This is a genomic window from Pantoea phyllosphaerae (genome assembly GCF_051025595.1).
In the GTDB taxonomy this organism is placed as follows: domain Bacteria; phylum Pseudomonadota; class Gammaproteobacteria; order Enterobacterales; family Enterobacteriaceae; genus Pantoea.
Genome location: NZ_JBPFDE010000015.1, coordinates 1 through 56352, shown reverse-complemented (window position 1 = coordinate 56352; position 56352 = coordinate 1). Strand labels below are relative to the sequence as shown.

Annotated in this window: 54 protein-coding genes, 1 tRNA gene and 1 pseudogene (1 of these 56 only partly in view); 28 read left to right on the top strand and 28 right to left on the bottom strand. The window is 57.8% G+C overall.

The genetic code is table 11. The annotated features are described in order from the left end of the window. The 5 genes from waaA to ACR6A7_RS17675 form a co-directional block, all read right to left on the bottom strand. Positions 1–222 carry the 5' portion of a lipid IV(A) 3-deoxy-D-manno-octulosonic acid transferase gene (gene waaA / locus ACR6A7_RS17695; RefSeq protein ID WP_434126447.1) on the bottom strand. Its footprint begins 1053 nt before the window's first position, so the window shows 222 of its 1275 coding nt (coding positions 1–222); its start codon is at positions 220–222; its stop codon lies beyond the left edge, outside the window. 85 nt (positions 223–307) lie between these two features. Next, complete coding sequence (locus ACR6A7_RS17690; RefSeq protein WP_434126446.1) at positions 308–1441, bottom strand: glycosyltransferase family 4 protein; 1134 nt, start codon at positions 1439–1441, stop codon at positions 308–310. Continuing rightward, positions 1434–2510 (bottom strand): putative lipopolysaccharide heptosyltransferase III, encoded by a 1077-nt coding sequence (gene rfaQ, locus ACR6A7_RS17685; protein ID WP_434126444.1) that lies wholly within the window; start codon positions 2508–2510, stop codon positions 1434–1436. Before rfaQ ends, ACR6A7_RS17690 begins: the two co-directional genes overlap by 8 nt. A gap of 72 nt (positions 2511–2582) precedes the next feature. After that, positions 2583–3578 (bottom strand): glycosyltransferase, encoded by a 996-nt coding sequence (locus ACR6A7_RS17680; RefSeq protein WP_434126443.1) that lies wholly within the window; start codon positions 3576–3578, stop codon positions 2583–2585. Positions 3579–3719: 141 nt separating this feature from the next. After that, the gene (locus ACR6A7_RS17675) at positions 3720–4691 is read right to left on the bottom strand and encodes a polysaccharide deacetylase family protein (RefSeq protein WP_434126442.1); all 972 of its coding nucleotides are present in this window, start codon (positions 4689–4691) and stop codon (positions 3720–3722) included. Positions 4692–4859: 168 nt separating this feature from the next. On the opposite strand from ACR6A7_RS17675, the gene ACR6A7_RS17670 reads away from it, so the two are divergent. Then, entirely contained in the window at positions 4860–5978 is a 1119-nt protein-coding gene (locus tag ACR6A7_RS17670; protein WP_434126440.1) for a glycosyltransferase, read from the top strand. 35 nt (positions 5979–6013) lie between these two features. On the opposite strand, the gene tdh is transcribed toward ACR6A7_RS17670, so the two are convergent. Beyond that, positions 6014–7042, bottom strand: coding sequence for an L-threonine 3-dehydrogenase (tdh, locus tag ACR6A7_RS17665; RefSeq protein WP_434126439.1), 1029 nt, complete (start codon positions 7040–7042; stop codon positions 6014–6016). A gap of 10 nt (positions 7043–7052) precedes the next feature. Beyond that, the gene (locus ACR6A7_RS17660) at positions 7053–8246 is read right to left on the bottom strand and encodes a glycine C-acetyltransferase (protein WP_434126437.1); all 1194 of its coding nucleotides are present in this window, start codon (positions 8244–8246) and stop codon (positions 7053–7055) included. Positions 8247–8478: 232 nt separating this feature from the next. Between ACR6A7_RS17660 and rfaD the strand changes: the two genes are divergently transcribed. The 5 genes from rfaD to ACR6A7_RS17635 are packed head-to-tail and all read left to right on the top strand — an operon-like array spanning position 8479 to position 13501. After that, positions 8479–9411, top strand: coding sequence for an ADP-glyceromanno-heptose 6-epimerase (gene rfaD, locus ACR6A7_RS17655; protein WP_434126436.1), 933 nt, complete (start codon positions 8479–8481; stop codon positions 9409–9411). Positions 9412–9427: 16 nt separating this feature from the next. Then, on the top strand, positions 9428–10486 hold the full coding sequence (rfaF, locus tag ACR6A7_RS17650) for an ADP-heptose--LPS heptosyltransferase RfaF (RefSeq protein WP_434126434.1): 1059 nt from the start codon (positions 9428–9430) through the stop codon (positions 10484–10486). Further along, complete coding sequence (gene rfaC, locus ACR6A7_RS17645; protein ID WP_434126433.1) at positions 10474–11436, top strand: lipopolysaccharide heptosyltransferase RfaC; 963 nt, start codon at positions 10474–10476, stop codon at positions 11434–11436. Before rfaF ends, rfaC begins: the two co-directional genes overlap by 13 nt. Next, a complete protein-coding gene (locus ACR6A7_RS17640) occupies positions 11437–12333 on the top strand; it encodes a WaaZ-like lipopolysaccharide core biosynthesis protein (RefSeq protein WP_434126432.1) in 897 nt (298 codons plus the stop codon). After that, positions 12323–13501 carry an O-antigen ligase family protein gene (locus ACR6A7_RS17635; RefSeq protein ID WP_434126431.1) on the top strand — a complete coding sequence of 393 codons (1179 nt, stop codon included), beginning with the start codon at positions 12323–12325 and terminating at the stop codon, positions 13499–13501. Before ACR6A7_RS17640 ends, ACR6A7_RS17635 begins: the two co-directional genes overlap by 11 nt. Here the strand turns inward: ACR6A7_RS17635 and ACR6A7_RS17630 are convergent. From ACR6A7_RS17630 to envC, 3 genes are all read right to left on the bottom strand, one after another. After that, positions 13498–14652, bottom strand: coding sequence for a glycosyltransferase family 9 protein (locus tag ACR6A7_RS17630; RefSeq protein ID WP_434126430.1), 1155 nt, complete (start codon positions 14650–14652; stop codon positions 13498–13500). The two genes, ACR6A7_RS17635 and ACR6A7_RS17630, sit on opposite strands and share 4 nt — an antisense overlap. Before the next feature lie 61 nt (positions 14653–14713). After that, the gene (locus ACR6A7_RS17625) at positions 14714–15619 is read right to left on the bottom strand and encodes a divergent polysaccharide deacetylase family protein (protein ID WP_434126429.1); all 906 of its coding nucleotides are present in this window, start codon (positions 15617–15619) and stop codon (positions 14714–14716) included. Continuing rightward, positions 15620–16921 carry a murein hydrolase activator EnvC gene (envC, locus tag ACR6A7_RS17620; RefSeq protein WP_434126428.1) on the bottom strand — a complete coding sequence of 434 codons (1302 nt, stop codon included), beginning with the start codon at positions 16919–16921 and terminating at the stop codon, positions 15620–15622. 254 nt (positions 16922–17175) lie between these two features. Here envC and ACR6A7_RS17615 point away from each other — a divergent pair, with 254 nt between their 5' ends. The 5 genes from ACR6A7_RS17615 (at position 17176) to cysE (ending at position 20289) form a co-directional block, all read left to right on the top strand. After that, positions 17176–17607, top strand: coding sequence for a rhodanese-like domain-containing protein (locus tag ACR6A7_RS17615; protein ID WP_033754365.1), 432 nt, complete (start codon positions 17176–17178; stop codon positions 17605–17607). A 20-nt stretch (positions 17608–17627) separates the two neighbouring features. Then, complete coding sequence (gene grxC / locus ACR6A7_RS17610) at positions 17628–17882, top strand: glutaredoxin 3 (protein ID WP_434126426.1); 255 nt, start codon at positions 17628–17630, stop codon at positions 17880–17882. A 39-nt stretch (positions 17883–17921) separates the two neighbouring features. After that, positions 17922–18386 carry a protein-export chaperone SecB gene (secB, locus tag ACR6A7_RS17605; protein ID WP_434126424.1) on the top strand — a complete coding sequence of 155 codons (465 nt, stop codon included), beginning with the start codon at positions 17922–17924 and terminating at the stop codon, positions 18384–18386. Beyond that, complete coding sequence (gene gpsA / locus ACR6A7_RS17600; RefSeq protein ID WP_434126423.1) at positions 18386–19402, top strand: NAD(P)H-dependent glycerol-3-phosphate dehydrogenase; 1017 nt, start codon at positions 18386–18388, stop codon at positions 19400–19402. Before secB ends, gpsA begins: the two co-directional genes overlap by 1 nt. 65 nt (positions 19403–19467) lie before the next feature. Further along, positions 19468–20289: a serine O-acetyltransferase gene (gene cysE, locus ACR6A7_RS17595; RefSeq protein ID WP_033754376.1), complete on the top strand. Its 822-nt coding sequence runs from the start codon at positions 19468–19470 to the stop codon at positions 20287–20289. Here cysE and trmL read toward each other — a convergent pair. The 3 genes from trmL to cpxR are packed head-to-tail and all read right to left on the bottom strand — an operon-like array spanning position 20286 to position 22866. Further along, positions 20286–20756 carry a tRNA (uridine(34)/cytosine(34)/5-carboxymethylaminomethyluridine(34)-2'-O)-methyltransferase TrmL gene (gene trmL / locus ACR6A7_RS17590; protein WP_434126421.1) on the bottom strand — a complete coding sequence of 157 codons (471 nt, stop codon included), beginning with the start codon at positions 20754–20756 and terminating at the stop codon, positions 20286–20288. The genes cysE and trmL overlap by 4 nt on opposite strands. 35 nt (positions 20757–20791) lie before the next feature. Next, positions 20792–22171, bottom strand: a complete 1380-nt coding sequence (gene cpxA, locus ACR6A7_RS17585; RefSeq protein WP_434126419.1) for an envelope stress sensor histidine kinase CpxA — start codon at positions 22169–22171, stop codon at positions 20792–20794. Then, positions 22168–22866 carry an envelope stress response regulator transcription factor CpxR gene (gene cpxR, locus ACR6A7_RS17580; RefSeq protein WP_033754385.1) on the bottom strand — a complete coding sequence of 233 codons (699 nt, stop codon included), beginning with the start codon at positions 22864–22866 and terminating at the stop codon, positions 22168–22170. Before cpxR ends, cpxA begins: the two co-directional genes overlap by 4 nt. 149 nt (positions 22867–23015) lie before the next feature. On the opposite strand from cpxR, the gene cpxP reads away from it, so the two are divergent. From cpxP to ACR6A7_RS17550, 6 genes are all read left to right on the top strand, one after another. Continuing rightward, positions 23016–23525, top strand: coding sequence for a cell-envelope stress modulator CpxP (gene cpxP, locus ACR6A7_RS17575; protein ID WP_434126418.1), 510 nt, complete (start codon positions 23016–23018; stop codon positions 23523–23525). A 507-nt stretch (positions 23526–24032) separates the two neighbouring features. Next, the gene (locus tag ACR6A7_RS17570) at positions 24033–24218 is read left to right on the top strand and encodes a con-10 family general stress protein (protein WP_434126417.1); all 186 of its coding nucleotides are present in this window, start codon (positions 24033–24035) and stop codon (positions 24216–24218) included. A gap of 209 nt (positions 24219–24427) precedes the next feature. Further along, positions 24428–25330, top strand: a complete 903-nt coding sequence (gene fieF, locus ACR6A7_RS17565; RefSeq protein WP_434126416.1) for a CDF family cation-efflux transporter FieF — start codon at positions 24428–24430, stop codon at positions 25328–25330. 205 nt (positions 25331–25535) lie between these two features. Then, complete coding sequence (gene pfkA / locus ACR6A7_RS17560; protein WP_434126414.1) at positions 25536–26498, top strand: 6-phosphofructokinase; 963 nt, start codon at positions 25536–25538, stop codon at positions 26496–26498. Positions 26499–26647: 149 nt separating this feature from the next. Then, on the top strand, positions 26648–27637 hold the full coding sequence (locus ACR6A7_RS17555; RefSeq protein WP_434126412.1) for a sulfate ABC transporter substrate-binding protein: 990 nt from the start codon (positions 26648–26650) through the stop codon (positions 27635–27637). Positions 27638–27751: 114 nt separating this feature from the next. Further along, positions 27752–28510: a CDP-diacylglycerol diphosphatase gene (locus ACR6A7_RS17550; protein ID WP_434126411.1), complete on the top strand. Its 759-nt coding sequence runs from the start codon at positions 27752–27754 to the stop codon at positions 28508–28510. Between the two features lie 40 nt (positions 28511–28550). On the opposite strand, the gene tpiA is transcribed toward ACR6A7_RS17550, so the two are convergent. The 3 genes from tpiA to fpr all read right to left on the bottom strand — a co-directional run bounded on the left by tpiA (position 28551) and on the right by fpr (position 30892). Continuing rightward, positions 28551–29318, bottom strand: coding sequence for a triose-phosphate isomerase (tpiA, locus tag ACR6A7_RS17545; RefSeq protein WP_434126409.1), 768 nt, complete (start codon positions 29316–29318; stop codon positions 28551–28553). 83 nt (positions 29319–29401) lie between these two features. Then, positions 29402–30028, bottom strand: a complete 627-nt coding sequence (locus tag ACR6A7_RS17540; RefSeq protein ID WP_434126407.1) for a DUF1454 family protein — start codon at positions 30026–30028, stop codon at positions 29402–29404. A gap of 117 nt (positions 30029–30145) precedes the next feature. After that, positions 30146–30892, bottom strand: coding sequence for a ferredoxin--NADP(+) reductase (gene fpr, locus ACR6A7_RS17535; protein ID WP_434126406.1), 747 nt, complete (start codon positions 30890–30892; stop codon positions 30146–30148). A gap of 289 nt (positions 30893–31181) precedes the next feature. Here fpr and emrD point away from each other — a divergent pair, with 289 nt between their 5' ends. After that, positions 31182–32372: a multidrug efflux MFS transporter EmrD gene (gene emrD, locus ACR6A7_RS17530; RefSeq protein WP_434126405.1), complete on the top strand. Its 1191-nt coding sequence runs from the start codon at positions 31182–31184 to the stop codon at positions 32370–32372. On the opposite strand, the gene glpX is transcribed toward emrD, so the two are convergent. The 3 genes from glpX to ACR6A7_RS17515 form a co-directional block, all read right to left on the bottom strand. Next, a complete protein-coding gene (gene glpX / locus ACR6A7_RS17525) occupies positions 32362–33372 on the bottom strand; it encodes a class II fructose-bisphosphatase (RefSeq protein WP_033754412.1) in 1011 nt (336 codons plus the stop codon). The genes emrD and glpX overlap by 11 nt on opposite strands. Positions 33373–33495: 123 nt before the next feature. Continuing rightward, positions 33496–35013 carry a glycerol kinase GlpK gene (glpK, locus tag ACR6A7_RS17520; RefSeq protein WP_434126404.1) on the bottom strand — a complete coding sequence of 506 codons (1518 nt, stop codon included), beginning with the start codon at positions 35011–35013 and terminating at the stop codon, positions 33496–33498. Between the two features lie 27 nt (positions 35014–35040). Then, on the bottom strand, positions 35041–35889 hold the full coding sequence (locus ACR6A7_RS17515; protein WP_434126402.1) for an MIP/aquaporin family protein: 849 nt from the start codon (positions 35887–35889) through the stop codon (positions 35041–35043). A gap of 419 nt (positions 35890–36308) precedes the next feature. Between ACR6A7_RS17515 and zapB the strand changes: the two genes are divergently transcribed. Continuing rightward, positions 36309–36548 carry a cell division protein ZapB gene (gene zapB / locus ACR6A7_RS17510; protein ID WP_434126400.1) on the top strand — a complete coding sequence of 80 codons (240 nt, stop codon included), beginning with the start codon at positions 36309–36311 and terminating at the stop codon, positions 36546–36548. A 55-nt stretch (positions 36549–36603) separates the two neighbouring features. Here the strand turns inward: zapB and rraA are convergent, their stop codons facing one another. From rraA to priA, 6 genes are all read right to left on the bottom strand, one after another. Continuing rightward, a complete protein-coding gene (gene rraA, locus ACR6A7_RS17505; RefSeq protein WP_033754424.1) occupies positions 36604–37089 on the bottom strand; it encodes a ribonuclease E activity regulator RraA in 486 nt (161 codons plus the stop codon). 160 nt (positions 37090–37249) lie between these two features. Beyond that, on the bottom strand, positions 37250–38581 hold the full coding sequence (gene hslU, locus ACR6A7_RS17500) for an ATP-dependent protease ATPase subunit HslU (RefSeq protein WP_033754427.1): 1332 nt from the start codon (positions 38579–38581) through the stop codon (positions 37250–37252). Between the two features lie 9 nt (positions 38582–38590). Then, positions 38591–39121 carry an ATP-dependent protease subunit HslV gene (hslV, locus tag ACR6A7_RS17495; RefSeq protein WP_071997483.1) on the bottom strand — a complete coding sequence of 177 codons (531 nt, stop codon included), beginning with the start codon at positions 39119–39121 and terminating at the stop codon, positions 38591–38593. Positions 39122–39211: 90 nt separating this feature from the next. Next, a complete protein-coding gene (gene ftsN / locus ACR6A7_RS17490; protein ID WP_434126397.1) occupies positions 39212–40144 on the bottom strand; it encodes a cell division protein FtsN in 933 nt (310 codons plus the stop codon). Positions 40145–40297: 153 nt separating this feature from the next. Continuing rightward, positions 40298–41332: a DNA-binding transcriptional regulator CytR gene (gene cytR, locus ACR6A7_RS17485; protein WP_096072356.1), complete on the bottom strand. Its 1035-nt coding sequence runs from the start codon at positions 41330–41332 to the stop codon at positions 40298–40300. A gap of 145 nt (positions 41333–41477) precedes the next feature. Further along, positions 41478–43673 carry a primosomal protein N' gene (gene priA, locus ACR6A7_RS17480; protein WP_434126396.1) on the bottom strand — a complete coding sequence of 732 codons (2196 nt, stop codon included), beginning with the start codon at positions 43671–43673 and terminating at the stop codon, positions 41478–41480. Positions 43674–43905: 232 nt separating this feature from the next. Here priA and rpmE point away from each other — a divergent pair, with 232 nt between their 5' ends. Beyond that, entirely contained in the window at positions 43906–44121 is a 216-nt protein-coding gene (gene rpmE, locus ACR6A7_RS17475) for a 50S ribosomal protein L31 (protein ID WP_033754439.1), read from the top strand. Positions 44122–44449: 328 nt separating this feature from the next. Here the strand turns inward: rpmE and metJ are convergent, their stop codons facing one another. After that, the gene (gene metJ / locus ACR6A7_RS17470) at positions 44450–44767 is read right to left on the bottom strand and encodes a met regulon transcriptional regulator MetJ (RefSeq protein WP_033754441.1); all 318 of its coding nucleotides are present in this window, start codon (positions 44765–44767) and stop codon (positions 44450–44452) included. 265 nt (positions 44768–45032) lie between these two features. Between metJ and metB the strand changes: the two genes are divergently transcribed. The 3 genes from metB to metF all read left to right on the top strand — a co-directional run bounded on the left by metB (position 45033) and on the right by metF (position 49740). Next, positions 45033–46193: a cystathionine gamma-synthase gene (gene metB / locus ACR6A7_RS17465; protein WP_434126395.1), complete on the top strand. Its 1161-nt coding sequence runs from the start codon at positions 45033–45035 to the stop codon at positions 46191–46193. A gap of 2 nt (positions 46194–46195) precedes the next feature. Continuing rightward, positions 46196–48631, top strand: a complete 2436-nt coding sequence (locus ACR6A7_RS17460) for a bifunctional aspartate kinase/homoserine dehydrogenase II (RefSeq protein ID WP_434126394.1) — start codon at positions 46196–46198, stop codon at positions 48629–48631. Positions 48632–48843: 212 nt separating this feature from the next. Next, a complete protein-coding gene (gene metF / locus ACR6A7_RS17455) occupies positions 48844–49740 on the top strand; it encodes a methylenetetrahydrofolate reductase (protein ID WP_434126393.1) in 897 nt (298 codons plus the stop codon). Between the two features lie 37 nt (positions 49741–49777). Here metF and ACR6A7_RS17450 read toward each other — a convergent pair whose 3' ends face one another. Next, on the bottom strand, positions 49778–51379 hold the full coding sequence (locus ACR6A7_RS17450) for a gamma-glutamyltransferase family protein (protein ID WP_434126392.1): 1602 nt from the start codon (positions 51377–51379) through the stop codon (positions 49778–49780). Positions 51380–51903: 524 nt separating this feature from the next. On the opposite strand from ACR6A7_RS17450, the gene ACR6A7_RS17445 reads away from it, so the two are divergent. Next, on the top strand, positions 51904–52197 hold the full coding sequence (locus ACR6A7_RS17445; protein WP_033754453.1) for an HTH-type transcriptional regulator: 294 nt from the start codon (positions 51904–51906) through the stop codon (positions 52195–52197). A gap of 38 nt (positions 52198–52235) precedes the next feature. Here ACR6A7_RS17445 and ACR6A7_RS17440 read toward each other — a convergent pair whose 3' ends face one another. Beyond that, positions 52236–52829, bottom strand: a complete 594-nt coding sequence (locus ACR6A7_RS17440; RefSeq protein ID WP_434126390.1) for an HD domain-containing protein — start codon at positions 52827–52829, stop codon at positions 52236–52238. 64 nt (positions 52830–52893) lie between these two features. On the opposite strand from ACR6A7_RS17440, the gene ACR6A7_RS17435 reads away from it, so the two are divergent. From ACR6A7_RS17435 to ACR6A7_RS17420, 4 genes and pseudogenes are all read left to right on the top strand, one after another. Continuing rightward, the gene (locus tag ACR6A7_RS17435; RefSeq protein ID WP_434126389.1) at positions 52894–53358 is read left to right on the top strand and encodes a MarR family winged helix-turn-helix transcriptional regulator; all 465 of its coding nucleotides are present in this window, start codon (positions 52894–52896) and stop codon (positions 53356–53358) included. An 88-nt stretch (positions 53359–53446) separates the two neighbouring features. Beyond that, positions 53447–53875, top strand: coding sequence for an organic hydroperoxide resistance protein (locus ACR6A7_RS17430; protein WP_033754461.1), 429 nt, complete (start codon positions 53447–53449; stop codon positions 53873–53875). Positions 53876–54134: 259 nt separating this feature from the next. Next, positions 54135–55820, top strand: a pseudogene (eptB, locus tag ACR6A7_RS17425) (kdo(2)-lipid A phosphoethanolamine 7''-transferase); the annotation flags it as partial. Positions 55821–55939: 119 nt separating this feature from the next. Next, positions 55940–56016 (top strand) — tRNA-Pro (locus ACR6A7_RS17420). The last annotated feature ends 336 nt before the right edge of the window (positions 56017–56352 follow it).

The window sequence follows — 56352 nt, the reverse complement described above, 5'->3', positions numbered from 1 at the left end:
ATAACGATGACGCAGCGCGCGCACCAGCGGAACGGCTGCCAGGGTTTCGCCGACGGAGACCGAGTGCAGCACGATGCCATCCGGCTCCACTTTTCCCGTGCAGTAGCCGTAGCGCTCAGCCCAGCGTTTACGGTACGCCGGCGCTTTACGACCGCGCAGCCAAAGGCGCAGCCAGATGAGCGGCTGGATGAGGTAGAGCAGAACGGTATAGAGGGTTGTCATAGTTATCGTTTCGACAGCCTGGCAGAAAAAATTTCACATAAATCAATCTATGTTACCAGAAAGCCTAAATACGCTCACCACTTTGTCAGCGACGCAGCAGGACCTGCTGATAAAGCGAAGTCAGCGACTGCGCCAGACGCTGAGGCCCGTAAGGCTCGATTCTGCGCCTTGCAGCTTCGCCAAAACGCGAATCAACCGAAAGCGCCGGTATCGCCATAATTGCCTGGTTCAACGCCTTGATATCTAACGCATCGCAAACGAAGCCTTCCTGACCAGCGGTAATAAATTCCGCGCCGCCGCAGCCGGTGCTGGTGATTACCGGCAGGCCGCAGGCCATCGCCTCCAGCACGACATTCGGAAAGGGATCGTAAAGCGTCGGCAGCAGCAGGCCGTCGGCGGCGTGGTAGAAGGGCTGCACATCCTGCTGCACGCCGACAAACCGCAGCCTGTCGAGGCAGTTGAGCTGACTGGCGAGCTGCTGATAGCGCGACAGCTGCTTGTCCTGGCCGACCACAATCAGATAGCGGTCGCTGTTCGCCAGCGCCTCGATCGCCGCCTTTAACCCTTTACGCTCGAAGCCGGATCCGACGTAGATGAGCACCGTCGCCTTCTCCGGCAGCTGCAGCTGCTGGCGCGTCGCACGGCGGCTCGCCTCGCTGGCGGGCTGAAAGCGCTGAGCGTCGATGGCGTTATGAATGACGTGAATTTTCTCCGCGCTCAGCGAAAAGCAGCGCAGAATGTCGCGCTTCACCATCTCCGAGTTGCAGATGACCGCCTTCAGGGATGCGTCGTTGAACATCTCCGCTTCCGCCTGCAGCACGTAGCGATGATAGGGGCTCAGGGCGGCGCTTATGCGCTGCCATGGCGAGACGATGCGCGCTCGCTGCTCCAGCCAGACGCGGTGCACGCCGTCGCCAGCGCGAAAAATATCGCAGCCTGCGATGCGTTCGTGGCTCTGAACAATATCGAACCGCTCTTTTTCCCAGCAGGCGCGCGCCGCACGCGCAAAGCCGCGCTCGCGTGAAATCCGTCCCAGCTTCGGCGGATTGCAGATGTGCAGATGCCAGTCGGGATTCAGCGTGCCCTGCCAGCTGCGCGTGATGATATTGAGATCGAGCTGCTCGCTGCCGAGCGCCTCCAGCGCGCGCGAGATAAAGCGTTCGGCGCCGCCGTCGGGGCGATACTTCTGTCGGACGATCGCCAGGCGTAATTTAGTCATGCAGAAAATCCCTTGCGGCTTCGACCACATCGTTGACAGGAATGGCGCTGAGATAGCGCTCGCGGGTGTTGGTATCGATGTCATCGGGATTGGGCAGCGGGCCGTAATCGCCTGCCCAGATAACGCGATTATGGTCGCCCCATGGTCGCCAGAACTGCAGTTTGGTTGGCCCAAACAGCGCAATGCAGGGCGTGTCGAGCGCGGCGGCCATATGCATCGGCGCGGAGTCGACGCCGATAAAGAGCTGGGCGCGATCGATCAGCGCCGCCAGCTGCGGCAGCGTGAGCTGTCCCGCCAGCGTCACCAGATGCGGCGTCGTGCAGAGCGCCTGAATGCGCGCGATCATCGCCATCTCATGCTGGTCGGGCGCGGCGGTCAGCACCACTTTACGGTTCGCCTGCGCCAGCTGGTCGATGGTCGCGGCGACCTTCTCCTCCTCCCAGCACTTAAAGTTCCAGCGCGAGGTGGGCTGAAAGACGATAAACGCCGCGTCGACGCCCTGCGCAGCCAGCAGCGCATCGACTTTTTGTCCGTCGACGGCGCTGTAGTGCATAGAGGCGCGCGCGCCCTGCGGCGAGATGCCGAGCGGCGTCAGCGCCGTCATATTCTGCTCGACCGTATGCAGCTGATTATGGTTGCGGGTCGGTACCAGACAGTTGTGGCAGCGCCGCCAGAAGGCGTTGTTGCGCTTATTGAATGCGAAGCCGATACGCAGCGGCGCGCCGCTCATCAGGGTAATCAGCGCGCTGCGCCACTGGTCGGCGAGATTGATAACGATATCGTAATGGCGGGCACGTACGGCGGCGAGCAGGTCGCGCTCGTGGCACAGTTTTCGCCAGCTTCCTTCCTGCTTCCACTTGCGGTCGATAACGTGCAGCTGGCGAATCGCCGGATGCGCCTCCAGCATCGGCCGCGTCTCTTTATAGAGCAGCACATCGATATTGGCCTGCGGATAGCGCTGGCGCAGCGCGTTGATAACCGGCGTGGTAAGCAGCATATCGCCGTGGTGGCGCAGCTTGATTAGCAAAATATTGTGTGGGGTAACGTCTGCGTGAGTCGGGTTTGCCATACACAAATGCTCTTAATTTTCAGTGAGGCGATTGTAGGGCAAACCCTTCGGAGGGGAAACCTGCGGCGGCGGTTATTTGTCTCGCCAGCGCCAGAGGCGACTCAGCCACAGCAGCAGCTGATACCACTGTTTAACGCCGCGCGCGTTGCGCAGCATACGCAGATGCGTCTTGCTGGCAAAAATATCCTGGATAATCGCCTGTTTCGCGGCCGGGTCGGGCTCGCGGCGCACGCAGTGGCAGACGCTCAGCGCTTCGTGCGTGATCTGCGCATGAAAAGCCGGGTAGATCGTCACGCTCTTTTTGTAGCGCGCGTTAATCTCCTCCAGCATGCGGGCGATCTTCAGGTAGTGGCGCTGATACTCCACGTTGCGCTGGCCGGTACGCTTGCGGTTGCTGATCGAGGCGTCGTGCAGGTAGTAGCGATAGAACACCTGTTCGGTATAGCGTACGCGCCGCGCGTTGAACATAAATTCGGTGGTCCAGGGAATATCCTGGTGATGCAAGCCTGGCTCGAACCAGAGCTGCTTCTGCTCGATCAGCGACCGGCGGTAGATGCCCAGCCAGACCACATGCAGGTAACGCCGGGTTTTCAGCGCGGTATTCAGCCAGGCGGCGCCGCCCAGCACCGGCGTACTGCGCAGGCGTTCCAGCGGGATCATCGGTTTGGTGCGCTGGTCGCGCTGGAAAAACCATTCGGCGTTGCACTGCGCCGCGTCGAGATCGTCCTGTTCCGCCATCTCTACCAGCGTTTGATACATCTCGGGCCGCATGGTGTCATCTGAATCGGGAAAGGTGACGTACTTGCCGCGCGCGACGCGCAGTCCGGCATTGCGCGCGCGCGATACGCCGCCGTTTTCCTGATGAATAACCCTGATATGGGCATGCTGCGCGGCATACGCCTCGGCGCGCGCGCCGGAATCATCGGTGGAGCCGTCGTCGACGATAATGATTTCCAGCGAGGTCAGCGTCTGCGCCAGCAGCGACTGCATAAAGGCATCGAACATCTCACCCGCGTTGTACATGGGAGAGATGATGCTGAGCAGCGGTGGAGTTGAAGATAAAGACATAAGCTCTGTTTTTTTAGTTAGTGCTTTCGAAATTCTGACCGCATCCTTTAACACCAGCCATAGCATAATAGGGTGGGTTAAGAACGTCCGGATTATTATGGAGGCTGGTGAGCTTTTTTAAGCGCACTTCATGCGGTTAGTCTAATTGTGGCGGTGAGTCTGCGTAAAACTGGCGTGATATTCCGTCAGCGTGCGTCCCTTAAAGCGCGGGCCGACCCAGCTGAAGAGCGCTTCCAGATCCTCATAAAGACGTTCAATGTCCTGCTCATTTTTAAACGTTGGGCTACCATCCGGCATAAACTCCGACGAATGCAGCATAAACTCAACGTAATCCTGACCTTCTGCCAGCGACTGCTCGATGACGCGCTTCATACTCGCCACGTTGCCGCCGGAAGGGCGCAGCCAGTAAACCGCCGGGCTGCGCTGCTTGCCGCGCAGCTTATAGATTCCCTGTTTAAAAGCGCTCATCAGTGGAGAATATTTATACTGAATGCTCATTGGCACTTCCAGTAAAGGCGAATGACCTGGACGAGAAATGTCGCTGGGATCGATAAAATAGGCATGGCGGGGAAAATGCGTGTAGTCCGTGCCGCCGTTACCCTGCGGTGCGCCGCGGTTAAAGCGCCAGTTGACGCGCGGTGTAACAGAGCAGTCTATCAGGTAGCCCAGTTCCGTCAGCGCGGCGGCATAACGCTCGTCAAAAGCCCAGCGGCCCGCACGGTGGCTGCGCATTTTGATCTGAAATGTTTCTTCCAGCAGCTGCGTCATAAAGACGACTTTGGCGCGTAGTACGTCATCAGGGTATTCAATCAGGTAGGGCTGCCAGCGCCAGTCATCATCAGTTAATGGCACTTCCGGCGGGCTGTTCCAGGCATGCAGGTGCATACCCACTTCGCCCTGATTACGGGCAATCACATCGCGAGCGAATTCTACGTAAGCAGGATCAATCGCCATTTCGTAGTTGGTAAGCCAGGTTGGCTTCAGGCCAAAACGTTCGCACAGCGACTGAAAGCGCGGCAAGAATGCCGTATTGCGCGTAGTAATGGTGCGATGGTTGCGCCAGAGATTATCGCCTTCAGTATCAATAGTTATAAGGAATGATGGCTGTGTCATAGTGTCTTCCTGAACGCCCGGCAAAGGCGTAATAGTACGCCTGGCCGCAGGCTGGCGCAAAGTGTTACGTAATGGTTAAGCAGGTATCGGCGCGATTTACTGCTCGTCAGCGCTTCCGTACTATAGCCGGGCAAATGGCGGACTTTTTTCAGTCAATAAGGAAGTATTTTGTCAAAACGCATCCTGATGGTGATCGATGGCCTGCCCGGCGGCGGTGCAGAAAAAGTGGTGATAACGCTGGTGGCGGGGCTACTGGCTGCCGGACACCGTGTTTCTCTGTTCTCGTTGCGCAAGGTTTGTGAATATGCGCTGCCTGCAGGCGTGGATTATCAGGTCATTGAAGATCGCTGCCGTCATCCCCTGCGTAAGCTAACGGAGCTGGGTCGCCGGGCACGCCAGCTGGGTAAAGCGGTGCAAACAGCAGAGCGCACTGGCGGTCAATTTGATCTGATTGTTTCGCATCTGCATAAGACTGACCGCATCGTCAGGCGCTGCGCCGCTATAAAGGCAGAGAATAGCTGGTTCTGTTTGCATGGCGTTTTTTCTGCGTCTTATCTGGGGCACCGTAGCGGGCTGTCTCGCTGGATCAAGGCACGTAAGATCCAGCGAGTTTATCAGCAACGTAATGTTATTGGTGTTTCCGCCTATGCGCTGGAGGATTTGAAAAGCGCGTTTGGCGTTAGCCTGCGCCGCGAAGCTGTCATCGCAAATCCGTTCGACATTGCGGCCATTAGAGCGCAGGCGCAAGCACCGCTTAACTCGCCCGCTAGCGATTTTATTCTGCACGTTGGCCGATTCCATGAAACAAAACGCCATGACCGCCTACTGCAGGCCTATGCGCTGACTAATCTGGCGATACCGCTGGTATTGCTGGGCAAAGGAAGCGTGGAAAAAACAGAGTCGCTGCGCGCGCAGGCGAAAGCGCTAGGTATTGAGCAGCGTGTGATTTTTCAGGGATTCTCTGACAACCCTTACGCCTGGATGTCACGCGCCAGTCTGCTAGTGGTTAGCTCCGACAGCGAGGGCTTTGGCAACGTGTTGATCGAATCGATGCTGTGCGGCACGCCGGTAGTCAGCACGCGCTGTCCAGGCGGCCCGGTTTCATTATTGCAGGGCGAGCTGGGGCGCGGTCTGGCCGATCTTAATCCCGTTTCGCTGGCAAATGCGATGCTGAGGATTTACCAGCAGCCGCCTGACCTGACGCAGGCTGATTTTTCCGCTTACGATACGCGAGTGGTGTGCGAACACTACCTGGCGCTGATAGCGCCAGGTTTTACAGACAGCTGAAAAACGGATGGCTGGAACGGAAGAGGCGTCAAATCTTAGTCCCAGCTCAGTACCACTTTCCCTGAACGTCCAGAGCGCATCTCATCGAAGCCCTGCTGGAAGTCGTCGATAGCGTAGCGGTGCGTGATCACGGGCGTCAGATCGAGCCCTGACTGAATCAGCGCCGCCATCTTGTACCAGGTTTCAAACATTTCGCGGCCGTAGATGCCTTTAATAAATAGCCCCTTGAAGATCACCTGATTCCAGTCGATCGCCATCTCGCCCGGCGGGATGCCCAGCAGGGCAATACGCCCGCCGTGGTTCATTACCTCCAGCAGGGTGCGAAACGCCGGCGGCGCGCCGGACATCTCCAGCCCCACGTCGAACCCTTCCGTCATGCCCAGCTCGCGCATCACCGCGCGCAGATCGTCATGCGCCACGTTGACCGCGCGCGTCACGCCCATGGTGCGCGCCAGCTCAAGGCGATAGTCGTTGATGTCGGTGATCACCACGTTGCGCGCGCCGACATGTTTACACACCGCCGCCGCCATAATGCCGATAGGGCCGGCGCCGGAGATCAGCACATCTTCGCCCACCAGGTCGAACGACAGCGCGGTATGCACCGCATTGCCGAAGGGATCGAAAATCGCGGCCAGCTCGTCGGAAATATTGTCGGGAATACGGAAGGCGTTGAAGGCGGGGATCACCAGATATTCAGCAAAGCAGCCCTGTCGGTTGACGCCGACGCCAATCGTATTGCGGCACAGGTGGGTGCGGCCGGCGCGACAGTTGCGGCAGTGTCCGCAGGTAATATGCCCTTCGCCGGAGACGCGATCGCCGATGCTGAAGCCGCGCACCTCCTGGCCGATGGCGACGACTTCGCCGACATACTCATGGCCGACGATCATCGGCACCGGAATGGTTTTGCGCGACCAGTCATCCCAGTTGTAGATATGGATGTCGGTGCCGCAGATGGCGGTTTTGCGGATCTTGATCAGCAAATCGTTATGGCCCGGTTCCGGGATCGGCGCATCGGTCACCATCCAGATGCCTTCCCGGGCGTGAAGTTTGGCTAACGCTTTCATGCAGAGCTCCTCAGGCGATCGCGCCAAGCTGTTGTCCAATGCGGGTAAAAGCCTCGACCGCACGCTCCAGCTGCTGCTGGGTATGCGCCGCCGAAATCTGCGTGCGGATACGCGCCTGGCCACGCGGCACCACCGGGTAGAAAAAGCCGGTAACGTAAATGCCCTCCTGCTGCAGCAAACGGGCGAATTCCTGCGCCACGCTCGCCTCGCCCAGCATCACGGGGATAATGGCGTGATCGGCACCCGCCAGGGTAAAACCGGCCGCCGTCATCTTGTCGCGGAAGAAGCGGGCGTTGTCCCACAGGCGCTGCCGCAGACCGTCGCCCTCGCTCAACAGGTCGAGCACGCGGATGGAAGCGGCAACGATCGCCGGCGCCAGCGAATTAGAGAAGAGATAGGGACGTGAGCGCTGGCGCAGCCATTCCACCACCTCGGCGCGAGCGGCGGTATAGCCGCCGGATGCGCCGCCCAGCGCTTTACCCAGCGTGCCGGTAATAATGTCGACGCGATCCATGACGTCGCAATATTCATGCGTGCCGCGACCGGCCGCGCCGACAAAGCCCACCGCATGGGAGTCATCCACCATCACCAGCGCATTGAACTCGTCGGCGAGATCGCAGATGCCGCGCAGGTTGGCGATCACCCCGTCCATAGAGAAGACGCCGTCGGTGGCGATAAGAATATGGCGCGCGCCTTTCTCCCGCGCCTCGACCAGACAGGCGCGCAGCGCCTGCATATCGTTATTGGCGTAGCGATAGCGCTGCGCCTTACAGAGCCGCACGCCGTCGATAATCGAGGCGTGATTGAGCGCGTCGGAAATAATCGCGTCTTCCGCGTCGAGCAGCGTTTCAAACAGGCCGCCGTTGGCGTCGAAGCAGGAGGAGTAGAGAATGGCATCTTCCATGCCGAGAAACGCCGCCAGCTTTTTCTCCAGCTGCTTATGCGTGTCCTGCGTGCCGCAGATAAAGCGCACTGAGGCCATGCCGAAACCGTGCGTTTCCATGCCCTCTTTCGCCGCCTGAATCAGCGCCGGATGGTTTGCCAGCCCTAAGTAGTTATTGGCGCAGAAGTTAATGACCTGCTGCTGGCCGACCTCAATATCGGTTTGCTGCGCGGAGGTAATAATGCGCTCCTGTTTGAACAACCCTTCCTGGTGCGCTGTGTCCAGCTGCTTGCGGATCTGCTGATAAAACTGCGCTGTCATCATTGTTCTCCTCAGATGGCATAAATTCGGCACATCTTACTGAAGAAGAAGGGTGCTAACGATAAATCCACCAGGAGAATGTTAATTTTGCAGCATAGTTCACGTCAGAGAGTGCGGAGGCGGCGGCGTGTCGGAGTCATCTGGCTGTCTGCTCCGTGATGAAATGTTATGATGTGAGACATTAGCGCGTGAAACCGCCTGTTTCATGCCCCAACGTTTAAAGGTAGAGCACATGATTATCGTCACTGGCGGCGCAGGAATGATTGGCAGCAATATCGTCAAGGCGCTTAACGATCGCGGCATCAGCGATATTCTGGTCGTCGACAACCTGAAAGACGGCACCAAGTTCGTCAATCTGGCCGATCTGGATATCAGCGACTACATGGATAAAGAGGAGTTTCTGACCTACATCGCAGCGGGCGAGGATTTCGGTCCGATCGAGGCGGTATTCCATGAAGGCGCTTGCTCCGCCACCACGGAGTGGGACGGCAAGTACATGATGGACAATAACTATCAGTACTCAAAAGATCTGCTGCACTACTGTCTTGAGCGCGAAATTCCTTTTCTTTACGCCTCCTCCGCCGCCACCTACGGTGGCCGCAACGATAACTTTATCGAGAAGCGCGAATATGAGCAGCCGCTGAACGTCTACGGCTACTCTAAAATGCTGTTCGATCACTATGTGCGCCAGATCCTGCCTGAAGCGGATTCGCCGGTGTGCGGCTTCCGCTACTTCAACGTCTACGGCCCGCGCGAAGGCCACAAAGGCAGCATGGCGAGCGTGGCATTTCATCTCAACACGCAGATCGCCAACGGCGAAAACCCTAAGCTGTTTGAAGGCAGCGAGCACTTCCAGCGCGACTTTATTCACGTAGACGATGTGGTCGCGGTCAACCTGTGGTGCTGGGAAAACAAGATCTCCGGTATCTATAACTGCGGCACCGGCCGCGCCGAATCGTTCCAGGAAGTGGCGGACGCAGTGCTGAAATTCCACCAGAAAGGGCAAATTGAGTACATTCCCTTCCCGGAAAAACTAAAAGGCCGCTATCAGGCCTATACTCAGGCGGATCTTACCAGCCTGCGCGCCGCCGGATATGACAAGCCGTTTAAAACCGTTGCGCAGGGCGTGGCCGAGTATATGGCCTGGCTGAACCGCAGCGCATAAGGAACGCGTACCCGCGATGAAAATTCTGGTTATTGGCCCATCGTGGGTCGGCGATATGATGATGTCGCAAAGCCTCTATCGCACTCTTAAGGCTCAGCATCCGGACGCCGTGATTGATGTGATGGCGCCGGCCTGGTGCCGTCCGCTGCTGTCGCGCATGCCGGAGGTGAATCAGGCGCTGGCGATGCCGCTTGGGCACGGCGCGCTGGCGCTCGGCGAGCGTCGGCGCATCGGCAAATCGCTGCGCGCCAGCGGCTATGATCGCGCCTATGTGCTGCCGAACTCATTTAAATCCGCACTGGTCCCTTTTTTCGCCGGAATCAAACGCCGCATCGGCTGGCGCGGCGAGATGCGCTATGGCCTGCTGAACGATGTGCGCGTGCTGGATAAGGCGGCGTTTCCGCTGATGGTGGAGCGCTATATCGCGCTGGCCTGCGACGCGCCGGTCGCTTCAGCGCAGCAGCTGCCACAGCCGCTGCTCTGGCCGCAGCTTCAGGTAGACGACCAGGAGAAAATCGAAACTTCCGCTCAGTTTCAGATCCCGGCGGAGCGGCCGCTGATCGGCTTTTGCCCGGGCGCGGAGTTTGGTCCGGCGAAGCGCTGGCCGCACTATCACTATGCCGCGCTGGCGCAGCAGCTGATTGCCGAAGGCAAACAGGTGGTACTGTTTGGTTCAGCAAAAGATCGCGAATGCGGCGAAGAGATTATCGCGGCGCTGCCCGCTGAGGCACGCCACTACTGCCGCAATCTGGCAGGCGAAACGCAGCTTGAGCAGGCAGTTATCCTGATTGCGCGCTGCGACGCCGTGGTCAGCAACGATTCGGGCCTGATGCATATCGCCGCCGCGCTTAACCGGCCGCTGGTGGCGCTGTACGGCCCAAGCAGCCCAGATTTCACGCCGCCGCTTTCAAAGCAGGTGCGCATTATCCGCCTGATTACCGGCTACCATAAGGTGCGCAAAGGCGACGCCGAACAGGGCTACCATCAGAGCCTGATCGACATCCAGCCGCAGCGCGTTTATCAGGAACTGAGCGAACTGCTGGCTCATCCGCAGGAGACGGCATGCACGTCCTGATCGTTAAAACGTCGTCGATGGGCGATGTGCTTCATACGCTTCCCGCTTTAACCGACGCCATGCAGGCGATCCCCGGCATTCGCTTCGACTGGGTAGTCGAAGAGAATTTCGCCCAGATCCCCTCCTGGCATCCGGCGGTGGATAAAGTCTTGCCAGTTGCCATTCGCCGCTGGCGCAAACACTGGTTCGGCAGCCAGCAGCGCGAAGAGCGGGTGCGCTTCAAGCAAGATTTGCAGTCGCGTCAGTATGATGTGGTGATCGACGCCCAGGGGCTGATCAAAAGCGCCGCGCTGGTGACCCGCCTCGCCAAAGGCGTCAAGCATGGCCAGGACAGCCGCAGCGCGCGCGAACCCTTCGCCAGCTGGTGGTACGACCAGCGCCATGAGATTGATAAAAAGCAGCATGCGGTAGAGCGCACGCGCGAGCTGTTCGCGAAGAGCCTTGGCTACGAGAAGCCGCAAACTCAGGGCGACTACGCTATCGCCGCCCACTTCCTGCGCGACGTGCCGCAGGAAATCGCTCCCTATCTGGTGTTTCTCCATGCCACGACGCGCGACAACAAACACTGGCCGGAAAGCCACTGGCGCGAGCTGATCGGGCTGTTGCAACCTGCGGGGCTGCGTATCAGGCTGCCCTGGGGCGCCGAGCATGAGCATCAGCGTGCGCAACGTCTGGCGGAAGGCTTTGATTATGTTGACGTGTTGCCAAAAATGACGCTGGAAGCGATAGCGCGCGAGCTGGCCGGCGCAAAGGTGGTGGTATCGGTAGATACTGGCTTAAGCCATCTGACTGCGGCGCTCGATCGCCCCAATATCACGCTCTATGGGCCGACGGATCCGGGACTGATCGGGGGATATGGTCAGAATCAGCAGGCACTAAAAGCCAGCAATGGTAATATGGATTCGATGGGTGCCGATCAGGTTTTTGTTAAGCTCAGGGAATTACTTTGAATGGGATCGCTCTGGAAACAGATTTACCGTTATACCCATCCTCGCGGTTACCGGCACAATGAAAATTTATGGCCGCACGTAAAAATAAAGCGTGCGCCAGAAGGGCACATTAGTTCGCTGGTCTGGAAAGGCCGGCCCGTTGCTATTGAAGATTTATCGGCGCTGCGCGCCAGCCATCGCGATGTTTTGACCATTGTGGCGACCGGACCGTCGGTAAAGACGCTGGATGCGCAAAAGCTGTCGCAGTTTAGCTCGCTGGGCGTTAATGGCGCTTATCACCTGCGCGATCGCATTAAATTTGACTATTACGTTATTGTTGACCGTGATTTTGTCGCAGATCGGCAAGAGATAGTTAGTCAGATTATCCAGGACAGTGATTTACTACTGTTTATTACCGTTCAGTGCCTGCATGATATTTTCTGCGCCTTGGGTTACGAGGCTGTTAAGTGTCGGCTTGCCATTGTTGAAGATGTTCGACATAAGATTTATCAACCACTGATTAAACCTGCTGATTATGCTGCAAAAAGCTCGATTATCTCCGGGCTAGTCGTTGATCCTGCAAATAGCCAAATCGGTTTTTGTCGAGATATCCGGTGCGGAGTCATTGATGCCGGAACGGTCGCTTACTGGGCATTACAAATCGCCTGTTATTTGGGCGCGAAAACGATCTTAATTGCCGGTGTAGATATGAATAATTTTTCCTCACCGCGCTTTTACGAAAGTGAAAGTGATGTTATGCCCAGCCTGCTTGAAAGCTGTTTCTTGTCATTAATAAAACCTTCATTCTTACATGCCAGTCGGATAATGAAAGAGGAAAATATCGTGGTCTATAATTTGTCACCAGACAGTGCGCTGGAAAGCGAAATTTTCAAAAAGGTATCACTGAATGATCTCTGAATCCCGACGTATGTTGATAGCGAAAATAGCCTCCTTTTCGTTTATGGTATTTTTATTTTTGATGCCGCTATTTCCTTCTCAAGGTAAAGTTAATAACTTTTTTTATCTGTCGTTAATATTAATGATCGTTGTTTTTTTAGCTGACAGACAGCGTTTTAAAATACTTATTCAGGATTCAAAGGCGCCGCTGATATTCATTAGTATTTTCCTGCTTTACTTTAGCTTGAGTACCTTATGGAGCAACACGAAGGGGGATTTCTCCTCTGCCTTGAAACATAGCATCTATATCCTCTTTTTTATACTGTCGATTAACCACTTGATAAAAAACTACGGTGTGTTGACGGTGCACTCAATCATCTTTGCTGCCACTTTTACGCTACTAATCCTGACGTTTATTTTTGTTGATAAAAGCACACTGTTGATCGGCCGCCTCGAGAACGGATTTTTTAGCGCACCCAGCAATGTCATCGATCTGGGCGGATATTTCGCTATTGGCATTATTAGTGCACTGATCATCGCGCGTGAGAGTGGTAAACACTGGTCTTATCTGCCCGCATCGCTGCTGTTTATTGGCCTGTTACTTACGCAAAGCCGCGGGCCGCTGCTGGCGCTAATCGTCTCCTCATTCTTACTCTTTGCTAAATATAAACATATTCATTTGCGGCATATTCTTTCCACCATTTCCTGTTTAATCGTTATTGGCCTCTTTTTTTATTTCACAGGTTATGGCAGAGAGTATTCCCAGCGTTTAATTGATGCCTACCAGCAGAGCTATGTGCGTTTCGGTATCTGGGAACATACCCTTGAAATGGCTAAGCAAAGACCCTGGTTTGGCTGGGGCTTTGATAAGACACTCTCATTCACGAATAGCCTGGGAGCAGTGGTAACAACGGCACACAGCGTTTATTTTGGCACGCTGTTAAAAGGCGGTATTGTTGGGTTGATATTGCTGGCAGGCGTTACTGTCGCAGGATTAGGCTGCGCGTGGCGGCGCTTCCACGAAGAGATGGCGCTGGAAGCGATGCTCTACTGTTTTTCAGTAATGTTCTTTATTACACAAGGTATGTTCGTTATTGGCTCTCCCAGTGAGTCCTGGATGCTATTCTGGCTGCCTCTGGCGGTTGTTATGGCTGGTCGTCGTCCTGGTCAGCGCAGGCTTCAGAACTAACGTTTTTGGAAATGCAACAGTGGCTGAATCTGTAAAAAAACGGATTCAGCGCTAATTTTCCGCAACGGAAGCGTCGCGTCATCCTCAGCCTGTGGCTCTATCCGAATAGTTTTATGCAGATGTGGATCCTGATAAGGGCCAGTGTGGCGTGGATTAGCACCTACATAAAGGCTAAGCGTCTGGGTTTGCGCCGTTATAGCCAGATGCAACGGGCCAGTATCGCCGGTGACGAGCAGTGTAAAGGTGCCGATCTGCTGGATGAGCTCAAGCAGGCTGGTTTTACCGATCAGAGAAGTAATACTACTGTGCAGCGCCTCAGGTAATAACTTTATAAATTCCTGCTCCAGCCCCGCATCCTGACGCGTGCCGGTTAATACGATCTCTGCCTGCGGATCTGCGGCCAGAATTAATGTAGCCAGTTGTACAAAACGTCCTACCGGCCAGCAACGGTCGGGCTTGGAGGCTCCCATTTGAAAGCCGATACGGCGCTTTTCTCGCGGTTTGGGTGGCATAGCGATCTTCAGCGGAAATGCCATGTTAATGTCGGTTGTATCGCAGCCTAAAGGCGCCAGCATATTTAACTTTCGTTGAATGATATGCGTGTCTTCTGGCTGTGAGTAGCTATCCAGCCAGTGGTTCAATACTTTAGGCTCCATTAAGAAATTGTCACGTACGATATAGGTGGATCCGGACAATTTCGCACATAAGATATCGTAGTAAATATTGGCGTGCAAAATAAAAGTAATTTCTGGTTTGAATGCCCATAGCTTTTTCAGCAGCTTGTGCATGTTTTTTATTTTATTATCCCAGATCTCAACCTGATCAAACCACGGGCTTCCCTGTACAAGTGCGCTGTTTTTCTGGCTGGTAACAAAGAGAATTTTTGCCTGTGGATAGCGCTTTTTTATTGCCTTAATAGCAGGTGTGTTAAATAACAGATCGCCCAACGCCGTGGTGGAATAAATGGCGATACGTTTGAACTCTTGATTCCGGCTTAACGCAGGTTTCTTCCTGTGCCCGTTAAAAAGCGAGTAAAGTGCGATAACGGCGTTGATGAGATATATTTTTTTCTTCGGTTTCATTGGCAAAAGCGGGTATTCACAAAAAGAAAGAGAGATAAACTTCCCTGGCATGAGAAATTGCGCATTCATTACAGGGAAGGCGCAACAGATAACAAGCCAGGGAAACCTTTATTACCTTTTCAAACCAATACTAAAACAGCTGCCTGATGGTGGCTACTGGCAAACTGGAGGTAATACTTTTCCATAATACATCAAGCGCCCTGGTCGCCGGAACCGGCTGCGGCTGCACTTTGCATATGCCTGGCGGCTGGAAGCCAGGTTTATGCGGACGCGGCGGCTGCTGTGGTTTCGCTGGCGACGTCGCGCCGTGCAGCGGTTCGTTCAGCAGCTGGCTCGGGCGCACCAGCGTAATATCGGCAGGCAGCGTCGGCAGCATCTGCTGCAGCACGCGCACCGTATTGGGATGCGGATGACCGATAGCGATGGCATAGCCGTCGCGCTGCGCCAGCTTCACGGCGCGCGTAAACTGCTGGCGAATCGCGTTAATATCCTGGCTGTCGTCCAGAAAGACGCGACGCTTCAGCACCTTCACGTGCGTACCTTGCGCAGCGGGCACCGACTGGCTGTTGCCGATGGTCATGCTGTCGAGAAAGTAAAAATTGTACTGATTAAGCGCCTGCATCATCTTTACCATGCCCGGCAGGCTGGAGGTCATTTTGCTGCCCATATGGTTGTTCAGGCCGACGGCGTAAGGCACATTATTGACCGCGCTGCGCAGGATGCGCGCGATCTCTTCGCTGCTCATCTCCGGCGTCAGGGTATCCTTCTCCAGCGGCTGTTTGCTGAGCGGCGCCATAGGGAGATGAATCAGTACCTCATGGCCTCCCTGATGCGCTTTCGTTGCCATCTGGCGCGCGCCGGGCGCGTCAGGCAGCACCGCGACGGAGATCGCGGCGGGCATCTGTAGCACTTTGTTCTCTTCAGAAGGGCGATAGCCGAAGTCGTCGATAACGATGGCAAGTTTGCCCGCATGGGCAGCGCAGCTTAACAGCAGTCCGCCGATAGCGGCGGCGAGATGGCGACGTTGAAAAAACACTTATCTTCCTAACCACGGGAGTGGATTAACAGCCTGTCCCTGACGTCGGATTTCAAAATAGAGCGACGGCGTACCGCGTCCGCCGCTGGTGCCCACCAGGGCGATAGGCTGTCCTGCCTTCACCTGGGCGCCAACGCTGACCAGCGCGCTCTGGTTATAGCCATAGAGACTCATATCGCCTTTGCCGTGCTCCAGCACCACGACGAGCCCGTAACCCTGCAGCCAGTCGGCCATCAGCACGCGGCCGTCGGCGATCGCTTTGACTTCAGCACCTTCCGGGGCATCGATTACCAGCCCTTTCCAGCGCAGTTCGCCCTGAAGCTGTTCGCCGAAGCGATGTTCGATACGACCGCGCACCGGCCACAGCGCCTGGCCGCCTGCGCGGCCGAGGCCGCCGGTTCGCGCCACCAGTTCGCGCTCGCTCTGGGTAGGCTGGTAAGTTGAGCCTTTGGCTTTCGCCTGCGCCTGACGCTGACGCACTTTTTCTGCTTCCCGCGCCTCGCGCGCCGCACGCTCTCGCGCCTCGCGTTCGGCCCGGGCGATTTTATCCTGGAGGCGGCTTTCGTTTTGCCGCATCTCCACCAGATCGGCCTGGTCTTTTTCCAGCGCGTTTTCCAGTTCGCTCAGCGTTTTCTTGCGCGCCGTGCTCGCCTGCTGCAGCTTCTCCTGCTGACCTTGCTGCTGGGCCAGCAGCGTTTTTTGCTGCTGCTGTTTCTGCTCCAGCGACGCTTTTTGCTCACCCAGCGTCTGACGCGTTTTTTGCAGCGCATCGATGCTCTGCTGGCGCGCGTCGTTGAGGTAGCCGAAGTAGGCGAGAATACGTTCGCTGCGCTGGCTCTCTTCGCCGCCCAGCAGGAGCTGTACGCCGTTATGCTTGCCCTGGCGGAAAGCCGCATCCAGCTGCTGAGCCAGCAGGGTTTCCTGCTGCGCCTGCTGCTTTTCAAGCCGCGCGATCGAGGCGGTGAGCTGGCTGACTTCGCGGCTGAGCGCGTTCAGGCTGTTGCGGGTTTCGCGCAGCTGACGGCTGGCCTGTGCAATGATCTTTTCCTGGCTCTGCAGCTGATCGAGCAGCTTGCTGCGCGCAAGCTTTTGCGCCTTAACGCTTTTCTCTTTTTCGGCGATATTTTGCTGAATGGATTTCAGCTGCGATTTGCTGTCATCGGCGCTGTGCGCGGCCGCAGGCAATAACAGAACGCCCGCGCAAAGCAGGCTGAAGGTGAGGGTGGACAGGTGTGCAGGCAACGGGCGTTTCTTTCCGCTGTGACGAGTCCTTTTGGCTAAAACAGTCGCTTTTCCCTTCATAGGCCAGTGATTATTCCACGATGAACAGCCGCTTACCAGCGCAACGCCACGGGATTTCCTTTTCCAAAGATGTCGGTCTTTATCCTGATACCGAATAAGGGTTGTGCCATTTTTGCGGTACGGCAATTTTTTTTGGAAAATGACGCACAAATCGTCACTCTGGCCGCTTAGCGTCTGTACATGAGAAGTGGCGCAGGTATACTCAGAACCCTTGTTTTTAGCTTAATTAGCCCGGTCTGGAGTCTTTACCCCTCATGCAAGAAATTATGCAGTTTGCAAGCAATCACACCATCCTTAGTCTGGCATGGGTCGTTTTACTGGTGCTGGTGATTGTTACCACCTTTAAAGGCATGTTTTCTAAAGTGAAAGTTATCAGCCGCGGCGAAGCGACCCGCCTGATTAACAAAGAAGAGGCGGTAGTAGTGGACGTGCGGTCGCGTGACGATTACCGCAGAGGACATATTTCGGGCGCCCTGAACGTTGCGGCGGCAGACATCAAAAAAGGCAGCTTCGGCGAGCTGGAAAAGCATAAAGCTCAGCCCATAATTGTGGTGTGCGCCACCGGCCAGAGCGCGAGCGAGCCGGCTGAAAAACTGAGCGCCGCCGGCTTTAGCCAGGTGACCGTTCTGAAAGACGGCATCAGCGGCTGGAGCGGAGACAACCTTCCGCTGGTGCGCGGAAAATAACATCTACCGAGGTACGTAACATGGCTAACGTTGAGATTTACACCAAGGCGACCTGTCCTTTCTGCCACCGGGCGAAGGCGCTGCTGAGTCAAAAAGGTGTGCTGTTTCAGGAGATCCCGATCGACGGGAACGCCGCGAAACGCGAAGAGATGATCAAACGCAGCGGCCGCACCACCGTGCCTCAGATTTTCATTGACGCGCAGCACATTGGCGGCTGCGACGACCTTTACGCGCTGGACAGTCGTGAAGGATTGGATCCGCTACTGCAGGCGTAAGAGCGGCGCAGGATTTTTCAACTCACAGGACTTAGTCAGATGTCAGAACAAAACACCAACGAAATGCAATTCCAGATTCAACGCGTTTACACCAAAGACGTTTCTTTTGAAGCGCCGAACGCGCCGCAGGTCTTCCAGAAAGAGTGGGAGCCGGAAGTGAAGCTGGATCTGGATACTGCGTCATCACAGCTGGCTGACGAAGTTTATGAAGTGGTACTGCGCGTGACCGTGACCGCCAGCGTTGGCGAAGAAACCGCATTCCTGTGCGAAGTTCAGCAGGCGGGCATCTTCACCATCAGCGGCATTGAAGGCACGCAGATGGCGCACTGCCTGGGTGCTTACTGCCCGAACATCCTGTTCCCGTACGCGCGCGAATGCATCACCAGCCTGGTGTCACGTGGCACCTTCCCGCAGCTTAACCTGGCGCCGGTAAACTTTGACGCGCTGTTCATGAACTACCTGCAGCAGCAAGGCGAAGGTGCCGAACAACATCAGGATGCCTGATGACTACACACGCTTCGATTAGCGTCATCGGTGCCGGCTCGTACGGCACCGCTCTGGCCATTACCTTAGCCCGCAACGGCCATCCCGTGCTGCTGTGGGGTCACAATCCCGCGCATCTGGCGCAGCTGCAGGCCGAACGCTGCAACAGCGCTTTTCTCCCCGACGTACCTTTCCCCGACAACCTTGAGCTTGAGCCCGACCTGGCCCGCGCCATTGCGGCCAGCCGCGATCTGCTGGTGGTGGTGCCGAGCCATGTGTTTGGCGACGTGCTGCAGCAGATTAAACCGCATCTGCGCGCTGAGTCGCGCATCGTCTGGGCGACCAAAGGGCTGGAGAGAGAGACCGGAAGATTGCTGCAGGATGTGGCGCGTGACATCCTTGGCGACGCGACGCCGCTCGCAGTCATCTCGGGGCCGACCTTCGCCAGAGAGCTGGCGGCGGGCCTGCCGACCGCGATCGCGCTGGCAGCGACCGATGCTACCTTCGCCGAAGAGCTGCAGCAAAAGCTGCACTGCGGCAAGAGCTTCCGCGTTTACAACAATCCTGACTTTATCGGCGTGCAGCTTGGCGGCGCGGTGAAAAACGTCATTGCCATCGGCGCAGGCATCTCCGACGGCATCGGCTTTGGCGCAAATGCGCGTACCGCGCTGATCACGCGCGGCCTGGCGGAAATGAGTCGTCTCGGCGCCGCGCTGGGCGCCGATGCCACCACCTTCATGGGCATGGCCGGCTTAGGCGATCTGGTGCTGACCTGTACCGATAATCAGTCGCGCAACCGCCGTTTCGGCCTGATGCTGGGCCAGGGCGAAGCGGTGGACAATGCGCAACGCATTATCGGACAAGTTGTAGAAGGCTATAAAAACACCAAGGAAGTCAAGGCATTGGCAGAGCGTGTCGGCGTTGAAATGCCAATTACCGAGCAAATCTATCAGGTGCTCTATTGCGGAAAGCCAGCGCGAGAGGCAGCATTGAGCCTGTTAGGCCGTACAAGGAAGGATGAAAACGGTTCAGGCTGATGCGGGATGCGCAGCATCGTCACCTGTAGCGCCATTCAGGCGCTTTTTTTTGGGAGAAAACTGCAATGTCGTCTGATGAGTTAGAGCTGGTCTGGAACAACATCAAAGCGGAAGCGCGCGCGCTGGCCGATTGCGAGCCGATGCTGGCCAGCTTTTATCATGCGACTTTGTTGAAACACGAAAATCTCGGCAGCGCCCTGAGCTATATGCTGGCCAACAAGCTCGCCAATCCCATTATGCCCGCTATCGCCATTCGCGAAATCGTCGAAGAGGCCTATCGCCAGGATCCTTCGATGATCGCCTCGGCCGCGCTCGATATCCAGGCGGTACGCCAGCGCGATCCGGCGGTCGATAAATACTCCACGCCGCTGCTCTATCTGAAAGGCTTTCATGCGCTGCAGGCCTATCGCATTGGCCACTGGCTGTGGAACGAGGGGCGTCGCGCCTTAGCGGTCTATCTGCAGAACGAAATTTCCGTCTCCTTCGCCGTGGATATCCATCCGGCGGCGAACATCGGCCACGGTATTATGCTTGACCACGCCACCGGCATCGTTATCGGCGAAACGGCGGTCGTGGAGAACGACGTCTCGATCCTGCAGTCGGTGACGCTGGGCGGTACCGGCAAAACCAGCGGCGACCGCCATCCGAAAATCCGCGAAGGCGTGATGATCGGCGCAGGGGCGAAGATCCTCGGCAATATTGAGGTCGGACGCGGCGCGAAGATCGGCGCAGGCTCGGTGGTATTGCAGCCTGTGCCACCGCATACCACCGCTGCAGGCGTGCCGGCGCGCATCGTCGGCAAACCGGCCAGCGACAAACCCTCAATGGACATGGATCAACACTTCAACGGCACCGTGCCGGGTTTTGAGTTCGGCGACGGAATCTAACTGAGCCGCGCGCCTGCGTAATCGAGCTGGCGCCAGGCTTCATACACCACCACCGATACCGCATTCGACAGATTCATGCTGCGGCTCTCCGCACGCATCGGGATGCGAATTTTATGCTCGGGCGGCAGCGCGTCGAGGATCCCGGCGGGCAGTCCGCGGCTCTCCGGCCCAAACAGCAGATAGTCGCCCGCCTGGTAGCTCACTGCGCTGTGCGCTGGCGTGCCCTTGGTGGTGAGCGCAAACAGCCGTGCGGGCTGCTCGGCGCGCAGAAACGCCTCATAGCCTGCATGCTTCTGAATCGCGGTAAATTCATGATAGTCGAGACCGGCGCGGCGCAGCCGCTTGTCGTCCCATGCGAAACCAAGCGGTTCAATCAGATGCAGCTGAAAGCCGGTATTGGCGCAGAGGCGAATAATATTGCCGGTATTCGGCGGGATTTCTGGTTCAAATAAGACGATGTTAAGCATAAGGCCCCCGATAACAGGGGCCGAAGCATAGCAAATTATTGACGGCTGGAGGAGTAGAGCGGCAGCCAGAGCGTCAGGCGCAGGCCGCCGAGCGGGCTGTCGTCGGCCTTCACCCAGCCGCGGTGCTGCTGGATAGCGGTTTCGACAATCGCCAGACCAAGCCCCGTGCCGCCTGACTCGCGGTCGCGCGCCTCGTCGGTGCGGTAGAAGGGACGGAATATCTGCTCGCGATCTTCTGGGCTGACCCCCGGGCCGTCATCGTCAACGTGCACCGTCAGGCCACTGATATCCACCGAAAAGCTGACGCTGATATGCGAGTGCGAGTAGCGCAGCGCATTGCGCACGATGTTCTCCAGCGCGCTCTCCAGCGCATGCGGGTTACCGTAAAGCGGCCATGGGCCGGGCGGATAGGGCACATCGAGCTGCTTGCCCATCTGCTCAGCTTCGAACTTTGCATCTTCCAGCACGTCGTTCCAGAGCTGATTTGCCTTCATCGCCTCGCTGACCAGCGCGTTCTTGTGCTGGGTGCGCGACAGCACCAGCAGATCGTTGATCATGCCGTCCAGACGCTGCGCTTCCATCTCGATCCGCTCCAGCTCTTTGCCTTCGCCGTGACGACGGCGCAGCAGCGCCGTGGCCAGCTGCAGACGCGTCAGCGGCGTGCGCAGCTCATGGCTGATATCTGACAGCAGACGCTGCTGCGAGGTCATCATGCGTTCGAGCGCGCTCACCATCTGGTTGAAGCTGGAGCCCGCGGCGAGAAACTCCTGCGGCCCCGACTCCAGTTCCGGATGCTGGCGCAAATTACCGCTGGCGACTTCATCCGCCGCATATTTAAGCTTGCGTGCCGGACGCGCCAGGCTCCAGGCCAGCCACAGCAGCAGCGGCGAGCTAATAAGCATGGTGACGATCAGCAGCAGCAGCGGCCGGTCAAACAGCAAATTGATAAAATCGAGCTGCGAGCTGTTCGCTGGTCGAATCAGATAGAGCTGATAGTTATCTTCGCCGTCCCGCACTGCGAAGGGACCGACCATTTCAATACGGCCATACTTCTTTTTCTGCGGATGATCGGCATTGTCGGACTGTCCGATAAAATTGCGGATCACCTGCATTTCATTATGCTGCGCGCCAATGACGCGGCCTTCGCTGGTGACCAGCAGCAGGCGCTGACCCGGGGGCGCCCATTTGTCGATAGCGCGCGAGAGCCGGCGCCACCACATCAAATCATTGGGCGGATCCTGCGCCAGTTCCAGTTCGACATGCTGTTCAATCATGGTGCCCTGGCGCTGCTCGCTATCGAGCAGCGAGGCCATTTGGCGGGAATCCAGCTTGGGCACCATCAATACCAGCATCAACACCAGCGCCAGGGTGAGCCAGAAAATGGCGAAGATGCGGGTGGTGAGGCTACCAATCATGAAGCCGAAACCATCAAATAGCCGCGGCCGCGCAAGGTTTTAAACCAGGGATGACCGTCGCGGCGCTCAGGCAGTTTGCGACGCAGGTTGGAGATATGCATATCGATAGCGCGGTCGAACGGCGTCAGACGCTTGCCAAGTACCTCCTGACTCAGGTGCTCGCGCGAGACGACCTGGCCGAGATGCTGCGCCAGCAGGTAGAGCAGGGTGAACTCGGTGCCGGTCAGATCCAGCGTCTGGTTGTCGAAACTCGCTTCCTGACGGCCTGGGTTCAGGCGCAGGCAGTCCACTTCCAGCGTCGGCGAGCTGCTGTCGTGCTGCTGTTGCTGTTCGCTCCAGTTGGAACGGCGCAAAATCGCGCGTATACGCGCCACCAGCTCACGATCGTTAAACGGCTTAGGCAGATAGTCATCTGCACCCAGTTCGAGCCCCAGCACGCGATCCAGCTCGCTTCCGCGCGCGGTTAACATGATAACAGGCGTCTGATGTTGCTGGCGTAGCTCTTTCAGCGTGTCGATACCATTCTTTTTTGGCATCATCACATCGAGTAAAAGCAAATCAATAGAGGTATCCAGCAGGCTTAACGCCTGTTCGCCGTCGCTGGCTACCACTACTTCAAACCCTTCCATTTCTAACAGTTCTTTAAGCAGCGAAGTCAATTCGCGGTCATCGTCAACCAACAGGATTTTATTCATTTTTTATTGCCCTCCGCAGGCAAAATACCGTGTTCCTGACTTGTCAATCCAACGCTTTACGTAGTTTTACACCCCCTGACGGATGTTTGCAGCTGTCGCCGTACACTGGTCCTCGTTGAATCGCAAAACGGAACGGACTGGAGTAAATGATGCGCACAGTAACCGCCGTCGTCATTGCCTCAGCGATGGTTCTCAATCACGCCAGCGCAGGAGTGGCAGACACGACGACGATTGACGAAATGCATCACGGCGGATTGACGACAGGCAGTATGACGCAAAATCCGCAAAGCCACATGTTCGACGGCATTGAGTTGACGGAAGAGCAGCGTCAACAGATGCGAGACCTGATGGCGCAGGCGCGATACGAACGCTCCCCTGTCAGCATCGGCGATATTGAAAACATGCATGGACTGATTACGGCGGACACTTTTAACGAAGCGGCTATCCGCGCCCAGGCTGAGAAAATCGCTCAGGCGCAAATTGAACAGCATGTCGAGATGGCGCGCATTCGCAACCAGATGTATCACCTGCTTACGCCGGATCAGCAGGCCGCGTTGCAGAAGAATTATGAGCGGCGGCTCGCCGAGCTGCGCAAGCTCTCAACTTTGCAGTCGGCTTCATCGCTGCAAGCAGTGAGTAGTACCAGCAGTAACCAGTAACATAGTATCCCTGTTTTCCTTGCCATAGACACCATCCCTGTCTTCCCCGCCATGATGGCGGGGTTTTTTTTGCTTTTTTGCGCTATTCGAGCCGCAGTGTCAACGTTGGCAGACCGATCTCTCTTCAGCATTAACACTCTATTTAAGTAAAGCACTAACCCCTTAAATCCTCAGGCATTTAACAGAACAGCCTTCTTTTCCGTTTTGCTGGTTTTTCTATGAGGAATATGTAATGCCGCGTAAATATATCGACAAACGAGGCGGGTAAAATAAAAAAGCGAAGCGACTTTTTATTTAAATATATGATAAGAAGAAAATAAGTTTTTCTGCTTTATTTAAAACTCAACAATATCATTAAGTTAATTATTTTTTCATTTTCTTGAATTCCTGAGGCTTACTTCTACACTTAATTTTGTCGCAGCAAGGAAAGTGCACACCCCGGGAATTTTAAATGGAGTGCAGTAACCACATTACGTAATCAATCTGAATATATTAACGGAGTAAGTTATGGCAGAACATCGTGGTGGTTCAGGCAATTTCGCAGACAACCCGCAAAAAGCCTCTGAAGCCGGTAAAAAAGGCGGAAAAAGCAGCGGCGGTAGCGGTAATTTTAAAAACGATCGTGAAAAAGCCTCTGAAGCAGGCAAAAAAGGCGGTCAGAGCAACCACGGCGGCGGCCGTAGCTCTTCCTGACAAGTTTAGAGCTGAGCGGTAAACCGTGCGTTTCCCCCAGCGGGAAACGGTACCCCGTCCTCTATGAGGGCGGGGTTTGTTTTTTCTGGCAGGCTACCAGCCTTTCTCTTCTGATGATGCAGGGTTTATGCGCAGCGACAATGTGGATGTTAAACTTTAGCCATTCCTTTATTTCGGGTGCATGCCTGTAGTGGCTGAGGGAGCACATTATGCAACCCACCTATGCTCGTCTGGTCAAGCGCGCGGCGCTGGCGGCGACCATCCTGGCGACCAGCCTGCTTATCGTTAAAATATTTGCCTGGTGGTATACCGGTTCGGTCAGCCTGCTGGCTGGGCTGGTCGACTCGCTGGTGGACATCGCCGCCTCGTTAACTAACCTTTTAGTCGTGCGCTATGCGCTGCAGCCTGCCGATGCCAACCATACTTTTGGTCACGGCAAGGCGGAATCACTGGCGGCACTGGCGCAAAGCATGTTTATCTCTGGGTCAGCGCTGTTCCTGTTTTTGACCGGCATCCAGCATCTGGCTTCGCCGAATACGCTGCGCGCCCCGCTGGTTGGGGTGGTGGTTACCGTGGTGGCGCTCTGTTCGACGCTGCTGCTGGTGGCGTTTCAGCGCTGGGTCGTGCGCCACACGCACAGCCAGGCGATTCGCGCCGATATGCTGCACTATCAGTCTGACGTGGTAATGAATGGCGCTATCCTGATCGCTCTGGGATTAAGCAGCTACGGCTTCGCTCGCGCAGACGCGCTGTTCGCGTTAGGCATCGGCATCTATATCCTGTACAGCGCCTTGCGGATGGGCTATGACGCCGTGCAGTCGTTACTGGATCGCGCGCTGCCGGAGGAGGAGCACAACATCATTCTTGAGCTGGCGCTGAACTGGCCAGGCGTGGAAGGCGTACATGACGTGCGCACGCGTCAGTCGGGCCCGACTAAATTTATCCAGCTACATCTGGAGCTTAACGACGATTTGCCTCTGGTACAGGCACATCGTGTAGCGGATCAGGTAGAGAAGGCGCTGCGTCAGCGTTTCCCCGGCTCGGACGTGATTATTCATCAGGATCCCTGCTCTGTCGTGCCGATTGAACAGCAGAATTCAGCTGGCTTTTAACCGGATTGAACCAATTTAATCTATTTAAAATGACGAAGCGCTAACAATACCGCAAAAAATTTAGTGAAAACTTGTCTGACCTGAATCAATTCAGCAGCAAGCCTTTGATATACTATCTGCCATCACGGGTCGCGCATAGGGTATGCCGCTTAGCGGCGCACGACAGGCAGGATTAACTTTTCGTTTTAACAATCCAGAGGTTGTCATGATCAAAAAAATTGGTGTATTGACCAGCGGCGGCGACGCCCCCGGCATGAACGCAGCCATTCGCGGCGTTGTGCGATCAGCGCTGAGCGAAGGACTGGAAGTTTTTGGTATCTATGACGGCTATCTGGGACTGTACGAAGATCGGATGATCAATCTTGACCGCTACAGCGTATCGGACATGATTAACCGCGGCGGCACCTTCCTGGGCTCGGCGCGTTTCCCCGAATTCCGCAATGATGAAGTGCGCCAGGTCGCGATTGAGAATATGAAAAAACGCGGCATTGACGCGCTGGTTGTCATCGGCGGCGACGGCTCTTATATGGGCGCGAAGCGTCTGACCGAAATGGGTTTTCCCTGCATTGGTCTGCCGGGCACTATCGATAACGATGTCGCGGGTACTGACTACACCATCGGCTACTTTACCGCGCTGGAAACTGTAGTCGAGGCGATTGACCGTCTGCGCGACACTTCCTCTTCGCACCAGCGCATCTCAATTGTTGAAGTGATGGGCCGCTACTGCGGCGACCTGACCCTGGCGGCGGCGATTGCGGGCGGTTGCGAATTTATCGTGCTGCCGGAAATTCCTTACACCCGCGAAGAGCTGGTGATGGAGATTAAAGCGGGTATCGCCAAAGGCAAAAAGCACGCCATCGTGGCGATCACCGAGCATATCTGTGATATCGACGACCTGGCGAAGTACATCGAAGCGGAAACCAAACGTGAAACGCGCGCGACCGTGCTCGGTCATATTCAGCGCGGCGGCGCGCCCTGCGCTTACGACCGTATCCTCGCGTCGCGCATGGGCGCCTATGCTATTGAGCTGCTGCTACAGGGCTACGGCGGCCGCTGCGTTGGCATCCAGAATGAGAAGATGGTGCATCACGACATCATCGACGCTATTGAAAACATGAAGCGTCCGTTTAAGCGCGACTGGCTGGATACCGCGAAAAAACTCTACTGATCCCAAACAGGCTTCAGGCGCGTCTCTCAGACGCGCTTTTATTTTATTTATCCATATTCCTGCCAGTTATAAATGCTCGTTTTTAATTCTTTTAGCTCTAAAATAGTTTATGTCACGCTACCGGCATAATGACATCGGGAGCGTGCATAATGAACAAGTGGAGTATCGGGATTACCCTTCTGCTGGCCTCTGCCAGCGTTCTGGCAAAGGATTACCAGCTGTTAAACGTCTCTTACGATCCGACGCGCGAGCTGTACGAGCAGTACAACAAAGCCTTTGCGGCGCACTATAAGCAGGAAACCGGCGATAATGTGGTGATCCGCCAGTCGCACGGCGGTTCAGGCAAGCAGGCGACCTCGGTGATTAACGGCATTCGCGCCGATGTCGTAACGCTGGCGCTGCAATCCGATGTTGATGCTATCGCCGAACGCGGCCGTATTGATAAAAACTGGCTCAAGCGTCTGCCGGACAACTCCGCGCCTTATACCTCCACCATCGTTTTCCTGGTGCGTAAAGGCAATCCCAAAGGCATTCACGACTGGCCGGATTTGATTAAGCCGGGCGTCTCCGTTATTACCCCAAACCCGAAAACGTCAGGCGGCGCGCGCTGGAACTATCTGGCGGCATGGGGCTGGGCGCTGGATCAAAACAACGGCGATCAGGCGAAGGCACAGGCTTATGTAAAAGCGCTGTTTAAAAACGTTGAGGTTCAGGACTCCGGCGCGCGCGGCGCAACGAACACCTTCGTCGAACGGGGTATCGGCGATGTGCTGATTGCCTGGGAAAACGAAGCTTATCTGGCGGTCGATAAGCTGGGCAAAGACAAATTTGAAATCGTTACGCCGAGCGAATCGATTCTGGCTGAGCCGACCGTTTCCGTGGTGGATAAAGTGGTGGACAGCCAGGGCACACGTCAAGTCGCGGACGCCTATCTAAAATATCTCTACTCACCGGAGGGCCAGACCATCGCGGCGCAAAATTACTATCGCCCGCGCGATGCGGAGGTAGCGAAGAAATTTGCGAATACCTTCGCGCCGGTGAAGCTGTTTACTATCGATAATAAGTTCGGCGGCTGGACGCAGGCGCAGAAAACGCACTTTGCCGATGGCGGCACCTATGACCAGGTGATGAAGCCTTAATCGCGCAAGCGCAGTAAAAAACGGCCAGCCACATGCTGGTCGTTTTTGTTTGTGCGTGACATTGCGCGACGGCCAGGCGAGGATGCGGGAAAAAGCGGAAAGAGGAGCCTTGCTATGCAGGGACGTCGCCGAGCGCTGGGGGTGATTGCGCTGCTGCTGTTGATACTGATAAGCGGCCTGGTTATTGCCGCTTTCCACCTGCACAAAAACAGCGATGCGCTGTGGCACATCGTCAGCGAAAAGTGCGAGCCAAATCAGCGTACAACGGGCGCGCCCGCGCCTTGTCAGCGCGTCGACCTTGCACAAGGCTATGCGCTGCTTAAAGATCTGAACGGACCGCTGCAGTATTTGCTGATCCCGCTGGCGAAAATCAGCGGCATGGAAAGCCCGGCGCTGCTCAATCCCGCAACACCTGATTTCTTCGCTTTCGCCTGGCAGGCGCGCGCGCAGCTGGCGGTAAAGCGCGGCGCGCCCATTGCTGATAGCGCCCTGTCGCTGGCGATCAACGCCGAGTATGGTCGCACTCAAAACCAGCTGCATATCCATATCTCCTGCCTGCGTCCCGATGTACGTCGCGCGCTGGACCGCCTTGCCCCCGCGCTCTCCAGTCGCTGGCAGAGGGAACAGCTGCGCCAGCACGCCTACCAGATACGCGCGCTAACCCTGCCGGAGCTGACACAGCAGAGCCTGTTTATCCGCGTGGCCAACGAGATCCCTGACGCGCGCGGCGAAATGGGCAAGTATGGGCTGGCGCTGGCGTCGCTGCCGGACGGACGTCTGGCGGCAATGGCGATCGAGCGCAACTGGCTGTTGCTAAATCGGGGATCGGCAGAGGAGCTGCAGGACCACAGCTGCGAGATTTTGCGGCAATAAAAAAGGCGGCCATTTGGCCGCCTTCGATGTGTATCAGACGTTACGCTTTTTTCGCTTCTGCCGCCGCTTTAACGATAACGGCGAAGGCGTCAGCCTTCAGCGAGGCGCCGCCGACCAGCGCGCCGTCGATGTCTGGCTGGGTAAAGAGTTCAGCCGCGTTCTTGTCGTTTACAGAACCGCCGTACTGAATGATTACCTGCTCGGCGACCGCCGCGTCTTTCTTCGCGATGTGCTGACGAATAAACTTATGTACCGCCTGCGCCTGCGCCGGCGTAGCTGATTTGCCGGTGCCGATCGCCCAGACCGGCTCATAGGCGATAACCACGCCGTTAAAGGCTTCCGCACCCTGAGTTTCCAGCACCGCGTCGATCTGGCGCGCGCAGACTTCTTCAGTCTGACCCGCTTCGTTTTCCGCTTCGGTTTCACCAATGCACAGTACCGGCACCAGGCCAGCCGCTTTCAGCACGGCGAATTTCTTCGCGATGAACTCGTCGCTCTCTTTGTGGTAGGTGCGACGCTCAGAGTGGCCGATAATGATATATTTCGCGCCGATATCTTTCAGCATGTCCGCGGAGGTTTCGCCGGTGAAGGCGCCCGAGAGGTTGACGTCGACGTTTTGCGCGCCCAGAGCGATGTGGCTGCCGGAGATGGCATGTTTTGCCTGGTCGAGATAGATGGCTGGCGGGGCGATTGCTACGCCGCAACCGTCAACGCCGGAGAGCGCTTTGCGCAGGCCTTCGATCAGCTCGCCTGTCATCTGCTTGCTGCCATTCAGTTTCCAGTTACCCATAACCAATGGATGTCGCATTCTATCCTCCGCGTTACGCGATTCATTAAATTGCACTGCCGTCGGGCAGCGTAGACTGCCAGACAGTATAGAGATCTATCAGGTCAATGGCTTTGCTTTTCGTCATTTTTGCCGCCCTGATCGGCAGGCGGCAGCGCCAGTTTTATGGGCTCGACGGCGAAGGTGAGCCCCTTGTCGCCGTTGTCCGCCACCACGAAACGCAGCGCGCCTTCAGTGCGGGAAAAATAGCGCGCGCCTTTGCCTTTACTCAGCAGCGCGTTCAGCTTCTGCCGCGCCTCGTCCGGCGAGAGACCCGGCACAAAAAAGCGCAGCAGCGCCGTCATGTAGGCGAGCGCTTTCTCCTGCGACGCTTTCTGCTCCGGTCCTGGCACTGGCAGCCAGGTAAGCTGCAGCGTCTTCACTTTCCCGGTTCCCTGCTCCAGCGCGGTGGAGGCGTAGAGCGTTTCGCTGATTTTGCTCGCCGCGCGCGTCAGGCGGCTGCTGTCGTTTCGGCTATCGATGGCGCGATACTCCAGCAGCGGCAGCTCGGCGTTGGCAGCGTTATACCTTTCACGGAACTGGCCGATGGTCATATCAAAGGTCGGCGCACCCGCCAGCACGTAGGGGGCGGCAGGTAAGGATTCGCTGCGCGCGCGCAGCGTGGGATCGGCGGCAAATGCCGGGGCCGTTAGCGCAAGGCTGAGCAGCAGCGCGCCGGGCAAATTCTTCATTTCGTAGGCTCGACCAGTAAACTTTGCGCCAGATTAAAACGGGTTTTACCTGCGAAAGTCAAAAGCGCGACGGGCAAAATTTGTCCGTCGATAAGAATTACCTTATCACCGCACGGCTTACCAGTAGTGCTCGCTGGTGATGTGGCCAGGTTTACGCTTCAGATGCTTGCGCATATCGCGCGTCTCTTTCAGCATCTGCTGGGTATCACGCACCATCTGCGGGTTACCGCATAGCATAATATGGCCCGATTCCGCCTCTATCGGCAGGCCCACCGCGCGTTCCAGCTCGCCGCTTTCGATCAGCGCTGGCACGCGGCCGGTGAGGGATCCCGCTGCATTTTCGCGACTCACTACCGTCTGAATGCGCAGCTTGCCGTTGTAGATCTGCTGCAGTGACTGCATCAGCGGCAGATAGCTGAGATCGGCGGCGTAGCGCACCGCGTGCACCAGCACGATATCATCGAAGCGATCCAGCCCTTCACCCTGTTGCAGAATGGAAAGGTAAGGGCCAATCGCCGTGCCGGTCGCCAGCATCCATAGCGTTTTGCACGGCGGAATCTCATCCAGCACAAAAAAGCCGGCAGCCTCTTTGGTGATCATCACGGTGTCGCCCGGCCTGAGCGCCTGCAGACGCGGGCTCAGCTTGCCCTCCGGCACCGTAACCAGATAAAACTCCAGTAAAGGATCGCTGGGCGCGTTTACATAGGAGTACGCGCGCTGCACGCGTTCGCCGTCTATCTCCAGTGCCAGCTTGGCGAACTGACCGGCGGTGAACGCATCGATCGGCGCATGCACCCGCAGACTGAACAGCGCGTCCGTCCAGTTCTTCACTTCCTTTACTTGCGCATTGACCCATTCAGCCATCGTTACTCTCCTGGTCGTTGATTTTTCAGGCACAGTGTTATCATCGCGGCTGCACGGCGCTTTTTCCACCCGCGCGCCAGATTTTTGGCTCTAATCGACAAATGCACCGCACGTCTCAACACGCCGTTGCCCGCGGTTGACAAGATGGTGCGAAAACTTGACGCCCTTACGCCAGCCTCTTTACGTTCCTCTCTCGATTTGTCACGTAATCCTGATATTTTTCCCGCCATTAACCCGGTGCAGCGCATTTTGCTGCTGAATTGACTTTATTTCCCAGACTGAGATGTCGATGAAGAAGATGGAAAATCGACCGCTGCTGCTGATGTTGATTTTAATGCTGGCGGTTGGGCAGATGGCGCAGACGATCTATGTCCCGGCGATGGCCGAAATGGCGGATGCGCTCAACGTGCACGACGGCACGCTGCAGCGCGTGATGGCGGCCTATCTGATGACCTATGGCGGATCGCAGCTGATCTACGGCCCGCTCTCCGACAGCATCGGGCGCCGTCCGGTGATCCTCGCCGGCATGACGATCTTTATGATCGGCGCCGTGACGGCGATGCTCGCGCCGTCGCTGAACGTGCTGGTGCTGGGCAGCGCCATTCAGGGGCTGGGCACCGGCGTGGCGGGCGTGATGGCGCGTACGATGCCGCGCGACCTCTATGCGGGTGTCGCGCTGCGCCAGGCTAACAGCCTGCTGAATATGGGGCTGCTGGTCAGTCCGCTGCTGGCACCGGTTATCGGCGCGTTGCTGACGAAGCTGTTCGGCTGGCACGCCTGCTTCGCCTTTCTCCTGCTGCTTTGCGTGGCGGTGACGGGCGCGATGATGCGCTGGCTGCCGGAGACGCGTCCAAACGGCGGCGAGGTCACGCCTTTCTTTCGCCGCTATCAGCGCCTGTTAAGCGACGCCAGCTTTGTGCGTTTTATTGTGCTGCTGATTGGCGCGCTGGCGGGTATCGCGGTGTTTGAAGCGAGCTGCGGCGTGCTGCTGGGCGGTGTGCTGGGGCTGGATGCGTTCACCGTGAGTATTCTGTTTATTCTGCCTATCCCCGCCGCCTTTTTCGGCGCATGGTTTGCCGGACGCGAAGCGCGTTCCTGGCATAGCCTGATGTGGGCCGGCGTGAACAGCTGCCTGCTGGCGGGCGCGCTGATGTGGATCCCGGCGTGGTTCGGCATAATGAATATCTGGACGCTGCTGGTGCCCGCCGCGCTCTTCTTCTTCGGCGCGGGTATGCTGTTCCCGCTGGCGACGTCAGGCGCGATGGAGCCCTATGCCTGGCTGGCTGGCAGCGCCGGCGCGCTGATTGGGGGATTGCAAAACCTGGGGTCGGGCGTGGTCGCCTGGGCGTCTGCGCTGCTGCCGCAGCGCGACCAGTTCAGCCTGGGCATGCTGATGTTCGCTACCGCGCTGGTGATGCTGCTCTGCTGGCTGCCGCTGTCGCGACAGCCAGAAGGCCAGAGCGGCACGGTTACAGGATAAAGGGATGCAGCGCCGCGTCTTTGCGGTCCAGATAGTGGATCGACTGGATGCGGCGAATCGTGCGTGATTTGCCGCGGATCAGCAGGGTTTCGCTGGTGGCGATATTGCCCTGACGCGTAATACCTTTCAGCAGGTCGCCGCTGGTAATGCCGGTGGCGGCGAAAATAACGTTGTCGTTGCGCGCCATTCGCGCCAGCGGCAATACCTCACCCGCTTTAATGCCCATCTCGTCGCAGCGCGCCAGCTCCTGCTCGCCAATGCGGCGATTCTCTTCGCTCTCGCCCTTTACCTCATGACGCGGCAGCAGACGGCCCTGCATATCGCCATCCAGCGCGCGGATCACCGCGGCCGATACCACGCCCTCTGGCGCGCCGCCGATGCCGTAGAGCACGTCGACCTCGCTGTCAGGCATGCAGGTCAGGATAGAGGCCGCTACGTCACCGTCCGGGAAGGCGAAGACGCGCACGCCAAGCTGCTGTAGCTGCGCGATAACCGCGTCGTGGCGCGGTTTCGCCAGAATAGAGACCGTTAGCTGCGCCAGCGGCTTACCCAGCGCCGCGGCGATATTTCGCAGGTTGGTTTCCAGCGGCAGATTGAGATCGATATGGCCGCGCGCTGCCGGGCCGACTATCAGCTTCTCCATATACATATCTGGCGCGTGCAGAAAGCTGCCTTTGTCGCCGACCGCCAGCACCGCCAGCGCGTTGGCCTGGCCCATGGCGGTCATGCGCGTGCCCTCGATCGGATCCACCGCGATATCGACCGCGTCGCCGCGTCCGCTGCCGACCTTCTCGCCGATATAGAGCATTGGCGCTTCGTCGATCTCTCCTTCGCCGATCACAATCTGGCCGTCGATATCAATGGTGTTCAGAACGTGTCGCATCGCGTGGACGGCAGCGCCGTCGGCGCCGTTTTTGTCGCCGCGTCCCAGCCAGCGATAGCCGGCTAACGCCGCCGCTTCGGTCACGCGGGAAAATTCTATGGCGAGTTCTCGTTTCATAGCCTGCACCTGCTGAAAAAAGAGCAGTGTAGCATAGCGGGGAAGGGCAAAAAAAAAGCCCGCGACAGCGTCGCGGGCCTGGAAGGTTGAGAGGTGTGCCAGCGTTGCTGGCACACGTGCCTGTTACTCGTCGTGGTCTTCCCACGCCTGCGCGCGCGCCACCGCTTTTTTCCAGCCAGCGTAGCGAACGTTGCGCTCGGTGGTTTCGATGCTCGGACGGAATTCGCGCTCGATAACCGCTTTGGCGCGTACCTCTTCCAGGTCGCCCCAGAAGCCCACTGCCAGACCTGCCAGATAGGCGGCGCCCAGCGCGGTGACCTCACGTACTTCCGGACGCTCAACGCGCGTGCCGAGAATGTCCGACTGGAACTGCATCAGGAAGTTGTTCGCCACCGCGCCGCCATCCACGCGCAGCGACTGCAGGCGGGTGTCGGCGTCGTTCTGCATCGCTTCCAGCACGTCGCGCGTCTGGTAGGCGATAGACTCCAGCGTGGCGCGAATAATATGGTTGGCGTTAGCGCCGCGCGTCAGGCCAAAAATGGCGCCGCGCGCATAGGGATCCCAGTAGGGCGCGCCCAGGCCGGTAAAGGCCGGAACCATATAAACGCCGTTGGTATCCTTCACCTTAAGCGCAAAATACTCTGAGTCGGTCGAGTCGCTGATGAGCTTCATCTCATCACGCAGCCACTGAATTGAGGCGCCGCCGATAAACACTGCACCTTCCAGCGCGTAGTTCACTTCGCCGCGCGGGCCGCAGGCGATGGTGGTTAACAGGCCGTGCGAAGAGGTCACCGCTTCGGTGCCGGTGTTCATCAGCATAAAGCAGCCGGTGCCGTAGGTGTTTTTCGCCATGCCCGGCTGAACGCAGAGCTGACCGTAAAGTGCCGCCTGCTGGTCGCCTGCAATACCGGCGATAGGAATACGCGTGCCGCCTTTACCGCCGATGTTGGTCTGACCGTACACCTCTGAAGAGCCTTTCACTTCCGGCAGCATTTCGCGCGGAATATCAAGGATCTCCAGCATACGCTGATCCCACTCCAGCTTGTGGATGTTATACATCATGGTGCGCGAGGCGTTGGTATGATCGGTAATATGCACGCGTCCCTGGGTCATTTTCCACACCAGCCACGTATCGACGGTGCCGAACAGCAGCTCGCCGCGCTTCGCGCGTTCGCGCGCGCCTTCTACATGGTCGAGGATCCACTTCACCTTGGTACCGGAGAAGTAGGGGTTAATCACCAGGCCGGTGGTGTGCTGGATATACTCTTCCAGCCCCTCTTTCTTCAGCTTGTTGCAGTAGTCCGCGGTGCGCGGATCCTGCCAGACGATGGCGTTATAGATCGGCTTGCCGCTCTCTTTGTCCCAGACGATGGCGGTTTCGCGCTGGTTGGTGATGCCGATTGCGGCAATCTCATCGGAACGGATGTCGGCGTGCGCCAGCACTTCGACCAGCGTCGAGCTTTGCGATGCCCAGATATCCATCGGGTCATGTTCAACCCAGCCCGCTTTCGGGTAGATTTGGGTAAATTCGCGCTGCGATACCGCAACGATGTTGGCATCGTGATCCAGCACGACGGCGCGTGAGCTGGTGGTGCCCTGGTCGAGCGCAACAATATATTTTTTATCAGTGGTAGTCGTCATAATGCATTCCCGATGAAAAGGTGAAACTTACGCTTTACGCTGCTCAGCGCGTGCGACCGGTTTTTCTGTTTTGCTGCTGGCCAGTACGGCGCCAGGCAGGTGGCGGCCAATCAGCGCGCGATAGCCGAAGGCACCCAGACAGGCTCCCACTAACGGGCCAAAGATCGGTACCAGGAAGTAGGGGATATCTTTACCGCCCGTAAAGGCCACGTTACCCCAACCCGCAAAGAAGGCGAACAGCTTGGGTCCGAAATCACGCGCCGGGTTCAGGGCGAAGCCGGTCAGCGGGCCCATCGCGCCGCCGATAACGGCAACCAGCAGGCCGATCAACAGCGGTGCCAGCGGACCACGCGGTACGCCGTTGCCATCGTCGGTCAGCGCCATAATCACCGCCATCAGTACCGCCGTGATCACCATTTCAACCAGGAACGCCTGTCCTACGCTGATATGCGGGTTAGGGTAGGTTGAGAAGACGCCGGCCAGATCCAGGCTTTGCACCGTGCCGCGCACCATCTGGTGGCTTTGTTCGTAATCGAAAAACAGATTGTAATAAAGGCCGTAAACCAGCGCGGCAGCGCAGAATGCGCCAGCCACCTGCGCCAGAATATAGGGCACCACCTTACGGCCTTCAAAGTTGGCGAACAGACAGAGCGCCACCGTGACAGCAGGGTTAAGATGGGCGCCAGATACGCCAGCGGTAAGGTAAACGGCCATGGAGACGGCGAGTCCCCAGATAATACAGATTTCCCATTGCCCGAAGGCGGCGCCGGCCACTTTCAGCGCGGCCACGCAGCCTGCGCCAAAGAAGATGATCAAGCCGGTACCGATGAATTCGGCGATGCACTGCCCTTTCAGTGTGTTCGATGTCTGACTCATAATGGTATTCCTGAAGCGAGGTTAAATTTTATCAGTTTTTGTTCTCAATCCATGAGTCACCCAGCTCTCTTGTAGGGCTGGTGTAAATTTATCGTTAACGAGCATAAACGAGAAATAGCGAAATCTAAATCTGTGTGCTGAGTCAAAAAAATGCGCGTTTTCGCGCCTTTTTGCTTTCATAGAACCTCATTTCCACTTTTTAGCCGCCGCGTTTTTCGCGGCGACCGCGCGCAGCGGCGAGTGGCCAGGTATAAGCCGAAAAGTGTTACAGACTGCGCCCGCAGTGCCCGCGTCGCTGGACTTGCGCTATCAGGCTACATACAATCGGAAACATTGTTGCTGGCCTGGCTGATACAGGGCGTCATGCGCTAAGGCTGGCATCATCAACGCCCTGCGAGAATTTAGGAGAGGTCAGAAAGATGTCATTTGAAGTATTCGAGAAACTGGAAGCGAAAGTACAGCAGGCGATTGATACCATCACCCTGCTGCAGATGGAAATCGAAGAGCTGAAAGAGCAGAACAACGTGCTGAAAAACGAAGCGCAGCAGGCGGCGGGCAATCATGACTCGCTGGTGCGCGAAAACCAGCAGCTAAAGGAAGAGCAGCATCTGTGGCAGGATCGTCTGCGTGCGCTGCTGGGAAAAATGGAAGAGGTGTAAGCGCCTCATAAAAATGAAAAACGGGAGCGCGTCGCTCCCGTTTTCGTTTTCGGCGTTATTCGATATCGAGCGGATCTTCAGAGAGAATAATGCCGGTATTGTCGGCGTAGAGATGGTCGCCGGAAAAGAAGGTGACGCCGCCGAAGTTCACGCGCACATCGCTCTCGCCAATGCCTTCGCCCGCCGCGCCCGCTGGCACCGCAGCAATCGCCTGAATGCCGATCTCCAGCTCCTCCAGGTCATCGACCTGACGTACAGAGCCGTAAACCACTAAGCCTTCCCATTCGCTTTCCACCGCCAGACGCGCCAGCTGCGCATCCACCAGCGCGCGACGCACCGAACCGCCGCCGTCAATCACCAGCACGCGGCCCCGTCCGTTCTCTTCCAGCAGATCGTAGAGCAGGCCGTTGTCTTCGAAACATTTCACTGTGGTTATCTGACCACCAAATGAGGTGCGGCCACCGAAGTTTGAAAAAAGCGGTTCAACAACGTTCACTTCTTCATGGTAGATGTCGCAGAGTTCAGAGGTATCGTATTTCATGATGGGTTCATCTGTTTGCCACAGGAGCGGTAAGTATACCGCCAGTTGCGGATTGTTGGCAAAATCATCAGCGGAAAAAAAAGTTTCTGCATCAGCAGCATGCATAAAAAAAAGCCCGGCTCAGTGGCCGGGCTTTGCGCAAGCGCATAGAAAAACGGAATTACAGGATAAAGCGGCTGAGATCTTCGTCCGCCACCAGCTCATCCAGATGCTTGCTGACATACTCCGCGTCAATGGTGACGGAATCGCCGTGGCGATCGCTGGCGTCATAGGAGATATCTTCCATCAGACGCTCCAGCACGGTATGCAGGCGACGCGCGCCGATATTCTCGGTGGTTTCATTAACCTGCCATGCCGCTTCAGCGATGCGGCGAATACCGTCCTCGGTGAACTCGACGTTAACCCCTTCGGTGCCCATCAGCGCTTTATACTGTACGGTCACAGAGGCGTTCGGCTCGGTGAGAATGCGCTCGAAATCGTTCACGGTCAGCGCCTGCAGCTCGACACGGATCGGCAGACGGCCCTGCAGTTCCGGGATCAGATCCGACGGGCTGGCGACCTGGAACGCGCCTGAGGCGATAAACAGAATGTGATCGGTTTTCACCATGCCGTGCTTGGTTGACACGGTGCAGCCTTCTACCAGCGGCAGCAGATCGCGCTGTACGCCTTCGCGCGACACGTCCGGTCCGGACGACTGGCCGCGCTTACAGATTTTATCGATCTCGTCGATAAACACGATGCCGTGCTGCTCTACCGCTTCGATCGCATCCTGCTTCAGCTCTTCCGGATTGACCAGCTTGGCCGCTTCTTCTTCAATCAGCAGCTTCATCGCGTCTTTGATTTTCAGCTTGCGCGGCTTCTGCTTCTGGCCGCCCAGATTCTGAAACATCGACTGAAGCTGGTTGGTCATCTCTTCCATGCCTGGAGGCGCCATGATTTCGACGCCAGCCGGCGCGGCCGCCAGATCAATCTCAATCTCTTTATCGTCCAGCTGGCCTTCGCGCAGCTTCTTGCGGAACGACTGACGCGCGGCGGAAGGCTCGCTGCTCTGCTCCGGCTGACCCCAGTTGTTTTTGGCGGGCGGGATCAGCACGTCGAGGATGCGCTCTTCCGCCATCTCTTCGGCACGGTATTTGTTCTTTTCGATCGCCTGGCTGCGCACCATTTTTACGGCGGCGTCGGTCAGGTCGCGAATAATGGAGTCGACTTCTTTACCGACGTAGCCCACCTCGGTGAATTTGGTCGCTTCCACCTTAATAAACGGCGCGTTGGCGAGTTTCGCCAGGCGACGGGCGATTTCGGTTTTACCGACGCCGGTCGGGCCGATCATCAGAATGTTTTTCGGCGTCACCTCGTGGCGCAGCTCTTCGTCGAGCTGCATACGACGCCAGCGGTTACGCAGCGCAATGGCGACAGCTTTCTTTGCGCCGTCCTGGCCAATGATAAAGCGATTCAGTTCGCTGACGATTTCGCGGGGAGTCATCTCAGACATCTTTAATCCTTACGCCCTGGACGGCAGTTCTTCGAAGTTAACATTGTGGTTGGTGTAGATGCAGATGTCGCCTGCGATATCTAAGGATTTCGCGACGATGTCATGCGCGCCCAGCTCGGTATTCTCCAGCAGCGCACGCGCCGCCGCCTGAGCGAAGGGGCCACCGGAACCAATGGCGATAAGATCGTTTTCAGGCTGGATAACGTCGCCGTTGCCGCTAATGATCAGCGAGGCATTTTCATCGGCGACCGCCAGCAGCGCTTCAAGACGGCGCAGCATACGGTCGGTGCGCCAGTCTTTCGCCAGCTCAACGGCGGCTTTCACCAGGTGGCCCTGATGCATTTCCAGTTTACGTTCGAAGAGTTCAAAGAGCGTGAAGGCATCTGCAGTACCGCCAGCGAAACCGGCAATTACCTTATCGTTGTAAAGACGACGCACTTTTTTTACGTTGCCTTTCATCACGGTATTGCCGAGTGTTGCCTGGCCATCACCGCCGATAACGACTCGTCCGTTGCGTCGTACGCTTACTATTGTTGTCACGGGCAGACCCCTTGTTGCAGTAGAAAAAAAGCGCCGCGCGGCAAGGCGCGGCGCATCATGCAACCAGATATGGGGCGGCTTTGGCGGGTTTCAACCCCCGACGGCGAGCGGAATACAGTTTGAATGGCCGTTGCCGCGCAGTCGCTTCAGGGTGCTGTCGGCGGCGCTGCGATCCTTAAATGGACCTATCACCACGCGATTCCAGCCGCCGCCGGTGGTAATGCGGCTTTCGAAACCTTCGAACGCCAGACCGGCGCGCACCGATTCCGCCTGGTCGGCACCTTTGAACGAACCGCACTGCACCATCCAGCGCTGCGAAGAGGCTGGTTTTTCCGCCGTTTTCTTCGCCGTCTCCTGCGCGGGTTCGCGCGTGACGGGCGCAGGCGTCTGCGTCTGACGCGGCTGCGGCGCAGAACGCGCGCTCGGCTGCTGCTGATGCGTGGTTTGCGTCTGACGCGCAGGCTGGCTCGGCTGCGTAGTCTGCTGACGCGCTGGCGCACTTTGCGTTGCCTGCTGCTGCTGCTGACGCGACTGCATCTGAAGCTGCTGCTGGCGCTGCAGGGTCTGCTGACGCTGCGCCGGCGTCTGTTCGTTCCACGGCACTTCATTCAGCTGCGTTGGCGACTGACGCATATCCGCCTGCATCTGTTCAAGCAGCTGGCGCTGTTCATCGGTAAGCTGGGTGTGCGACTGCACCTCGCCCCCCGCCGACGGTTCGGTCGGCGTCGGTACCGTGACCTGACGGTTCTCCAGCTCTTTAATATATTTCCAGCGCTCTTCAGGCTTCGGCGGCAGGCCGTTGCCGTTGGCTTTATGATCCGGGATCACCGGCACATCTTCTTTTTTATGATGCGCGAGGAACCATAAACCACCGGCAAAGGTCACCAGCACCGCGACGGCCAGCCCTATCATCAGTTTGGAAACACCTGAACCGCCTTTGCTTTTCTTTCCACGGCTGGTGCTGCTTTTTTTGCGACGCGTCCCTGTTGAACGCCCGCGGCCTACGTAATCTCTCTGTGCCACTCTCGTTCTGATACCCTTCAAAAAATCGTGCCAACGGGGCGAAAACGCCTGAAAAGACCGCCCGGCAAGGAGTCCGCCATGTTACTTAAGGGTTAGAACTTTGACCAGCAGTGTTCGCCTTAAGAATCTACTGAAAATACCCTAAAAGAGGGGCTATTTCTCGCGCTTCTTCTCTGGTGCCGTGCTGCCGCGCACGGTGAGTTCGGCGTCCAGCAGACGCGAGCCATTATTCACGCGCTTGCCCTGCAGCTCATCCAGCAGAAGAAGCATCGCTTCGCGCCCAATCTGATAGCGCGGCTGTGTCACGGTAGTGAGCGGCGGCTCGCAGTAGCGTGAGAGCTCGATGTCATCGAAGCCGACAATGGAGAGATCCTGCGGCACGCGCAGGCCGAGGCGTTTAGCCTGATTCATCGCGCCGAGCGCCAGCATATCGCTGTGACAGAAGAGCGCGCGCGGCGGCTGCGGCAGCGCCATCAGCTGTTTCAGCGCCTGCGCGCCCGCTTCGAAGCTAAAGTCGCCGCGCACGATATAGGTGGGATCGACGGTAAGATTGCTGCGGCGTAGCGCCTGAATATAGCCCTGGGTGCGGTACTGGCACAGCGGCATCGCTTCCGGCCCGGCGATGCAGGCGATCTGGCGATGGCCCAGCTGCAGCAGATGGTTGACCGCCTCGAAAGCGGCCGTCAGGTTGTCGATATGCACGGTAGGCAGCGCCATCTCCGGGGCGAACTCGTTCGCCATCACCATCGGCGGCAGATTGCGCTGCTCCTCGTGAACAGGGTCGAACGGGATCTGCGAGCCGAGGAGCACCATACCGTCAATCTGGCGCGTCAGCAGCAGATCGAGAAACGTCTTCTCCTGCTGATTCTGGTGGGCGCAGTCGCCAATCAGCACCAGATAGCCTTCCTGCGCCGCCGTCACTTCGACGCCGCGTATAATTTCGCTAAAGAAGGGATCGCAGATATCGGGAACAATCACCAGGATGGTCTGGGTGTCGCCGCGGCGGGCGTTGCGCGTCAGGCCGTGGGACGCATAGCCGACGGCGATCACCGCCTGTTCAACTTTTTGTCGCGTCGCCGCCGACACTTTTTCAGGATTCATCAGCGCGCGTGAGACGGTGGCGGTCGAAACGCCGGCCTTTTCAGCCACATCTTTCATGGTGGCGGGCGCTTGAGGGTTCTGCTCCAACACTCTACTCCTGACGCATTCAAAGGATAGTTGTGGCTGAAAAAAGCCACGCCGCGCACATTGTTAACGATTGCGCGGCCGGGTTGTTACTTAATTTGCATAAAAATTGTGACTTGTGCGACTTTTTTCGATCTGGCTCGCAGGCTCAGCTTTCGGTGGGGTCGATATCAAGCGTCCATTTGACTTTGCGCGCAGCGGGCAGGGTTGCGATCAGCGGCAGCGAGCCGTCAAGCAGCTGCTGCAGCCGCTTACGCGAGGCGTGCTGCACCAGCAGCTGCCAGCGCCAGCGTCCGCCGCGCTTTGGCTGCAGCGCCGGCACCGGGCCCATCAGCCACATAGCGCTATCCTTCAGCGGGCTGGCGTCGAGCAGATTGCGCAGCTGCTGTAGGAATTCGGCGGCCTGCTGGTTGTCGTGATCCTCGGCGCGAAACAGCGCGTGGCTGGTCCAGGGCGGCAGCATAACCGACTGGCGCTCCAGCAGCGTCTGCTGAGCGAAAGCGAAATAGCCCTGGTGCAGCAGCGTCTGCAGCAGCGGATGTTCCGGATGGTGGGTCTGCAACAGCACTTCGCCCTGTTTGCCGGCGCGGCCAGCGCGGCCTGCCACCTGGGTGTAAAGCTGTGCGAAGCGCTCGGCGGCGCGGAAGTCGGCGGAAAAAAGCGCGCCGTCGACGTCCAGCAGCGACACCAGCGTTACGTCCGGGAAGTGGTGGCCTTTCGCCAGCATCTGCGTGCCGACCAGAATGCGCGCGCCGCCGCGATGGACGTCGGCCAGATGCTGCTCCAGCGCGCCTTTGCGGCTGGTGGTGTCGCGGTCGATGCGCGATATCGGCACGCCGGGGAAGAGGGTGCCGAGCTGCTGCTCCAGCTGCTCCGTGCCGACGCCGACCGGCAGCAGATGCGTTGAGCCGCACTGCGGGCACTGATTGGGCAGCGGTCGCTGGCTGTCGCAGTGGTGGCAGCGCAGCTGGCGCTGCTGCTGGTGCAGGGTATAGTAACGTTCGCAGCGCTGACACTCCGCAATCCAGCCGCAGTCATGGCAGAGCAGCGCGGGCGAATAGCCGCGGCGGTTGAGAAACAGCAGCACCTGATTATCCGCCTGAAGATGCTGGCGCATTTTGCCGATCAGCGCGGGTGCCAGCCCGCCGATAAGCTGCTGGCCTTTGAGGTCCACCAGCTGCTGCAGGGCTGGCTTCGCATTCCCGGCGCGCTTCGTCAGGTCGAGCTGGCGATATTTGCCGCTGCGCACGTTGTGCAGCGTCTCCAGCGCGGGCGTCGCCGAGCCCATCACGATCGGGATATTCTCTTCACGCGCGCGGAATACCGCCAGGTCGCGCGCCTGATAGCGCCAGCCTTCCTGCTGTTTATAAGAGTTGTCGTGCTCTTCGTCGATAATAATCACGCCCGGACGCGCCAGCGGCGTAAACAGCGCCGACCGCGTGCCAATGATAATGGCGTTTTCGCCCTGGCGCGCGCGCAGCCAGACGGCCAGTCGCTCGCTGTCGTTGAGCGCAGAGTGCAGCACGTCAACTGGCGCGTCGAAGCGCTCGCGGAAGCGGGCGATGGTCTGCGGCGTCAGGCCGATCTCCGGCACCAGCACCAGCGCCTGCTTGCCGCGCGCCAGCACATTTTCCAGCACGCTAAGATAGACTTCGGTCTTGCCGGAGCCGGTGATGCCAGCCAGCAGCCAGGCAGCGTAGTGCTCATCTTCGCTGCGGATAGCGCCGACCGCCATCGCCTGATCGGTATTGAGCCGCAGGCGCTCGCCTTTGACGGCGTAGCGCGTGCGCCAGTCCAGCCGCTGCGGCTGGTGTTCGCGCAGGTCGCACAAACCTTTCGCGCGCAGCGCCTGGAAGGCGGTTTCGGTAAGATCCTGCTCGGCGACCTGATGGCGATAGAGCGGCTGATGACGCAACGCCGCCAGCGCCTGCTGCTGTTTCGGCGCGCGCTTCAGGCTCTCCGGCGCGGTCGCCTGGCCCTGTTCGGTGATAATCCATTGCCACAGCGGCGCGTCCTGCGCCGGTTTGCCCTGGCGCAGCAGCACCGGCAGCGCGTGGCTCAGCACCTCGCCCACGGGCGAGTGGTAGTAGCCCGCCGCCCAGTTGAGCAGTCGCCATAGCGAAGAGGGATAGAGTGACTCCTTGTCCAGCACGTCGGCGACGCGCTTGAGCTGCGCCTCCGGCAGATCGCTCTGGTCGCGAAAACCCACCACGACGCCGACCATTTTCCGGTTGCCGAACGGCACGCTGACGCGCCCGCCCAGTACCGGCTGCGCGCCGTGCGGCGGCAGATAGTCAAACAGACGGGGGAGCGGAACGGGCAGGGCAACCTGAACGACGGGCATGGCGATCTCTTTCCGGTTCAACGATTCATAGCGGGACGCCTAGTGTACACGCTGGCGCGACCAGCGGGTATCTTGCAGAAGATTTGCCAAAAGCAGTTATTTTCTGTATAGTATGCCGCCTTTGGTGAGAAAGGTCTCGCCAGAGCCTAAACATTAATGTTCAACCGCGTGTGGTGCTGTGCAGGTTTTAGCCTGGCACGGAGAGCGACACGGCCTTTTATGAGGTTCTCCCATGAAACAAGGTATTCACCCGAAATACGAAGCTGTGACCATCACCTGCACCTGCGGTAACGTGATTCACACTCGCTCTACTATGGCTCACGACATGAACCTGGATGTCTGCGGTAAATGTCACCCGTTCTACACTGGTAAGCAGCGTGAAGTTGCCACCGGTGGCCGCGTTGACCGCTTCAACAAGCGTTTCAGCGTACCGGGCGCTAAAAAATAAGTTTTCTGAGCGGAATGATTCGCGCCTGGCGCAGGGTCATTCCGCTCTGCTATATCCTCTCCGCACAACCTCTCTGACTCTCTTCTTTGCATAATACCCGCTGACTACCTGCACGCGCAGCGCACGCTGACGCACTGGCTTTATCTGGCAGCAGACTTGTCCAAACTGTTTGATCGTTTTTTATCTTTCTGGCCATTCAACATTGGCGAATCTTGCCGGGTCAGTGCCAGAGAGAAGCATTAAAAAGACCAGGTCTAAGCACCAGCAGAAGAAAACTATGGCAGCAGAGTCTCAAACGATAATCTGCTGCCAGCGGCAGGCACAGCTATCAATATTCCCAGGTGTCGGGGTCGACGCCTTTTTCGCGCATGATTTTTTTTGCTTCTTCCGGAATCTCATCGCTGCGTTCTTTACGCAGATCGACATCGTCCGGCAGCGGCTGGCCGGTGAAGGCATGCAGAAAGGCTTCACACAGCAACTCGCTGTTTGTGGCATGACGCAGGTTGTTCACCTGACGACGAGTGCGCTCATCCGTTAAAATTTTCAGCACGCTCAGCGGAATAGAAACAGTGATCTTTTTAACCTGCTCACTCTTCTTACCGTGTTCAGCGTAGGGGCTGATATATTCGCCGTTCCATTCAGCCATGGGTTACCTTAATCAAAAGTTGAAAGTGGGAAATCCGTGGATTATGCCCGATTTTACCGTGCCTGACCTCTTGAACTGCGGGGTTTCTTCATCCTGGCCGCGAAAGCAGACGCAAAATGCAGGCAATGAGGCGTGATTTTAGCGGGTTATAGCATTCTGCTCAATCTATACGCAAAGACATTTAGATGTCCAGATGTATTGACGTCTAATTATGGGGTGTTATCCTGATGCCTCTTTATTACTCTCTTCAGGAACAAAAAGCACCATGACGCGTAAACAGGCAACCATCGCAGTCCGCAGCGGTTTGAATGATGACGAGCAATATGGCTGCGTTGTCCCGCCGATTCACCTCTCCAGCACCTATAACTTCCTTGATTTTAACGAACCGCGCGCGCACGACTATTCGCGCCGCGGCAACCCGACGCGCGACGTGGTGCAGCGCGCGCTGGCGGAGCTGGAGGGCGGGGCGGGCGCGGTGCTGACGAATACCGGCATGTCGGCGATCCATCTGGTGACGACAGTGTTCCTGAAGCCGGGCGATCTGCTTGTTGCCCCGCACGACTGCTATGGCGGCAGCTATCGCCTGTTCGACAGCATGGCGAAGCGCGGCGCCTACCGCGTGAAGTTCGTCGATCAAGGCGATCGCGCGGCGCTGGATGCGGCGCTGGCGGAAAAACCAAAGCTGGTGCTGGTGGAGAGCCCGAGCAATCCGCTGCTGCGCGTGGTGGATATCGCCGCCATCTGCGCGGCGGCGCGCGGCGCTGGTGCCGTCAGCGTGGTTGACAATACCTTCCTTAGCCCGGCGCTGCAAAATCCGCTGGCGCTGGGTGCAGACCTGGTGATCCACTCCTGCACCAAATATCTCAATGGCCACTCTGACGTGGTGGCGGGCGCGGTGATTGCCAAAGATCCTGCGCAGGTGACTGAGCTGGCATGGTGGGCGAATAATATCGGCGTCACCGGCGCCGCTTTCGACAGCTACCTGCTTCTGCGCGGCCTGCGCACGCTGGCGCCGCGTATGGCGGCGGCGCAGCGTAACGCGCTGGCGATTGTGAGCTATCTGCAACAGCAGCCGCTGGTGAAAAAACTGTATCATCCTTCGCTGCCGGAAAACGCCGGGCACGAATACGCGGCGCGTCAACAGCGCGGTTTTGGCGCGATGCTGAGTTTCGAGCTGGACGGCGACGAAGCCTTGCTGCGTCGTTTTCTCAAGGCGCTGCAGCTGTTTACGCTGGCGGAATCGCTCGGCGGCGTAGAAAGCCTGATTTCCCACACGGCAACCATGACGCACGCCGGCATGTCGGCGGAAGCGCGCGCGGCGGCGGGCATTTCCGAGACGCTGCTGCGCGTCTCGGTGGGCATTGAGGATCATGAAGATTTAATTGCCGATCTGGACAATGCGTTCCGGACGGCATCCGAGGGTTAAAAATGACGATTTCAGCCGGCGCGGCAACGCCGAATAGTAAGCAGTTGCATAAATTTGGCGGCAGCAGCCTGGCGGATGCGCGCTGTTACCAGCGCGTCGCCAGCATCATGGCGGATTACAGCCAGCCGGGCGATCTCATGGTGGTATCGGCGGCAGGCTCGACGACCAACCAGTTAATTAGCTGGCTAAAGCTCAGCCAGAGCGATCGCCTGGCCGCGCATCAGGTGCAACAGGCTTTACGGCGTTATCACAGTGAACTGATCGCCGGACTGCTGCCGGCTGAATATGCCGAGCCGCTGATAGCGAGTTTTATTCGCGATCTGGAAAAGCTCGCCGCGCTGCTCGACGGCACTATCAGCGACGCGGTCTACGCCGAAGTGGTCGGCCACGGCGAAGTGTGGTCGGCGCGACTGATGGCGGCGGTGCTGAGCCAGCGCGAGATTGACGCCTGCTGGCTCGACGCGCGTGACTTCCTGCGGGCGGAGCGCGCCGCGCAGCCGCAGGTCGATGAAGGCAAATCCTGGCCGCTGCTGCAAACGCTGCTGGCGCAGCATCCGCACCAGCGTATCGTGGTAACTGGCTTTATTAGCCGCAACGACGCGGGCGAAACCGTGCTGCTGGGGCGCAACGGCTCCGACTACTCCGCCACGCAGATCGGCGCGCTGGCAGGCGTCGGCCGCGTCACTATCTGGAGCGACGTCGCGGGCGTCTACAGCGCCGATCCGCGCAAAGTCTCCGACGCCTGTCTGCTGCCGCTGCTGCGCCTTGATGAAGCCAGCGAGCTGGCGCGCCTCGCCGCGCCGGTGCTGCATACGCGCACGCTGCAGCCGGTTTCCGGCAGCGATATCGATCTACAACTGCGCTGCAGCTATCAGCCGGAGCAGGGCTCAACGCGCATCGAGCGCGTGCTGGCGTCCGGTACAGGCGCACGCATCGTCACCAGCCATGACGATGTCTGCCTGATTGAGGTTCAGGTGCCGGATCGGCACGACTTCGCGGCGCTGCATAAAGAGGTCGAGCTTCACCTCAACCGGGCGCAGCTGCGCCCGCTGGCGACCGGCGTACATCCGGATCGCCAGCTGCTGCAGCTCTGCTATACCGCCGAAGTCGTCAACAGCGTGTTTCAGCTGTTGCAGGATTCGGGCCTGCCCGCTCACCTGCAGCTGCGCGAAGGGCTGGCGCTGGTGGCGCTGGTCGGCGCGGGCGTTACGCGCAACCCGCTGCACAGCCACCGTTTCTGGCAGGAGATTCAGGACCAGCCGGTCGAATTCGTCTGGCAGTCGGAAGATCACATCAGCCTGGTGGCGGTGCTGCGCGTCGGCCCGACGCAGTCGCTGGTGCAGGGGCTGCATCAGTCGCTGTTTCGCGCCGAAAAGCGCATTGGCCTGATGCTGTTCGGCAAAGGCAATATCGGCTCGCGCTGGCTGGAGCTGTTCGCGCGCGAGCAGGAAGCGCTGTCGGCGCGCACCGGCTTTGAATATGTGCTGGCGGGCGTGGCGGACAGTCGGCGCAGCCTGCTGAGCTATGAAGGGCTTGACGCCAGCCGGGCGCTCGCCTTCTTTGATGACGAGGCCGAGGAGCGCGACGAAGAGTCGCTGTTCCTGTGGATGCGCGCGCATCCATTCGACGATCTGGTGGTGCTTGACGTTACCGCCAGCACGCCGCTGGCGCAGCAGTATCTCGATTTCGCCAGCCACGGCTTTCACGTTATCAGCGCGAATAAGGTTGCCGGGGCATCCGACAGCCAGACATGGCGGCAGATCCGCGACGCCTTTACCAAGACCGGACGACACTGGCTCTATAACGCCACGGTCGGTGCCGGTTTGCCGATTAACTATACGGTGCGCGATCTGCGCGACAGCGGCGACACTATTTTGGCCATCAGCGGCATCTTCTCCGGCACGCTCTCCTGGCTATTCCTGCAGTTTGACGGCACGGTGCCTTTTACCGAGCTGGTAGACCAGGCGTGGCAGCAGGGCCTGACCGAACCGGATCCGCGCGTCGATCTGTCGGGTCAGGATGTGAAGCGCAAGCTGGTGATCCTCGCACGCGAAGCGGGATATAACATCGAGCCTGACCAGGTGCGCGTCGAGTCGCTGGTGCCGACCGGGTGTGAGGCGGGCTCAATCGACGATTTCTTCGAACATGGCGACGCGCTTAACGAGCAGATGCTACAGCGGCTGGAAGCGGCGCAGGAGATGGGGCTGGTGCTGCGCTACGTGGCGCGCTTCGACGCCAGCGGCAAAGCGCGCGTTGGCGTCGAAGCGGTGCGTCCGGAGCATCCCCTGGCGTCATTGCTGCCGTGCGATAACGTCTTCGCGATTGAAAGCCGCTGGTATCGCGACAATCCGCTGGTGATCCGCGGCCCTGGCGCGGGGCGCGACGTCACCGCTGGCGCTATTCAGTCAGATATTCATCGGCTTGCACAACTGCTGTAACCGTTGGCGCGCCTGTCCCGGCGGCAGGCGCGCAACGCTGCTTTTTTCTCCGCATGACGTTCCCTCACTCTGTTTGAAAATTTGTCACGCCGCTTTATCACTTTTCAGTTGACGCCTGCCTGAGATTGGTTCATTTTGTGCATCTGGACGTCTAAACGTATGGATGTTCAGAGGCCGCAAATTAACCCGACGTTTTTGATGAGGTAAGCAGGATGAGTTTCTTTCATGCCAACCAGCGAGAAGCGCTGAATCAGAGCCTGGCGGAGCTGAACGGGCAAATTAATGTCTCATTCGAGTTTTTTCCGCCTCGCACCAGCGAAATGGAAGAGACCCTGTGGCACTCAATCGATCGTCTCAGCAGCCTGAAGCCGAAATTCGTCTCTGTGACCTATGGCGCTAACTCTGGCGAGCGCGATCGCACCCACAGCATTATTAAAGGCATTAAAGATCGCACCGGCCTCGAAGCTGCACCGCACCTCACCTGCATTGACGCCACGCGCGACGAGCTGCGCGCGATTGCGCAAGATTACTGGAGTAACGGCATTCGCCATATCGTGGCGCTGCGCGGCGATCTGCCAGCGAACAGTGGCAAACCTGATATGTACGCCTGCGATCTGGTGTCATTGCTGAAGGAGGTCGGGGATTTTGATATCTCCGTGGCTGCCTACCCGGAAGTGCATCCCGAAGCGAAAAGCGCGCAGGCGGATCTCATCAACCTGAAGCGTAAAATTGATGCGGGCGCCAGCCGGGCGATCACCCAGTTCTTTTTCGATGTCGAGAGCTACCTGCGCTTTCGCGATCGCTGCGTCGCCACCGGCATCGACGTCGAGATTGTGCCGGGCATTCTGCCGGTATCGAACTTTAAACAGCTGACGCGCTTCGCCACCATGACCAACGTGCGCGTGCCGGGCTGGATGAATGCGATGTTCGAGGGACTGGACGACGACCCGGAGACGCGCAAAATGGTCGGCGCCAATATCGCCATGGATATGGTGAAAATTCTGTCGCGCGAAGGGGTGAAGGATTTCCACTTCTATACGCTGAACCGTGCAGAAATGAGCTACGCCATTTGCCATACGCTGGGGGTACGGCCGGTTCTGGCCGCCTGAGTCGCGTGACGGGGCAGCGCTGCTGCCCCATGTGTCGTTAGAAGACTACCGCCTGACCATCCTTTCTGCTTTCTGTTGCCGCGATATAGAACCCCTGCGGGTCGCGAACGATCGCCTGCGCGCCGCCGAAGTTATAACCCTGCAGCGGATCCTCCAGCGTCACCTGATGCCCCAGCCGACGCAGCGCCGCCAGCGTGTTGCGCTCAAGCGAGGATTCAAACACTACCTGACGCCCCTGCTCCACGCGCCAGCGCGGCGCGTCGATTGCCGCCTGCGGATTCTGTTTGTGCAGCATAATGCGCAGCGCCAGCTGCAGGTGGCCCTGCGCCTGCATCGGCCCGCCCATGACGCCAAATGACATCAGCGGCGCGCCCTGCGCGTCGAGCGCGAAAGCGGGGATGATGGTATGGAAAGGGCGCTTGCCGCCCGCCACCACGTTGGGATGGGCGGGATCGAGCGAGAAGCCCGCGCCGCGGTTCTGCAAACTGATGCCGGTCCCAGGCACCACCACGCCGGAGCCAAAGCCCATAAAGTTCGACTGAATAAAAGAGACCATCATGCCGCTGGCATCGGCGGCGCTGAGGTAAACGGTGCCGCTCTGCTGCGGCGCGCCGAAGACGAAGTCGCCCGCGCGTTGAGGATCGATGAGCGCCGCGCGCTGGCGCAGATAGCGCTCGCTCAGCAGCCGCTGCGCCGGAAACTCAAGGTGATCCTCATCGCTGACGTAACGTGCCAGATCCACCAGCGCCAGCTTCATCGCCTCAATTGAGAGGTGCAGCCAGGGAACGGAGTCGGGCGCGTAGCGGCCGATGTCGAGCTGCTCGAGAATGCCCAGCGCAATCAGCGTGGCGATCCCCTGGCCGTTGGGCGGCAACTCCTGTACCGATCCGCCGGCAAACGGCTGCGACAGCACGCTGACCCAGTTGGCGCGATGTCGATCAAGATCCTCCAGGGTCAGCGCGGCATTATGCTGGCGGGCGAAGGCGACCATCTTTTGCGCCAGCTCGCCGCGGTAAAAACTCTCTCCGTTGCTCTCCGCGATCTCTTGCAGCGTGTCGGCCTGTGCCGGATTGCGAAACAGTTCGCCAGCGCGCGGCGGCCTGCCATCGGGCGCAAAGCACGCGCGAAAGCCCGGCTGATGCTGGAGCTTGTCGAAGCCGCGCTGCCAGAGTTCGGCGATCAGCGGCGAGACCGGAAAACCGTTGCGCGCATAGTCGATGGCAGGCTGCGCCAGCGTGGTCAGCGGCAGGGTGCCGAAGCGTTGTGCCAGCGTTACCCAGGCCGATACCGCGCCTGGCACCGTCACCGCTTCCCAGCCAATTTCCGGCATGCGGCTGCGGCCGATGAAGCGTCCCGGATGCCAGGCTGCCGGCGCACGGCCGGATGCGTTCAGCCCATGTAGCTGGCTACCGTCCCACACCATAGCGAAGGCGTCGCTGCCGATGCCGTTGCCGGTCGGCTCAAGCACCGTCAGCGCCATGGCGGTGGCGATGGCCGCATCCACCGCATTGCCGCCCTGCAGCAGCATACGCAGACCCGCCTGTGACGCCAGCGGTTGAGACGTGCCCACCGCGTTGCGGCCCATCACCGGCACGCGATGGGATGCGTAGCTGGCGTGAAAATCGAACTCAGAATGCATTTCCCGTTCCTTAGCAGAGTGCAGCTGCGCCATAACGATGCGCCGAGGTGGTGCAGTGTCTATCCTGTCGCAGGCCAACGAAGAGGTGAAATAAGAAAAAATCACAGGTTTTGCATCCTGGCGCGATTTTTGCCTTATTTTTAAACAGAAAGGTTTACAGTAGCAGTGTAAACGGTGCGCATTTTTTGCAATTTTTGCGCTTTTTTTAAGCGCAGCGCGGCGGGTTAGCCTTTTGTGATCAAGGGCTTATTTTTCTTATAGCAAAAAGAACAGCTTTAGTTAAAAAAATAATCGATATTCACGCAGCAAATCGTCAGGTCTCTATCCATACTTAGAATCCCGGCAAGATGGCACATTGCTCTGACAACCTGTCAGGCAGCGGACATCAGGCTGTGTCCCGTAGGGGTTTCACTAACAAAAATCATAAACCCTTGCGGGATACAGCCTGCAAAGATCGGTGTGTGAACCATTTGGTTTTTACCTCTACTTTCACGTGATTCATAGTGAGTTTTAAGGAGTTCTCTATGGAAGTAAAAGATCCTGTTTTTGAATTGCTCAGCAGCCTTGAGCAGATTGTACTGACACGTGATGCAACACCTGCCACAACTGAAATTCAGCTTCAACCCGCCATGCCAGAGCCGCAGCGCCTGCGTGAGTTAACCGGAATGAAAGTAGATGAATTTGCCAAAGTGATGGGCGTCAGCGTCTCCTCGGTAAAAAGCTGGGAAGCGCGCCGTACACGTCCTTCCGCGACGGCGCAGAAACTGATGAAATTGCTACATGCCAATCCCTATCTTGGACGGCAGTTACTGGACTAAAACAAGAAAAAAGAGAACCCGCCACCGGCGGGTTTTTTTTAGCTCAGCCCGCTATATTTCGCCGCCTGTTTAACGAACCAGCTTTCCGGCACGCTGTAGGGCGGCTGGCCGAGCTGCGCGATCCCCTGTTCGATTATGGCGCTGGCCTGCTGCCATAGCTGGGCGTCGCCCTGCTTCAGCAGCTGGATCTGAACGCGTTTTTCCACCAGATAGATGCGGGCGAAGTGAGGATCAAAACGTACGATGGCGCGCGTGTTATCGATAATATCGGCCAGCTTGACGGTTTGCGCCTCGGGCGACGCCTCGGCGGTATGGCGAAAGTGCGCCAGCTTGCGCGCAGCGCGGTTTTTCGCCTGCGGCTGGGCGCTGTCGGTCAGCATCCCCACCAGCTGAGCGACACGCGCACCGAAATGCGATTCAATGTCGGCCAGCGTCGTGTCGGTATCCTCTACCGTATCGTGCAGCCAGGCGGTCGCCAGCAGGGCGTCATCTGTGCTGACGCTGCGCACCAGCTCTGCCACGGCGGCAGGATGAACGATGTAGGGCTCGTCAGTATATTTGCGTCGTTGACCGGCTTCAGCATGAGCGCGCGTGGCGTAACGTCGCGCCTGCTCTTCCAGCGATTCCAGCATGCAAAAGCCCTCCTGGTTAAAAAGTTGCTTGCAATTGTCTAGCGCACTATTTATATTGGACGCCATGAACAGTAACCAAAATGACAAAAAAGTGAAGGCAGCGCCACTGTTGGTCAATCAACAGCTCTGCTTCGCACTCTATTCCGCCAACCTGGCGATGAATAAAGTCTATCGACAGCTGCTGTCGCAGGTCGACCTCACCTATCCGCAATATCTGGTGATGCTGGTGCTGTGGGCGCAGGACGATCTTACCGTCTCTGAAATCGGCGAGCAGCTGTTTCTTGACTCCGCCACGCTGACACCGCTGCTGAAGCGGCTGGAAAGCGCGGGACTGATTAACCGCCAGCGTTCGCGTCAGGATGAACGTCAGGTGGTGGTCACGCTGACGGAGCAGGGCCGCGAACTGCAAAGCCAGGCGAGCGCCATTCCAGAGGCGATTCAGTGCGCCACGGCCTGCGATGATAAGACGCTGCTGGCGCTGAAGAACGAGCTTGATTTACTGCGCGACAATCTTAACCGGTCTCGCTGAAGATTTAGCGGGCGCTCGCGCCCGTCAAAACACCTGCTACACTTTTATTAATCGCGTACGATTAAATCGTTTATAAAGAGAGGAAGTTATGTCTTTAGAGAAAGTTGTTTATACCGCAAAAGCCAAAGCAACCGGCGGCCGTGATGGTCGTGCAACCTCTTCTGACGGCGTGCTGGATGTGAAGCTGGGCGTGCCGAAAGAGATGGGCGGCGCCGGCGGCGAAGTCACCAACCCAGAGCAGCTGTTCGCTGCCGGCTATTCCGCCTGTTTCCTCGGCGCGATGAAGTTTGTAGCGGGCCGCGACAAAATCGCTATGCCGAAAGACGCATGGATTGAGGGCGAAGTCGGTATCGGTCCGATTCCGAACGGTTTCGGCATTGAGGCTAAACTGAATATTCACCTGCCGGAGATGGACGAAGCGGAAGCGCAGAAGCTGGTTGATGCCGCGCATATCGTTTGTCCGTACTCTAACGCCACGCGCAACAACATCGACGTGACGCTGAATATCATTCGCTAAGTTTTACGGGCCCGGCAGTGGGCCCGTTTTCGTTTTTCCCGCATTTCCCGGTGCCTTTTCGGTGCCGTCTTTTCTGGTCAGCCTGGTTATTTTATGTTCTACTGTGCAGCCTCGTGAAAGAGCCGTCCGATCCCGTTCAGATTCTTCCTGTTCGCCCGCCAATCGTCATGTCTCTGCGCTAATCAAGCGAACTCTTCCGCGTTGCGATAGTCACAATAGCGTTCAACTTCGTGCTTAAGTCCCGGGAAAACCCTTTAAGATGAATTATATTAAGACCATAACGCAGCAAAAGCTGTCGCTGCTGCTGGCGTTATACATCGGCATCCTGCTGAATTTGCCGATTTTTTACCGTCGTTTTGACGGCTTCCTTACCAAATCCACACCCACCAACTGGCTGACCGCTTTCACGGAAGTGATGGCGATCGTCGTGCTGACTTTTTTCCTGATGCGTCTGCTGTCGCTGGGCGGCAAGCGGCTCTATCGCGTTCTCGCGACGCTGCTGGTACTGATTTCCGTCGCCGCAGCCTATTATATGGCCTTTTTTAACGTGGTCATCGGCTATGGCATTGTCGCCTCGGTGATGACCACCGACGTCGACCTGTCGAAAGAGGTGGTCGGCCTGCATTTTGTGCTCTGGATGATCGGCGTCAGCGCGCTGCCGCTGCTGATGATCTGGCGTAATAATCTTAGCCAGACGCTGATGGAGCAGCTGCGCACGCCGGGACAGCGCCTTAAGCCTGCGCTGTTGCTGCTGCTGTGTGTGGCGCTGGTGTGGCTGCCGATCCGCTATTTCGATAAGCTGCAAAAGGCCAATGAAGAGATTACCAATATCGATCTGCCGAGCTACGGCGGCGTGGTGGCGCACTCTTATCTGCCGTCGAACTGGCTGGCAGCGGTAGGGCTGTTTGCCTGGACGCGCATCGATGAGACGCTGGACAGTCAGGAGCTGCTCGACCCGGCGAAGAAGTTTACCTATGTTGCGCCGCCGGGCATCGACGATACCTATGTGGTGTTCGTGATCGGCGAGACCACGCGCTGGGATCATATGGGCATGCTGGGCTACGATCGCGATACCACGCCGAAGCTCTCTAAAGAGAAGAATCTGGTGGCGTTCCGCGGCGAGTCGTGCGATACCGCCACCAAGCTGTCGCTGCGCTGTATGTTTGTGCGCGAAGGCGGCACCGAGGATAGCCCGGGACGCACGCTGAAAGAGAAGAATATTTTTGCCGTGATGAAGGAGCTGGGCTTTTCGTCTGAGCTGTTCGCCATGCAGAGCGAGGTCTGGTTTTACGATAATGCAGAGGTCAATAATTTCGCCTTCCGCGAGCAGATTGGCTCGGAGCCGCGCAACGCAGGCAAGTCGGTGGACGATATGCTGCTGGTGCCGGAGCTGAAGGCGTCGCTGGATCGCTATCCGCACGGCAAGCATCTGGTGGTGCTGCATACCAAAGGTTCGCACTATCTTTATTCGCAACGCTATCCGCGCAGTTTCGCGCGCTATCAGCCGGAGTGTATGGGCGTCGATGAGACCTGCAGCAAGGCGCAGCTGATTAACGCTTACGATAATTCGATTCTCTACGTGGATAGCATGCTCGATAGCGTGCTCGATCAGCTGCGCGATAAGAAGGCGATTGTGTTTTATGCTGCCGACCACGGTGAGTCGATTAGCGAGAATATGCACCTGCACGGTACGCCGCGCGAGCTGGCACCGCCGGAGCAGTTCCGCGTGCCGATGATGGTGTGGGCGTCAGATAAGTATCTGGCCGACGCCAATAACCGCGCTAATTTCGAGCGTTTGCAGGCGCAGCAGCGCGTCGGGAAGACGCATCGCCACGTAGAGCTGTTCGATACGATTCTGGGCTGTCTGGGCTATACGTCGCCGAACGGCGGGATTAAAGCGGCGAATAACTGGTGTCAGGCGCCGGTTTCGTCGCACAGCGAGGCGCGGGATGTGACTGAGAAGCACCAGAATTTTGGCGGGCAGGCTGCTTTCCAGGCGAACGCGGCTAAACCACTAAAAAGCGGTTGACGCTGACAATTGGGCGCAGTAACATGCGCCCCCATCGGTGAGTGGCGCAGCCTGGTAGCGCACTTCGTTCGGGACGAAGGGGTCGGAGGTTCGAATCCTCTCTCACCGACCAGATTTAAGAAACCTGCTTGAAAAAGCAGGTTTTTTTTCGCCTGTAGAAAAACGATGCTGTAAGGCTCGTGCTTACGCGGATAGCATGGACGGATCGCAAAGTCGCTCAAGGCATCCATGCTCGCTCGGCCCGCGACATCCCTGTCGCGGGACGCTTTGCTCCTCCGTCCATGCCATCCGCGTTTTAGCTAATGAACTGGCGGCGCTTCAGGCATATGGCATAAGAAACCTGCTTGAAAAAGCAGGTTTTTTTCGCCTGCAGAAAAACGATGCTGTAAGGCTCGTGCTTACGCGGATAGCATGGACGGATCGCAAAGTCGCTCAAGGCATCCATGCT

Coding starts and splice junctions, on each gene's coding strand:
- ACR6A7_RS17675 (WP_434126442.1), bottom strand. CDS start 4,691: ATGACACAGCCATCATTCCTTATAACTATTGATACTGAAGGCGATAAT.
- gpsA (WP_434126423.1), top strand. CDS start 18,386: ATGACTACACACGCTTCGATTAGCGTCATCGGTGCCGGCTCGTACGGC.
- ACR6A7_RS17680 (WP_434126443.1), bottom strand. CDS start 3,578: ATGTCTTTATCTTCAACTCCACCGCTGCTCAGCATCATCTCTCCCATG.
- fpr (WP_434126406.1), bottom strand. CDS start 30,892: ATGGCTGAATGGGTCAATGCGCAAGTAAAGGAAGTGAAGAACTGGACG.
- envC (WP_434126428.1), bottom strand. CDS start 16,921: ATGAAGGGAAAAGCGACTGTTTTAGCCAAAAGGACTCGTCACAGCGGA.
- ACR6A7_RS17570 (WP_434126417.1), top strand. CDS start 24,033: ATGGCAGAACATCGTGGTGGTTCAGGCAATTTCGCAGACAACCCGCAA.
- rraA (WP_033754424.1), bottom strand. CDS start 37,089: ATGAAATACGATACCTCTGAACTCTGCGACATCTACCATGAAGAAGTG.
- trmL (WP_434126421.1), bottom strand. CDS start 20,756: ATGCTTAACATCGTCTTATTTGAACCAGAAATCCCGCCGAATACCGGC.
- fieF (WP_434126416.1), top strand. CDS start 24,428: ATGCAACCCACCTATGCTCGTCTGGTCAAGCGCGCGGCGCTGGCGGCG.
- emrD (WP_434126405.1), top strand. CDS start 31,182: ATGAAGAAGATGGAAAATCGACCGCTGCTGCTGATGTTGATTTTAATG.
- ACR6A7_RS17550 (WP_434126411.1), top strand. CDS start 27,752: ATGCAGGGACGTCGCCGAGCGCTGGGGGTGATTGCGCTGCTGCTGTTG.
- ACR6A7_RS17460 (WP_434126394.1), top strand. CDS start 46,196: ATGACGATTTCAGCCGGCGCGGCAACGCCGAATAGTAAGCAGTTGCAT.
- ACR6A7_RS17690 (WP_434126446.1), bottom strand. CDS start 1,441: ATGACTAAATTACGCCTGGCGATCGTCCGACAGAAGTATCGCCCCGAC.
- tdh (WP_434126439.1), bottom strand. CDS start 7,042: ATGAAAGCGTTAGCCAAACTTCACGCCCGGGAAGGCATCTGGATGGTG.
- glpK (WP_434126404.1), bottom strand. CDS start 35,013: ATGACGACTACCACTGATAAAAAATATATTGTTGCGCTCGACCAGGGC.
- ACR6A7_RS17445 (WP_033754453.1), top strand. CDS start 51,904: ATGGAAGTAAAAGATCCTGTTTTTGAATTGCTCAGCAGCCTTGAGCAG.
- pfkA (WP_434126414.1), top strand. CDS start 25,536: ATGATCAAAAAAATTGGTGTATTGACCAGCGGCGGCGACGCCCCCGGC.
- cpxA (WP_434126419.1), bottom strand. CDS start 22,171: ATGATTGGTAGCCTCACCACCCGCATCTTCGCCATTTTCTGGCTCACC.
- rfaQ (WP_434126444.1), bottom strand. CDS start 2,510: ATGGCAAACCCGACTCACGCAGACGTTACCCCACACAATATTTTGCTA.
- zapB (WP_434126400.1), top strand. CDS start 36,309: ATGTCATTTGAAGTATTCGAGAAACTGGAAGCGAAAGTACAGCAGGCG.
- glpX (WP_033754412.1), bottom strand. CDS start 33,372: ATGAAACGAGAACTCGCCATAGAATTTTCCCGCGTGACCGAAGCGGCG.
- priA (WP_434126396.1), bottom strand. CDS start 43,673: ATGCCCGTCGTTCAGGTTGCCCTGCCCGTTCCGCTCCCCCGTCTGTTT.
- ACR6A7_RS17555 (WP_434126412.1), top strand. CDS start 26,648: ATGAACAAGTGGAGTATCGGGATTACCCTTCTGCTGGCCTCTGCCAGC.
- ACR6A7_RS17540 (WP_434126407.1), bottom strand. CDS start 30,028: ATGAAGAATTTGCCCGGCGCGCTGCTGCTCAGCCTTGCGCTAACGGCC.
- ACR6A7_RS17450 (WP_434126392.1), bottom strand. CDS start 51,379: ATGCATTCTGAGTTCGATTTTCACGCCAGCTACGCATCCCATCGCGTG.
- tpiA (WP_434126409.1), bottom strand. CDS start 29,318: ATGCGACATCCATTGGTTATGGGTAACTGGAAACTGAATGGCAGCAAG.
- ACR6A7_RS17660 (WP_434126437.1), bottom strand. CDS start 8,246: ATGACAGCGCAGTTTTATCAGCAGATCCGCAAGCAGCTGGACACAGCG.
- metJ (WP_033754441.1), bottom strand. CDS start 44,767: ATGGCTGAATGGAACGGCGAATATATCAGCCCCTACGCTGAACACGGT.
- ACR6A7_RS17440 (WP_434126390.1), bottom strand. CDS start 52,829: ATGCTGGAATCGCTGGAAGAGCAGGCGCGACGTTACGCCACGCGCGCT.
- ACR6A7_RS17435 (WP_434126389.1), top strand. CDS start 52,894: ATGAACAGTAACCAAAATGACAAAAAAGTGAAGGCAGCGCCACTGTTG.
- ACR6A7_RS17615 (WP_033754365.1), top strand. CDS start 17,176: ATGCAAGAAATTATGCAGTTTGCAAGCAATCACACCATCCTTAGTCTG.
- rfaF (WP_434126434.1), top strand. CDS start 9,428: ATGAAAATTCTGGTTATTGGCCCATCGTGGGTCGGCGATATGATGATG.
- rfaD (WP_434126436.1), top strand. CDS start 8,479: ATGATTATCGTCACTGGCGGCGCAGGAATGATTGGCAGCAATATCGTC.
- cysE (WP_033754376.1), top strand. CDS start 19,468: ATGTCGTCTGATGAGTTAGAGCTGGTCTGGAACAACATCAAAGCGGAA.
- ACR6A7_RS17515 (WP_434126402.1), bottom strand. CDS start 35,889: ATGAGTCAGACATCGAACACACTGAAAGGGCAGTGCATCGCCGAATTC.
- cpxP (WP_434126418.1), top strand. CDS start 23,016: ATGCGCACAGTAACCGCCGTCGTCATTGCCTCAGCGATGGTTCTCAAT.
- metB (WP_434126395.1), top strand. CDS start 45,033: ATGACGCGTAAACAGGCAACCATCGCAGTCCGCAGCGGTTTGAATGAT.
- rpmE (WP_033754439.1), top strand. CDS start 43,906: ATGAAACAAGGTATTCACCCGAAATACGAAGCTGTGACCATCACCTGC.
- ACR6A7_RS17630 (WP_434126430.1), bottom strand. CDS start 14,652: ATGAATGCGCAATTTCTCATGCCAGGGAAGTTTATCTCTCTTTCTTTT.
- metF (WP_434126393.1), top strand. CDS start 48,844: ATGAGTTTCTTTCATGCCAACCAGCGAGAAGCGCTGAATCAGAGCCTG.
- ACR6A7_RS17635 (WP_434126431.1), top strand. CDS start 12,323: ATGATCTCTGAATCCCGACGTATGTTGATAGCGAAAATAGCCTCCTTT.
- secB (WP_434126424.1), top strand. CDS start 17,922: ATGTCAGAACAAAACACCAACGAAATGCAATTCCAGATTCAACGCGTT.
- rfaC (WP_434126433.1), top strand. CDS start 10,474: ATGCACGTCCTGATCGTTAAAACGTCGTCGATGGGCGATGTGCTTCAT.
- ACR6A7_RS17430 (WP_033754461.1), top strand. CDS start 53,447: ATGTCTTTAGAGAAAGTTGTTTATACCGCAAAAGCCAAAGCAACCGGC.
- hslU (WP_033754427.1), bottom strand. CDS start 38,581: ATGTCTGAGATGACTCCCCGCGAAATCGTCAGCGAACTGAATCGCTTT.
- cpxR (WP_033754385.1), bottom strand. CDS start 22,866: ATGAATAAAATCCTGTTGGTTGACGATGACCGCGAATTGACTTCGCTG.
- grxC (WP_434126426.1), top strand. CDS start 17,628: ATGGCTAACGTTGAGATTTACACCAAGGCGACCTGTCCTTTCTGCCAC.
- ACR6A7_RS17640 (WP_434126432.1), top strand. CDS start 11,437: ATGGGATCGCTCTGGAAACAGATTTACCGTTATACCCATCCTCGCGGT.